At 53.5% G+C, this 57671-nt stretch carries 55 protein-coding genes (2 of these 55 cut by a window edge); 44 read left to right on the plus strand and 11 right to left on the minus strand.

What is annotated here, in order from left to right; genetic code table 11:
• The 13 genes from rny to RJP21_RS13540 form a co-directional block, all read left to right on the plus strand.
• On the plus strand, window positions 1-684 hold the end of the coding sequence (rny, locus tag RJP21_RS13480) for a ribonuclease Y (protein ID WP_160038431.1). It extends 861 nt beyond the left edge of the window; 684 of the gene's 1545 nt are visible here — the last part of the coding sequence; the start codon falls outside the window, past its left edge; it ends in the stop codon at window positions 682-684.
• A gap of 86 nt (window positions 685-770) precedes the next feature.
• Window positions 771-1565, plus strand: a complete 795-nt coding sequence (locus RJP21_RS13485) for a TIGR00282 family metallophosphoesterase (RefSeq protein WP_310859893.1) — start codon at window positions 771-773, stop codon at window positions 1563-1565.
• A gap of 169 nt (window positions 1566-1734) precedes the next feature.
• Window positions 1735-1995, plus strand: coding sequence for a stage V sporulation protein S (locus RJP21_RS13490; RefSeq protein ID WP_006286829.1), 261 nt, complete (start codon window positions 1735-1737; stop codon window positions 1993-1995).
• A 186-nt stretch (window positions 1996-2181) separates the two neighbouring features.
• Window positions 2182-3177 (plus strand): dipeptidase, encoded by a 996-nt coding sequence (locus RJP21_RS13495; protein WP_397386213.1) that lies wholly within the window; start codon window positions 2182-2184, stop codon window positions 3175-3177.
• A 331-nt stretch (window positions 3178-3508) separates the two neighbouring features.
• The gene (pduL, locus tag RJP21_RS13500) at window positions 3509-4081 is read left to right on the plus strand and encodes a phosphate propanoyltransferase (RefSeq protein ID WP_160037447.1); all 573 of its coding nucleotides are present in this window, start codon (window positions 3509-3511) and stop codon (window positions 4079-4081) included.
• A gap of 253 nt (window positions 4082-4334) precedes the next feature.
• Entirely contained in the window at window positions 4335-5897 is a 1563-nt protein-coding gene (gene miaB / locus RJP21_RS13505; protein ID WP_310859704.1) for a tRNA (N6-isopentenyl adenosine(37)-C2)-methylthiotransferase MiaB, read from the plus strand.
• A gap of 65 nt (window positions 5898-5962) precedes the next feature.
• Entirely contained in the window at window positions 5963-6376 is a 414-nt protein-coding gene (locus tag RJP21_RS13510) for a YlbF/YmcA family competence regulator (RefSeq protein WP_160038436.1), read from the plus strand.
• Window positions 6377-6538: 162 nt separating this feature from the next.
• Window positions 6539-6997, plus strand: coding sequence for a GNAT family N-acetyltransferase (locus RJP21_RS13515; protein WP_310859705.1), 459 nt, complete (start codon window positions 6539-6541; stop codon window positions 6995-6997).
• A gap of 38 nt (window positions 6998-7035) precedes the next feature.
• The gene (locus RJP21_RS13520) at window positions 7036-7437 is read left to right on the plus strand and encodes a PaaI family thioesterase (protein WP_310859706.1); all 402 of its coding nucleotides are present in this window, start codon (window positions 7036-7038) and stop codon (window positions 7435-7437) included.
• Window positions 7438-7540: 103 nt separating this feature from the next.
• A complete protein-coding gene (locus tag RJP21_RS13525) occupies window positions 7541-8335 on the plus strand; it encodes an NUDIX hydrolase (RefSeq protein WP_160037451.1) in 795 nt (264 codons plus the stop codon).
• Between the two features lie 136 nt (window positions 8336-8471).
• Window positions 8472-9923: a nicotinate phosphoribosyltransferase gene (locus RJP21_RS13530; protein WP_310859707.1), complete on the plus strand. Its 1452-nt coding sequence runs from the start codon at window positions 8472-8474 to the stop codon at window positions 9921-9923.
• A 96-nt stretch (window positions 9924-10019) separates the two neighbouring features.
• Window positions 10020-11012, plus strand: a complete 993-nt coding sequence (locus RJP21_RS13535; RefSeq protein ID WP_310859708.1) for an acrylyl-CoA reductase family protein — start codon at window positions 10020-10022, stop codon at window positions 11010-11012.
• Between the two features lie 135 nt (window positions 11013-11147).
• Window positions 11148-11657, plus strand: a complete 510-nt coding sequence (locus RJP21_RS13540; protein WP_310859709.1) for a hypothetical protein — start codon at window positions 11148-11150, stop codon at window positions 11655-11657.
• Between the two features lie 113 nt (window positions 11658-11770).
• Here the strand turns inward: RJP21_RS13540 and RJP21_RS13545 are convergent, their stop codons facing one another.
• On the minus strand, window positions 11771-12286 hold the full coding sequence (locus RJP21_RS13545; RefSeq protein ID WP_397386214.1) for a MogA/MoaB family molybdenum cofactor biosynthesis protein: 516 nt from the start codon (window positions 12284-12286) through the stop codon (window positions 11771-11773).
• A gap of 178 nt (window positions 12287-12464) precedes the next feature.
• On the opposite strand from RJP21_RS13545, the gene RJP21_RS13550 reads away from it, so the two are divergent.
• From RJP21_RS13550 to RJP21_RS13605, 12 genes are all read left to right on the plus strand, one after another.
• Window positions 12465-13460, plus strand: coding sequence for a CobW family GTP-binding protein (locus RJP21_RS13550; RefSeq protein ID WP_310859710.1), 996 nt, complete (start codon window positions 12465-12467; stop codon window positions 13458-13460).
• A 153-nt stretch (window positions 13461-13613) separates the two neighbouring features.
• Window positions 13614-13796, plus strand: coding sequence for a hypothetical protein (locus RJP21_RS13555; RefSeq protein ID WP_310859711.1), 183 nt, complete (start codon window positions 13614-13616; stop codon window positions 13794-13796).
• Between the two features lie 176 nt (window positions 13797-13972).
• On the plus strand, window positions 13973-15673 hold the full coding sequence (gene argS / locus RJP21_RS13560) for an arginine--tRNA ligase (RefSeq protein WP_310859712.1): 1701 nt from the start codon (window positions 13973-13975) through the stop codon (window positions 15671-15673).
• Window positions 15674-15711: 38 nt separating this feature from the next.
• A complete protein-coding gene (locus tag RJP21_RS13565) occupies window positions 15712-16626 on the plus strand; it encodes an ATP-binding cassette domain-containing protein (RefSeq protein WP_310859713.1) in 915 nt (304 codons plus the stop codon).
• Between the two features lie 16 nt (window positions 16627-16642).
• Complete coding sequence (locus RJP21_RS13570; protein ID WP_310859714.1) at window positions 16643-17353, plus strand: ABC transporter permease; 711 nt, start codon at window positions 16643-16645, stop codon at window positions 17351-17353.
• A 92-nt stretch (window positions 17354-17445) separates the two neighbouring features.
• Entirely contained in the window at window positions 17446-17928 is a 483-nt protein-coding gene (locus RJP21_RS13575; protein ID WP_310859715.1) for a hypothetical protein, read from the plus strand.
• 73 nt (window positions 17929-18001) lie between these two features.
• Entirely contained in the window at window positions 18002-18943 is a 942-nt protein-coding gene (locus RJP21_RS13580; protein ID WP_310859716.1) for an S-layer homology domain-containing protein, read from the plus strand.
• Between the two features lie 169 nt (window positions 18944-19112).
• Window positions 19113-20069 (plus strand): ABC transporter permease, encoded by a 957-nt coding sequence (locus tag RJP21_RS13585; RefSeq protein ID WP_310859717.1) that lies wholly within the window; start codon window positions 19113-19115, stop codon window positions 20067-20069.
• Window positions 20070-20117: 48 nt separating this feature from the next.
• The gene (locus RJP21_RS13590; protein ID WP_310859718.1) at window positions 20118-21014 is read left to right on the plus strand and encodes a carbohydrate ABC transporter permease; all 897 of its coding nucleotides are present in this window, start codon (window positions 20118-20120) and stop codon (window positions 21012-21014) included.
• Window positions 21015-21097: 83 nt separating this feature from the next.
• Window positions 21098-22780 carry an extracellular solute-binding protein gene (locus tag RJP21_RS13595; protein WP_310859719.1) on the plus strand — a complete coding sequence of 561 codons (1683 nt, stop codon included), beginning with the start codon at window positions 21098-21100 and terminating at the stop codon, window positions 22778-22780.
• A gap of 195 nt (window positions 22781-22975) precedes the next feature.
• Window positions 22976-24538, plus strand: a complete 1563-nt coding sequence (locus tag RJP21_RS13600) for a response regulator transcription factor (protein WP_310859720.1) — start codon at window positions 22976-22978, stop codon at window positions 24536-24538.
• Between the two features lie 8 nt (window positions 24539-24546).
• Window positions 24547-26367 carry a cache domain-containing sensor histidine kinase gene (locus RJP21_RS13605; RefSeq protein WP_310859721.1) on the plus strand — a complete coding sequence of 607 codons (1821 nt, stop codon included), beginning with the start codon at window positions 24547-24549 and terminating at the stop codon, window positions 26365-26367.
• 118 nt (window positions 26368-26485) lie between these two features.
• Here RJP21_RS13605 and RJP21_RS13610 read toward each other — a convergent pair whose 3' ends face one another.
• Both RJP21_RS13610 and RJP21_RS13615 read right to left on the minus strand, forming a co-directional pair.
• A complete protein-coding gene (locus tag RJP21_RS13610) occupies window positions 26486-27424 on the minus strand; it encodes an aldo/keto reductase (RefSeq protein WP_310859722.1) in 939 nt (312 codons plus the stop codon).
• 24 nt (window positions 27425-27448) lie between these two features.
• A complete protein-coding gene (locus tag RJP21_RS13615) occupies window positions 27449-28438 on the minus strand; it encodes a Gfo/Idh/MocA family protein (protein WP_310859723.1) in 990 nt (329 codons plus the stop codon).
• Between the two features lie 166 nt (window positions 28439-28604).
• Here RJP21_RS13615 and RJP21_RS13620 point away from each other — a divergent pair, with 166 nt between their 5' ends.
• Window positions 28605-29447 carry a helix-turn-helix transcriptional regulator gene (locus tag RJP21_RS13620; protein ID WP_310859724.1) on the plus strand — a complete coding sequence of 281 codons (843 nt, stop codon included), beginning with the start codon at window positions 28605-28607 and terminating at the stop codon, window positions 29445-29447.
• 108 nt (window positions 29448-29555) lie between these two features.
• On the opposite strand, the gene RJP21_RS13625 is transcribed toward RJP21_RS13620, so the two are convergent.
• The 3 genes from RJP21_RS13625 to RJP21_RS13635 form a co-directional block, all read right to left on the minus strand.
• A complete protein-coding gene (locus RJP21_RS13625) occupies window positions 29556-30338 on the minus strand; it encodes a polysaccharide deacetylase family protein (RefSeq protein ID WP_310859896.1) in 783 nt (260 codons plus the stop codon).
• 195 nt (window positions 30339-30533) lie between these two features.
• Complete coding sequence (locus tag RJP21_RS13630; protein ID WP_310859725.1) at window positions 30534-32597, minus strand: ABC transporter ATP-binding protein; 2064 nt, start codon at window positions 32595-32597, stop codon at window positions 30534-30536.
• Complete coding sequence (locus RJP21_RS13635) at window positions 32587-34356, minus strand: ABC transporter ATP-binding protein (RefSeq protein ID WP_310859726.1); 1770 nt, start codon at window positions 34354-34356, stop codon at window positions 32587-32589. The genes RJP21_RS13630 and RJP21_RS13635 overlap by 11 nt, the downstream gene beginning before the upstream one ends.
• Window positions 34357-34875: 519 nt before the next feature.
• Here RJP21_RS13635 and RJP21_RS13640 point away from each other — a divergent pair.
• Both RJP21_RS13640 and RJP21_RS13645 read left to right on the plus strand, forming a co-directional pair.
• Window positions 34876-35196, plus strand: a complete 321-nt coding sequence (locus RJP21_RS13640; protein WP_160037472.1) for a HesB/YadR/YfhF family protein — start codon at window positions 34876-34878, stop codon at window positions 35194-35196.
• 36 nt (window positions 35197-35232) lie between these two features.
• On the plus strand, window positions 35233-35673 hold the full coding sequence (locus RJP21_RS13645) for an NUDIX domain-containing protein (protein ID WP_310859727.1): 441 nt from the start codon (window positions 35233-35235) through the stop codon (window positions 35671-35673).
• Between the two features lie 96 nt (window positions 35674-35769).
• Here RJP21_RS13645 and RJP21_RS13650 read toward each other — a convergent pair whose 3' ends face one another.
• Window positions 35770-36285, minus strand: coding sequence for an ADP-heptose synthase (locus tag RJP21_RS13650; protein ID WP_160037474.1), 516 nt, complete (start codon window positions 36283-36285; stop codon window positions 35770-35772).
• Window positions 36286-36490: 205 nt separating this feature from the next.
• Between RJP21_RS13650 and RJP21_RS13655 the strand changes: the two genes are divergently transcribed.
• On the plus strand, window positions 36491-38239 hold the full coding sequence (locus RJP21_RS13655; protein ID WP_310859728.1) for an ABC transporter ATP-binding protein: 1749 nt from the start codon (window positions 36491-36493) through the stop codon (window positions 38237-38239).
• A 140-nt stretch (window positions 38240-38379) separates the two neighbouring features.
• Here RJP21_RS13655 and RJP21_RS13660 read toward each other — a convergent pair whose 3' ends face one another.
• Together RJP21_RS13660 and RJP21_RS13665 are read right to left on the minus strand one after the other, a co-directional pair.
• On the minus strand, window positions 38380-38823 hold the full coding sequence (locus RJP21_RS13660) for a DUF441 domain-containing protein (RefSeq protein WP_310859729.1): 444 nt from the start codon (window positions 38821-38823) through the stop codon (window positions 38380-38382).
• 281 nt (window positions 38824-39104) lie between these two features.
• Window positions 39105-40085, minus strand: a complete 981-nt coding sequence (locus tag RJP21_RS13665; protein ID WP_310859730.1) for a YpdA family putative bacillithiol disulfide reductase — start codon at window positions 40083-40085, stop codon at window positions 39105-39107.
• Window positions 40086-40282: 197 nt separating this feature from the next.
• Between RJP21_RS13665 and RJP21_RS13670 the strand changes: the two genes are divergently transcribed.
• The 3 genes from RJP21_RS13670 (at window position 40283) to RJP21_RS13680 (ending at window position 43095) form a co-directional block, all read left to right on the plus strand.
• Window positions 40283-40876, plus strand: coding sequence for a DUF2087 domain-containing protein (locus RJP21_RS13670; RefSeq protein WP_310859731.1), 594 nt, complete (start codon window positions 40283-40285; stop codon window positions 40874-40876).
• 484 nt (window positions 40877-41360) lie between these two features.
• On the plus strand, window positions 41361-42452 hold the full coding sequence (gene rsgA, locus RJP21_RS13675) for a ribosome small subunit-dependent GTPase A (RefSeq protein WP_310859732.1): 1092 nt from the start codon (window positions 41361-41363) through the stop codon (window positions 42450-42452).
• 115 nt (window positions 42453-42567) lie between these two features.
• Complete coding sequence (locus RJP21_RS13680) at window positions 42568-43095, plus strand: hypothetical protein (RefSeq protein ID WP_310859733.1); 528 nt, start codon at window positions 42568-42570, stop codon at window positions 43093-43095.
• A 98-nt stretch (window positions 43096-43193) separates the two neighbouring features.
• On the opposite strand, the gene RJP21_RS13685 is transcribed toward RJP21_RS13680, so the two are convergent.
• Entirely contained in the window at window positions 43194-43433 is a 240-nt protein-coding gene (locus tag RJP21_RS13685) for a hypothetical protein (RefSeq protein ID WP_310859734.1), read from the minus strand.
• Between the two features lie 363 nt (window positions 43434-43796).
• On the opposite strand from RJP21_RS13685, the gene RJP21_RS13690 reads away from it, so the two are divergent.
• From RJP21_RS13690 to RJP21_RS13745, 12 genes are all read left to right on the plus strand, one after another.
• Window positions 43797-44129, plus strand: coding sequence for a hypothetical protein (locus RJP21_RS13690; protein ID WP_310859735.1), 333 nt, complete (start codon window positions 43797-43799; stop codon window positions 44127-44129).
• A 68-nt stretch (window positions 44130-44197) separates the two neighbouring features.
• Window positions 44198-48184 (plus strand): type VII secretion protein EssC, encoded by a 3987-nt coding sequence (essC, locus tag RJP21_RS13695; protein ID WP_310859736.1) that lies wholly within the window; start codon window positions 44198-44200, stop codon window positions 48182-48184.
• 16 nt (window positions 48185-48200) lie between these two features.
• Window positions 48201-49028, plus strand: coding sequence for a hypothetical protein (locus RJP21_RS13700; RefSeq protein ID WP_310859737.1), 828 nt, complete (start codon window positions 48201-48203; stop codon window positions 49026-49028).
• 6 nt (window positions 49029-49034) lie between these two features.
• Window positions 49035-50225: a WXG100 family type VII secretion target gene (locus tag RJP21_RS13705; protein WP_310859738.1), complete on the plus strand. Its 1191-nt coding sequence runs from the start codon at window positions 49035-49037 to the stop codon at window positions 50223-50225.
• Window positions 50226-50288: 63 nt separating this feature from the next.
• Window positions 50289-50957 (plus strand): hypothetical protein, encoded by a 669-nt coding sequence (locus tag RJP21_RS13710; RefSeq protein WP_310859739.1) that lies wholly within the window; start codon window positions 50289-50291, stop codon window positions 50955-50957.
• A gap of 38 nt (window positions 50958-50995) precedes the next feature.
• Window positions 50996-51277, plus strand: a complete 282-nt coding sequence (locus RJP21_RS13715) for a DUF4176 domain-containing protein (RefSeq protein WP_310859740.1) — start codon at window positions 50996-50998, stop codon at window positions 51275-51277.
• 98 nt (window positions 51278-51375) lie between these two features.
• On the plus strand, window positions 51376-51651 hold the full coding sequence (locus RJP21_RS13720; protein WP_160037488.1) for a WXG100 family type VII secretion target: 276 nt from the start codon (window positions 51376-51378) through the stop codon (window positions 51649-51651).
• A 217-nt stretch (window positions 51652-51868) separates the two neighbouring features.
• Complete coding sequence (locus RJP21_RS13725) at window positions 51869-53929, plus strand: cell envelope integrity TolA family protein (protein ID WP_310859741.1); 2061 nt, start codon at window positions 51869-51871, stop codon at window positions 53927-53929.
• A gap of 64 nt (window positions 53930-53993) precedes the next feature.
• Complete coding sequence (locus RJP21_RS13730) at window positions 53994-54749, plus strand: vWA domain-containing protein (RefSeq protein ID WP_160037490.1); 756 nt, start codon at window positions 53994-53996, stop codon at window positions 54747-54749.
• A 20-nt stretch (window positions 54750-54769) separates the two neighbouring features.
• Complete coding sequence (locus tag RJP21_RS13735) at window positions 54770-55570, plus strand: protein phosphatase 2C domain-containing protein (protein ID WP_310859897.1); 801 nt, start codon at window positions 54770-54772, stop codon at window positions 55568-55570.
• A 193-nt stretch (window positions 55571-55763) separates the two neighbouring features.
• Entirely contained in the window at window positions 55764-56567 is an 804-nt protein-coding gene (locus RJP21_RS13740) for an SDR family oxidoreductase (RefSeq protein ID WP_160037491.1), read from the plus strand.
• Between the two features lie 219 nt (window positions 56568-56786).
• Entirely contained in the window at window positions 56787-57164 is a 378-nt protein-coding gene (locus tag RJP21_RS13745; RefSeq protein ID WP_160037492.1) for a DnaJ family domain-containing protein, read from the plus strand.
• A gap of 80 nt (window positions 57165-57244) precedes the next feature.
• Here the strand turns inward: RJP21_RS13745 and gluQRS are convergent, their stop codons facing one another.
• Window positions 57245-57671: the 3' end of a tRNA glutamyl-Q(34) synthetase GluQRS gene (gluQRS, locus tag RJP21_RS13750; protein WP_310859742.1), read on the minus strand. Its footprint extends 569 nt past the window's final position; only the last 427 of its 996 coding nucleotides appear in the window; its start codon lies beyond the right edge, outside the window — the gene reads right to left on this strand; the stop codon is at window positions 57245-57247.

Genomic DNA, 57671 nt, shown 5'->3' on the forward strand with positions numbered 1-57671 from the left:
GAGGTCGACGAACGGATTCGCGAATACGGCGAACAGGCGACCTTCGAGGTGGGAGTTCACGGATTGCATCCGGACCTGATCAAGATTTTGGGCCGTCTGAAATTCCGTACCAGCTATGGTCAAAATGTGCTGAAGCATTCCATGGAGGTTGCTTATCTCACGGGGCTGATGGCCGGAGAGCTTGGGGAAGACATCGTTCTTGCCAAACGCGCCGGATTGTTGCATGACATCGGAAAAGCGCTGGATCATGAAGTGGAAGGATCACACGTTGAAATCGGCGTGGAGCTGGCGAAGAAGTATAAGGAACATCCGGTGGTTATCAACAGCATCGCCTCCCATCACGGAGATGTGGAAGCGACTTCGGTTATCGCGATGCTGGTCGGAGCGGCGGACGCACTTTCCGCAGCGAGACCTGGAGCGCGTCGCGAAACGCTTGAAACGTATATCAAACGTCTGGAAAAGCTGGAGGAGATCTCCGAATCCTTCGAAGGCGTCGAAAAATCGTTTGCGATTCAAGCCGGACGCGAGGTTCGCGTCATGGTGCAGCCTGAGAAGATCGACGATGCGGAAGCATTCCGTCTGGCACGGGATATCACGAAAACGATCGAAAATGAACTGGACTATCCGGGGCATATTAAAGTTACCGTTATTCGCGAGACCCGGGCGGTTGAATACGCAAAATAATGTTTATGAAAAGTGGCCGCGTCAGGGCCACTTTTTCATCTTTTCAGAAGTATCTTAAAATCGATCCGTTAAAGGAGGAGAACGTTATTAACGTTTTGTTTATTGGAGATATCGTCGGAAGCGTGGGCCGAAAAGCGTTGAAGGATACGCTGCCTTCGCTGAAAGCGAAATATAATCCGCATATCATTATCGTGAATGGGGAAAACGCCGCGTCAGGACGCGGAATTACCGAATCGATCGCCAAGGACTTTTTCGAATGGGGCGTACACGGTATTACGATGGGCAACCACACTTGGGACAACAAAGAAATTTTTGACTTTATCGATGATGAGCCGCGGATGGTCCGTCCCGCGAATTTTCCGCCGGGAACGCCGGGACGCGGGGCTGCGATCATCAAGGCGAACGGGAAAGAGCTGGCGATCGTCAACCTGCAGGGACGAACGTTTTTGCCGGCGATCGATTGCCCGTTCCGCAAAAGCGACGAAATCATCGATCAGCTTCGGAAAAAGCATAAGTGCATCCTGGTTGATTTTCATGCCGAAGCGACCTCGGAAAAAATCGCGATGGGCTGGCATTTGGACGGACGCGCTTCGATTGTCGTCGGCACGCATACGCATGTGCAAAGCAATGACGATACGATTTTGCCCGGAGGAACGGCTTATTTGACCGATGCGGGCATGGTGGGCCCCAAGGATGGAATTCTTGGCATGGAACGGGAAGCCGTGCTGCGCAAGTTCAAGACCCAGCTGCCGGTCCGTTTTCAGGTGGATAAAGGGAAATGGCAGTTCCACGGCTTGTTTGTTCAACTGGACGAGTCGACCGGAAAAGCGAAAAAAATGGAAAAAATCCGACTGCTAGAAGACGATTGGATCATGAGCTAAGATGCAACGACCTTGCAACGACCTCTAGGAAATGAGTTGTGGGAAGCCTAAGACTATCGATGTGATTTTAGCGGTAAAATTGACAAAAAGAAGGAATTATTTTACCACTCCCGAATAACATCTATTATGTGGAAGCTAACCATCAACAATCCCAGGGGAGGTACTTACCATGGAAGTATTAAAAGTTTCAGCAAAGTCCAATCCAAATTCTGTTGCCGGTGCATTAGCTGGCGTGCTTCGTGAACGTGGTGCTGCTGAACTGCAGGCAATCGGAGCGGGGGCGCTAAACCAAGCCATTAAAGCGGTTGCCATCGCCCGGGGATTTGTGGCGCCCAGCGGAGTTGATTTGATCTGCATTCCTGCTTTTACGGATATCGTTATAGATGGGGAAGACCGGACGGCGATTAAGCTGATCGTGGAACCTAGATAAGATGATCGATCGCCAATCCGCAGCTGAAACCTGTTTATTGATATAAGCTGAATCAAGTCGGATATTCGGGACCCGCGTCCTGTGACTCGCATTCAGTTTATATGGGATAGACAGGTTTTTTTGCATCTTGCGCAATCCATATATAAAATGAGCCTCGATGATGACAGAGGAAAGGAGTATATAGACGTGAGTTTTCCTGTGATTGATTTTCATTGCGACGTGCTGAGCAAAATGCGCGAGGATTCGAATATCGCGTTTGAAGACGGAGCCGAGCTTGATGTGACCTATGAACGGATGCGGCAAGGGAACGTGATGCTGCAATGTTTTGCGATGTATTTGCCCGAAAGCTGGGGGATTCCCCGCTATGAATTCATTTTGGACCAGATCGATGCCTTTAGAACGAGAGTCATGCCTGCCGGAGAAGGGATGCGATGGCTGAAATGGAAGGAAGACGCGGAGGAGCTCGAAAAGGCGGCCTTGTCAAAAGCCGAGAACGGCCCGCGCCGCCTTCCGTGGGGGATGTTGTCGGTGGAAGGTGCGGATGGGTTCGAAGGCAACTTATATTACGTGCGGATGTGTTATGAACTGGGGGTCCGCTTTCTTGGCATAACGTGGAATTACGCCAATTGGGCGGCCGACGGGGTGCTTGAGCAAAGAAACGGCGGATTTACCGAAAAAGGCAAAAAGCTGATCGAATTGGCCAACGAAACGGGGCTGCTGCTGGACGTGTCGCATTTGTCCGAAGCCGGGTTTTGGGAGCTGACCGAACGGACCGTGCGTCCGTTTATCGCCTCCCATTCCAATGCCAAAGCCGTCTGCAACCACCCGCGGAATTTGACCGATGACCAGATTCGGGCGATTGTCGCCATGAACGGGCGGATCGGCATGACCTTTGTGCCGTGGTTCGTGCGCGCAAAGGGAGAAGGAGCCGTACCCGTGCGGCCCGAGGAGCTGCTTCCCCACATCGAGCATATTTGCTCGCTTGGAGGCGAAAACAGCCTGATGATCGGATCCGATTTTGACGGCATCGATTCCTGGATCGAAGGTCTCGAACATTCCGGTAAATACCCGGATTTCGCCGAGCTGCTGTGCCGGCATTATCCTGAAGGCACGGTCCGCAAATGGTTTTCGGGCAACGCCCTCTCGTATTTGACGGCATATCTTCCGAAAAAAGCGCTTTAAATGAGGATTTTGCAAAACTCCAAGGAGCGACTTTCGATCAGCAATATATAAAGCGGAACGGATTAATTCGCCTATATATTGTACCCGGGAGCGGCTTGAATCAAATTTTTGCAAAATCCTGTAGATGTATAAACGGTATGCCTCCAATGCTCGCTTTTTCTGCCAAATGTTAGGCGGCAAACGCCCGGCAATATTGACAATCTTGTAGCGAAACGGCAATAAACTGGAATGAAGGCGCCTGCTTAAGCGGCAGCGCCTTTTTATTTTTGGGTAATTGGAGGTATAATGGTTTGGCGTACAGATCATAGAGAAAAAATAAGGAGTGATCCACGTGAGTAAAACTGTACCTGTAGGCGTATCCGCCAGACATATTCACCTGACCCAAGAACACATCGAGGTGTTGTTCGGGGAAGGCTACCAATTGACCGAATTTAAACCGTTGTCCCAACCGGGCCAATTCGCGGCCAATGAAACGGTTGCCGTGATGGGACCGAAGGGCGGCTTCGAGAAAGTGAGAATTTTGGGTCCTGCGCGCAAAGCAAGCCAGCTCGAAATTTCCCGCACCGATTCGTTTGCGATCGGAGTGAAGGCGCCGGTGCGCGAATCCGGCAACATCGAAGGAACGCCCGGAATTAAAGTCAAAGGCCCTAAAGGCGAAATCGAGCTGGATCGGGGCGTCATCGTCGCAGCGCGCCACATCCATTTCCATACATCCGACGCGGAAAAATGGGGAATCGCGGACAAGCAGATGCTGAAAGTTCGTGTCGGCGGCGAACGCGGCCTCGTTTTCGAAAACGTCATTGCCCGCGTATCCGATTCCTTTGCGCTGGACATGCACATCGATACCGATGAAGGAAACGCGGCCGGCGTCAAAACCGGGGATACCGCTGAAATCATTGACTAATTCGGCTTCGGATCGGCAAGATGACATGAAACGGGAGAGAAATCTCCCGTTTTTTATTTTTAACTTTACATAGGCTGAACAAGGGCTAAAGAAGGTACGGAGGCATCGTCATTCAACGGGCAAAGCTTTGTTTCATAGCAATTTTAAGCCGCAAGGAAAGTGGCTAACGATGGACGTTCATGCTATAATTTATTGGAATGCCATTTTAGGCGACAAGGTTTGTCCCCAAGGGAATTGAAGGAGTGATCAAAGCATGGCCAAGGAAACGAAGGATTACTCCAAATATTTTGATTTTTCCGACGCCAAAGTTCTGTCAGAGGATGAAAACGGCAAAACCATCCGCATCAAAGGTCGGGAAATTCATATTATTTCGGAGCCTAACCATAGACAAAGCAAGAAGCGCCGCCGTGAGGATGTTCAGGTATTGTACGATACCGCCGTGCCGGAAGAGCTTCGCGGGATCGGAAACGGCAAGCATTACATCGTATATACGTACGGCTGCCAGATGAACGAACATGATTCAGAAACGATCAAAGGCATGCTGGAGGAGATGGGGTATACGCCGACCGAGGACCGGAAGGAAGCCTCCATCATTTTGCTGAACACCTGCGCGATCCGCGAAAATGCGGAGGACAAAGTTTTCGGCGAGCTCGGCCATTTGAAGCATTTGAAAAAGGAAAACCCTGAGCTGTTGCTCGGCGTATGCGGCTGTATGTCCCAGGAGGAAAACGTCGTCAACCGCATCATGCAAAAGCACGGGTTCGTCGATATCATCTTCGGCACGCACAACCTGCACAGACTGCCCCACTTGGTGAAGGAAGCGCTGTTCAGCAAAGAAATGGTCGTCGAGGTATGGTCCAAGGAAGGCGACATCATCGAAAATCTGCCGAAAAAGCGGGAAAGCCTCCGCGCTTGGGTAAACATCATGTACGGCTGCGACAAGTTTTGCACGTACTGCATCGTTCCGATGACCCGCGGCAAGGAACGCAGCCGCCGTCCGGAGGACGTCATCGCCGAAGTTCGCGATTTGGCCCGCCAAGGCTTTAAGGAAATTACGCTGCTCGGCCAAAACGTAAACGCATACGGCAAGGATTTTACCGACATCAAATACACCTTTGCCGATCTGATGGACGATATGCGGAAGATCGATATTCCGCGGGTGCGTTTTACGACGTCCCATCCGCGCGATTTTGACGACCACCTTGTCGAGGTTCTCGGTAAAGGCGGCAATTTGGTGGAGCATATCCATCTGCCGGTTCAATCGGGCAGCAGTGAAATTTTGAAAATCATGGGACGGAAGTACACCCGGGAAATTTATCTGGAGCTGGTCCGCAAAATTAAAGAAGCCGTTCCGAACGTCGTGTTGACCACGGACATCATCGTAGGTTTCCCGGGCGAAACCGAAGAGCAGTTTGAAGAGACGCTGTCGCTCGTAAAAGAGGTCGGATTCGATTCCGCGTATACCTTTATATATTCGCCGCGCGAGGGAACGCCGGCTGCCGTCATGGAAGACAACATTCCGATGGAGGTTAAAAGCGAGCGTCTGCAGCGCCTGAACCGCGCGGTCGAGGAGTTCAGCCGGAAGAGCCATGAAAGTCTGCGCGGACAAATCGTGGAGGTTCTCGTCGAAGGCGAAAGCAAAACGAATGCCTCCGTGTTGTCGGGACGGACGCGCACCAACAAGCTGGTTCATTTTGAAGGCGATCAGACGCTCATCGGCAGCTTCGTCCATGTCAAAATCACCGATGCGATGACCTGGTACATCAAGGGCGAGATCGTAAACGAATCAAGCGAAGCTCCTGCATTAACTCATTAAGAGCCAAATTAACGGAATAGGGGTAATGAAAGGTGAGAGAAAAGGGTCATATCAATAGTTTGGGCATGATGTCATATGATACCAGGGATTTGATCATCCGCGATGATATTATGGCCAAAGCCAAGGAACTCGCGGAGCTGATCTCGGGCAGCGAAGAAGTAAAGCAGTACCAGAAAGCGGAGGAGAAAATCCGCAATCATGAGCATGTTCAACAGCTGATTGCAACGCTCAAAAAACGGCAGAAGGAAATCGTGGCGTTCGAATCGTTCCAAAACCCGCAAATGGTAGCGAAAATCGAAAAGGAAATGGAAGAGCTTCAGGATGAGATCGACGCTATTCCGCTCGTAGCCGAATTTCAGCAAAGCCAAAGCGACATCAACTATTTGCTGCAGCTGGTGATGTCGGTCATCCGGGATACCGTCTCGGAGAAAATCAATGTGGAAGCGGGAGCGGACGAACCTCCTGCAAGCTGCGGATAAGAGGAGATCAGAAAGGCGGCGGATCGCGTATCCGCGCCTTTTTTTGCAGCCAAGATTCCGGTCGGCGGGAATGTTTTTGAATAAGCACCACAGCAAACAGCCCCACGACGTGGGTGTGTAACATGGCATTCTAACCTTTGATAAAATGGGAGTGAACGACAGATGACCATCAGACCAAGGCTGCCGCAGGAGGAACTGCCGGCGTCGCTGCTGCTGCTGGCGGACCCGGATTGGGCGCAAGTGAAGAAATATTTGGACGCATCCAGCTGGACGGTGGCTGAAGAAAGCGGAGAGATCGTCGGCGTATGCGGGCTGATGGCGCTTGACCGCGCGTCGGCGGAAATCATGAACGTGGCGGTTGATCCGGCATGGCAGGGAAAAGGGCTTGGCAAACAGTTGATTCAATTCGCTATACATGAAGCTCGAAGCCAGGGTTATGATAAGGTAATCGTACGGACAGGCAATTCCAGTTTGAACCAGCTGGGGTTGTATCAAAAATGCGGATTCCGTATGGTTCGGATAGAGCGCGACTATTTTGTGAACAACTATCCTGAGCCGATTTTTGAAAACGGCATTCCATGCCGGGACCAAATTGTTTTGGAAATGGCAATGAAGGAATAACTTAGCATCTTTGCAAACAGCATGGGGGGAAACGGCAAATGAACGCATTGGAAGAAATGATCGCCCGCGGCGAAAATACGTTTTGGGGTTTTCTGGGCTGCGAATTCGTATCGGCTGACGAAGAAAACATCGTCATCGCCCTCGACGCAAAAGAGCATCATACCAATTCGATGGGGATCGTTCACGGCGGCGTGTTGACGTCGCTGATGGATCAGGCGATGGGCATGGCGGCAACGGCGGCGGCCGAACAGGACAGCTGCGTAACGACCAATATCAACGTGCATTTTATGTCCGCCATGACGACGGGAAGGCTGATCGTAACGGCAAAAGTGATTCACAAGGCGGGAAGGTCGCTGACAACAGAGGCCCGTATTCATAACGGCGAAGGCACGCTTGGATGTTTGGCCACGGCGACCTTCAGAATCGTTCATCGCAAGTAATCGGCTTGAGGTTATATTTGGATTTAATGCAAAAGTACTTGACATTTATTATATATAAATCATAATGAAAGTATCAAAAAGATACTCTATAAATGGTGATGATATGAACGAACATCGGAAAGAAGTAGACACTTCACCTGAAGCAAAGGCCTATAAGGCGAAGAAATACCGGACGCCCGACGGCGTTCCGGCGGATATCGTCATGTTCACGCTCACAAAAAAGGAACGGAAAACGGTGACCAAAACGCTGCCGATCCGTGAGCTGAAAGTGATGTTAATCCGGCGCAAATCTTGGCCTTGTGCGGGTATGTGGGCTTTGCCGGGCGGATTTTGCCGTGAAAGCGAATCGATTTACGACGCGGCCAAACGTGAGCTGAAAGAAGAAACCGGGGTGGACGGAGGCCATTTGGAATACCTCGGGGTATACAGCACGCCAGGCCGGGATCCGCGCGGCTGGATTATCAGCCATGCTTTTTTTGCCCTGGTGGAGGAATGGATGCTTGAAAGCAGACAAGCAGCGGATGACGCCGGCGAGGTGGGGTTGTTCGGCATCGAAGAAGCGCTGAACGATCTGGAGCTTGCTTTTGACCACCGGGACATTATCCGCGACGCATATATGCGCATCCAAAAGCAAATGCTGCATTCGACGATCGCCCGCCAGTTTCTGCCCGAGCAGTTTACGCTGAGCGAGCTGTATCAGGTTATACAGACCGTCGTGCCTGAATTCAGCGAACCGAATTTCATCCGGAAAATCACCTCAACCCGCAGCAGGCAGGGCATATTGGAAGAGGTACGCGACGAAAACGGCAAACCGCTCAGTTCGAACCAATACTCGCAGCGTCCCGCCCAGCTGTACCGGTTTACGGATTACGCGCCGCTGCTGTCCATTTACACATAAACGGCCGCAGGAGCGTCGAATACAATACAGCTGCGCTTAAGGCGTGAACAAAGCCGAGGTTCGATCCGGAAACGAACGGACGGCTTCAACGAGTGAACGGACCCCGCAGGGCTGGAATACAAAGGAGGAAGCCTGCATGCAAACAGCAGGACTGGCATTACATACAGACAAATATCAAATCAATATGATGTACGCGCATTGGGTAAACCGGTCCCATCAGCAGAAGGCGGTGTTTGAGGCGTATTTCCGCAAGCTGCCGTTTGGCAACGGTTATGCCGTGTTCGCCGGACTGGAGCGGATCGTTCATTATATCGCGAATTTGCGTTTTTCGGATGAGGACCTCAAATATTTGTCCGAACAGGAAGAAAATTACGACTCGGCGTTTTTGGAGGAGCTGAAGCAGTTCCGTTTTTGCGGAAATATTTATTCCATGAAAGAAGGGGCGCTCGTATTTCCGAACGAACCGCTGATTCGGGTTGAAGGAACCATTATGGAAGCCCAGCTTGTGGAAACGGCCTTGCTCAACTTCATGAACTTCCAGACGCTGATCGCCACCAAGGCGTCGCGTGTGAAGCAGGTCGCGGGGGACGACATTCTCCTCGAATTCGGGACGCGGCGCGCGCAGGAAGCGGATGCCGCGGTGTGGGGCGCACGGGCCGCCTATATCGCCGGATTCGATGCCACCTCCAATATGCTGGCCGGGCAAAAATTCGGCATTCCGACCAAAGGGACCCATGCCCACTCTTGGGTGCAGAGCTTTTCTTCCGAGCAGGAAGCGTTTGACACGTATGCGAAGGTAATGCCGGATGGGGTGACGCTGCTCGTCGATACGTTCGACACGTTAAAAAGCGGCGTGCCCCATGCCATCGAGACGGCCAAAAAGCTGGAGTCCGCCGGCAAAAAAATGTCCGCGATCCGCCTCGACAGCGGCGACCTCGCCTATTTGTCCATCAAAGCCCGCAAAATGCTGGACGACGCCGGATTGTCCTATGTCAAAATCGTCGCATCCAATGATTTGGACGAAAATACGATTTTGAACTTGAAGGCGCAGGGAGCGCGCATCGATACATGGGGAGTCGGCACGCAGCTCATCACCGCCGCGGACCAGCCCGCGCTTGGCGGCGTCTACAAACTGGTGGAGCATGAAGTGAACGGGGAAATGGTTCCGACGATCAAAATTTCCGGGAACCCCGAGAAGGTGTCCACGCCGGGCAAAAAGGACGTCTACCGCATCGTGGACCGGGTCACCGCGAAAGCGACGGCGGATTACATCGTGTTTCCCGACGAGGAAAAACCTCGGGACAGCGTGCGGTTGAAGCTGTTTAACCCGCAGCATCCTTATTTGCAAAAATACGTCAAAAATTACGATGCCATTCCGATGCTGCAGCAAATTTTCGAAAACGGGAAGCTGGTGTACGATCTGCCTTCCCTGGAGGAAATCCGCCTCTATCACCGCGAGCAAATGGATCTGTTTTGGCCGGAATATTTGCGCAAGCTGAATCCGGAAATTTACCGCGTCAATTTGAGCGAAAAAGTATGGGATCTGAAGCAAAAGCTGATGGCCGAATTTATGCAGACGGAAGAATGACGGCAAATCGATAATCAAAGATTCGGCAAAGGAATGTATCCGTTCCGCGCCGAATCTTTTTTTAAACGAAGCGAAATTGATAAGGAGGCAGCAGCGATGGAAAAGTTTAAAGCTTACGTGGTCCGCCGGGACGGCGAGGGGTTGAAGGGAAAAATCGAGGACATGCGTTTGGAACAGCTTCCGGACGGCGATGTGCTCGTCAAAGTGCATTACTCGGGTGTGAACTACAAGGACGGACTGGCCAGCGTGCCTGAAGGAAAAGTCGTCAAAGACTACCCGATGGTGCCGGGAATCGACCTTGCCGGGGTTGTCGCCAGCTCAAGCCACCCCGATTTTCGCGAAGGGGACCCGGTCCTATGCACCGGATACGGGCTCGGAACCGCCCATTACGGCGGATTCAGCGAATATGCCCGCATTCCTGCGGACTGGCTGCTTCCGCTCCCAACCGGCTTAAGCCTGCGCGAAGCAATGGGGATCGGGACGGCGGGTTTTACCGCCGCATTATCGGTAGACCGTCTGATCCACTGCGGCGTGACGCCGGAAGCGGGGCCGGTGCTGGTAACGGGCGCGACGGGGGGCGTCGGCAGCTTTGCGGTCGACATTTTATCGAAGGCGGGATTTCAAGTGACAGCCAGCACGGGCAAAGCCGGCGAGCAGCAGGAATGGTTGAAGCGTCTGGGAGCAACCGACGTCATAGGACGGGAGGACGTCGTGTCCGGGGCGGGCCCTCTCGGCAAGCAGCGCTGGGCCGGTGCCGTAGATCCGGTAGGAGGAGCGCAGCTGGAAGAGATATTAAAATGCATCCATTACGGCGGCGCGGTGGCGCTGTCCGGTTTGACGGGCGGAACGGCATTTAACGGGGCCGTCTATCCGTTTATTTTGCGGGGAGTGCAGCTGCTTGGCATCGATTCGGTATTTTGCCCGAAGGAATGGAGAACCGGCGTTTGGAAGAAGCTTGGGCGGGAATGGAAGCCGGACGCGGCTTTAAGCCAAGGGCTCAAGGAAGCAACGCTCCATGAATTGCCTGAGGTTTTGCAGTCCATTTTACAGGGAAAAGCGGTGGGAAGGACGATCATCCGGCTCGCCTGAGTGAATGAACGGCGGCTTGCCATGTTAAGATTTTGCAAAAGGCGCGCTGCATAAACCGAATGGAATGTTGGCATTCTAAGCCCATATTAGGCTGTCTTCCGCTTGAAGCGGTATCAGGGGAAGGGATGAATCAACATGAACAAACGGTTAGCATGGCTGCTCGCTTGCGTGCTGCTGGCCGCAACGGTCGGCTGCGACAAGCATACCGTCATCAAAAAGGAAGTCAAACTGTATAATTTCGATTCCTATTCCGAGGGAAACATTCGGGCGCAAACGCAGGGCAGCGGCTTAAACGGCCAACTGTTGAACAACCTGCAGCTGGCTTTCGGCGAAAAAAATATTCCATTGACCCATCACACGTATGCAGAGGACGGACGCGGCAACATCAGCTACATGTATTATATCGGGGGAAACCCGCAGCAGTATATCAAGCTTCATGTCTTTACCGACGAGAAGGAACGAATCAGACGGATCGAAAACTGGTACGGAGACCAAAAACGGGTTGAAACCCCGACCTCCAGAACGCTGATTTACGGTCATGACAAGGTCGCTTTGATTTATACTTCTTCCGGAAAAAACAAAGGAAAATACGAAACCGAGGTTCATGAAATATTCAATTCGCTGATTCAACGGATGCATTTCTAACCGAAACAAGCCGGCATGCATACAGCATCCGGCCTGTTTTTCATTCTGTTATACGATCGTAACACGCAGGGTCAGCCTTGTACCATTCCAGAATGCCCATTTCGGTTAGTGGTTTAATTTTTCTTGTAAATTTCGCGCATGACATGCCGCAGCTCCGGCACGATGATCCGTTCCAACGCCAATTTGACGGCGCCCGTCGAACCCGGGACGGAGAACACGGCGGTGCCGCCAACCGTTCCGGCGATCGCACGGCTTAAAATCGCGGCGGGTCCGATATCTTCCGTGAAGCTGAGATACCTGAATATTTCCCCGAATCCGGGCAACCGCTTGTCAAGAAGCGAGGAAACGGCTTCATACGTCGTATCCCGCGGGGAGATGCCCGTGCCTCCCGTCAATAGGACCGCCTCCACCTCCGGGTTTCCCGCCGCTTCGTGAATCAGCTCCCGAATCCCTTCATAGTCGTCTTTGACGATTTCATATCGCACCACTTGGTAACCCGCGCCTTCCAAAAGGGATTTCATCAAACGTCCTCCGGCATCCGTTTCCGGCGTGCGGGTATCCGATACGGTCACGATCATGCATGATACCGTATCGGGCGCCTGGCTTCGATGTTCATCCACTGATCTCATCTTTATGTCTCCTCTCCCTTTGATGTGTCTTTATAGGATAGCTCGTTGGGCGCGAACATGCAAATGTCCAGCCTCGATCAGAGGATGCCTATGAAATCTGCAGGCGGTTGCGGCTTGTCCGGCCGTGTAGTACACTTTCCGTACAATGAAAATTCGAGGGATCAAGAGGAGAACGATCATGGAAAAGCAATTGGCGACACCCATTTACATATTGTCAGGCTTCTTGGGAAGCGGAAAAACGACCTTGCTGCAGCGGCTTGTGAACGATTGGCAGGAGCAAGGCCTGCGTCCGGCGGTCATCATGAACGAAATCGGCGACGTAAATTTGGACGGACTGCTGGTAGAAAAGCGGGTACCGATGACCGAGCTGCTCAGCGGCTGCATCTGCTGCTCGATCCGCGGCGACCTGAGCATGGAGATGGCCGGCCTGATCGAAAGGGAACATCCGGACGTGATCGTTGTCGAAGCGACCGGCATCGCGAATCCGATGGAAATTTTGGACGGTGTAACCGAAGCGGCTTTATATATGAAAATCGACCTGAAAGGGGTCATCACCGTCGTCGATTCGGCTCATTTGCTGGAGCTGCACCGGGAGCAAAAAGGGAAAACCTTCAGGCTCATGCAGGAGCAAATCCGGGCGGCGTCCTGTCTCGTTTTGAACAAAACGGACCGGATCGACGCGGACGGGCAGGAGGAACTTAGGAGCATCATTGCGAGATGGAATAGCTTTGCACCCGTGCTCCCGGCCGTGCGCTGCGAGGTAAACATCGGCGATATGCTCGCCTCGCTTGGGGGCAAGATCCGCCAGCCGGAAATGCCCGGGCATCGCACCGGAGAAACGGAAGCAGTGGGGGAGCGGAAACACGATGGGGGAGGGGCTCATAACCATACGCATCATGACCATGTCATGGTGTATACCCACTATCTGCGCGGCCCGGTCGACAGCGGGGAGTTCGAGCGGTTTGTCGCCGGGCTGCCGCGCGAGGTATACCGTGCCAAAGGCGTGTTGACGTTCAGCGATACGGCGAGCCGGTTCCTGTTCCAATACGCATTCCGTGAGCCTGATTTTTTGCGGATTACGCCGCAAGGCGAAGTGCCGGACGTGGTCGTGTTTATCGGCGAGCATTTTTCCAAATCCGCGATCGAAGAAGGCATGCGGGCGTTGGAACGTTAGCAGGGATAACCCCTGCAAGTTACGACGAGGTGTTGCGGAGCCTCTGGGCGAAAGCACCCAAAAGAGATATTGGGCTTGATTCTGCGTTTTACCGTATGTATAATAGTTTGAAATCGAACGTCTGGGATCGGGAGAGTAAGGAAGGCCGCAAGCATGGACAGCGAACCGGAATTGGTGAAAGCCGGCACATGCCCCTTCGTGAAGCGCACCCGTGAGACGGCGGTTCCAAAGCCTGATTTCCGGAAACGACTAAATGAATTTTTATTTTCCGGAGCCCCTGATAAAGTACCTGAATCGGCTTCCATGCCGTTGCACCACTATGCAGGGTTATTTTAGGCAAGTAGATCCGTCCGGGTAACTCCGTTACAAGTTATGAAGGGAAACGAACCTTCCGGCGGTACGGCCGAAGTTTCGTTTACTTAGAGTGGTACCGCGGGATATACAGCTCTCGTCTCTATTATGGAGACGGGAGCTTTTTTGTTTTATCAAAAAGAGAGAAAGGTTGATTGTTGATGTTATACCAATGGGCTGCAAATGCGCTGAACAACTACGTACCGCTGAAAGCGGACGACATATCGGGGCTGCTTGAAATACCGCCTTCCCCGGAGATGGGGGATGTAGCGCTGCCTTGCTTCGTGCTTGCCAAATCATTCCGAAAGGCGCCGCAGGAAATCGCCCGATCGATCGCCGAAGCGTTCAGCCACCCGCATATGACGGCTGCCGCCGCAGGGCCGTACGTCAATCTGACGTTCGACCGGGAGTTTTACGGCGGCATGATGATGGATGAACTGGCGCAGGAGAAGGTGCCGCAAACCGGGAAGGGCATCAAAGCGGTCATCGACATGTCTTCCCCCAACATCGCGAAACCTTTCGGCATCGGCCATCTTCGTTCGACCATGATCGGGGCGGCTTTATACAACATGCACAAGCTTGCGGGCTACGACATCGTCAGCGTCAATCACCTGGGCGACTGGGGAACGCAGTTCGGCAAACAGATCGCCGCCTATAAAAGATGGGGGAACGATGATCTGCTGGCCGCGGACCCGATCGGCGAATCGCTGAAATTATATGTCCGTTTTCATGAAGAGGCGGAGCATGACGATACCCTTGAGCCGGAGGCAAGGGAATGGTTCCGGAAACTGGAGGAAGGCGACGAGGAAGCCCGCGCGTTATGGACCTATTTCGTCAACGTAAGCATGAAGGAATTCGACAGGATGTATGGACGGTTGAACGTCCGGTTTGATTACACGCTCGGGGAAAGCTTCTACAACGATAAAATGCCTGCCGTCGTCAAAGCCTTGAAGGATAAAGGGCTGCTCGTCGAAAGCGACGGGGCGCTGGTGGTCCGGCTGGATGACGAAGGCATGCCGCCATGCCTCATTTTGAAAAAAGACGGCACGACCATCTACCCGACGAGGGATTTGGCGACCGCCATCTACAGGCATGACGTCATGAAAGCGGACCGGATTTTGTACGTCGTCGGAAACGAACAAAGGCTGCATTTTCAGCAGGTGTTTGCCGTCCTTGGCAAAATGGGCATGGATTGGGCGGATCGCTGTACCCACCTGCCGTTCGGGCTCATGAAATTCGAGGGCAAAAAAATGTCCACCCGCCGCGGCAAAATCGTCAAGCTGGAGGACGTGCTGGATGAGGCGGTCGAACGGGCACTGGCGATCATCAACGAAAAAAATCCCGGGCTGGAGCAAAAGGAACGGGTTGCGGAGGCGGTCGGCATCGGCGCGATCATTTTCGGCGACCTGAAAAACCATCGACTGAACGAAGTGGACTTTTCGCTGGAAGACGCGTTGAATTTCGACGGGGAAACGGGTCCGTACGTGCAGTACACCTATGCGAGAACACAAAGCGTACTGGCGAAGGGGGCGGCCGTAAAAGACGGGCCGGCGGATGATGCCGGAACAGGCGAATATACCGCTGCCGCAGCCCATCTCGGCGATTCCGGCTGGGAACTCCTGAAGCTGCTGACCCGTTTTCCGGACCAATTGGAGCGGGGCGTGCGCAGCGGGGAGCCGTCCGTTTTGGCGCGTTATGCTCTCGATGTGGCGCAATCCTTCAATCAATTTTATAATAAGGAAAGAATTGTCACGGATGAAACGTCGGTTCGGAAAGCGAGACTGCGGCTGACACAGCTGGCCGGACGCACGATCGCGCGGACGCTGGGGCTTTTGGGCATCCAGACGCCGGAACGGATGTGACCTCCGAATAAATGAACCGGAAGAAGGTGGCTTCGGCTGTGGCCGATAAAAGGGAAGCGGAAGGTCGGGACGACGGTTTGGTGATCCTTCGGGACACCGTCAAAACGTATAACGGACGCAAAGTGCTGCACAATATATCGCTGAAAGTAAGGCAAGGGGAATGCATCGCGCTTATCGGCAAAAACGGATCCGGCAAAAGCACGCTGTTGCGGTTGCTGGCAGGACTTTCCCGTCCGACGTCGGGAACGCGGGCGGTGCCCGGCGGATCACTCCGCATCGGCTACGTGCCGGAGCGGTTTCCCCCGCTTGTCTTTACGCCATGGGAATTTCTGTCGAGCGCGGCTGCCGTCCGGGGATTGGATAAACATGCGGCGGAGGAAGAGTTAAACGTTTTGCTGCGCCAGCTGGATATGGAACATGCCATGCATGTCAAAATGAATCAATTTTCCAAAGGGATGCTGCAAAAAATCAATTTGATCCAGGCGATTGCCGGCCAACCGGATTTGCTGCTGTTGGACGAGCCGCTGTCGGGACTGGACGTCAAGGCGCAGGAAAATCTGCTTCACGTGCTGCTCGCCCAAAAAAGGAACGGCACCGCCATCGTCATGTCGGTTCATGAATCGAAGCTGATCGAACGGGCGGCGGATCGGGTGCTGCTCATCCAGGAAGGGCGGATCGTGAAGGAAACCCGGGAGGAACGCCGGCAGCCGGGAGCGGTTGCGCAGGTTTCCGCCCGCATTCCAGGCACCGACGCGCTTGCGGAAATTGCCGCCCATCCCGGCGTTGCCGACTGTGCGCCGGATTCGGATGTTTACCTGCTTCAAGTAGAGGAAGATTCGATTGACCAGGTTTTGCGCATCATACTGGATCGCGGCGGTTCGGTCCTGGCGGTCATTCCGGCCGAAGGGATCGATGCCCGCATGGGAGAGCGGCTGCAAGCCGCTGCACGCTGATGAGGGGGAGAGGAAGATGCTCGCGTTATCCCGTTTTTTGCTGAGAAGCTATACGAGGAAACATGCTTATTTCGCGCCGCTGGCGGCAACCTTGATCGCCATGTTTTTGCTTTATACCTACAAGCCTAATCCGGTCATGGACAGCTATGCCGTCACTTCCGTGTTTCTGTTCGTCGGCTCGGCCTGGCTCGCTTTGACCTTCCTGAACCACGGAAGCCCGCAGCAGGAGCAGATGCATATCACGCATATCGGCGGCATGAGAAGGTATCTGTTCAGCCAAATCCTGGCTTTGCTTGTTCCGGTGGCGATGTGCACGGCGATTTTCATGCTGTATCCGATCGCGGCGCAAATGTTCGACAGGCCCGTGCGGATCGGAGAATTTTTGCTCGCGGTTTGCGGGCATCTGGTTATGGGGGGGCTTGGCGCTTCGCTGGCGTTGTTTTTCCAGTCGGCGTGGATGCCGAACGGCTCCAGGGCCGTGGCGCTGCTGCTTGCTCTGGTCATCGCCTCAATCGGGGCCAAATCGATCGCGGGTTTGCTGCCGGAGCAGCTTCGGTGGCTGCGCTGGATTTTTCCGCCCGCATCGCCGATGATGGACGCCCTTCTGAACGGCGGCGCGGTGCCGCCCCATAAGACATGGCTGACATTGGGATACGGTTTGGCTTATACGCTGCTGCTGGGACTGGTCTACATGCTCCTTTCCGTCCGGCGAGATGCCCGTACCTGAGCCGATCACCCGCTTTGCCGGTTGATGAATGAGGGTACATCCATTAACATGGAGGTATGACGAAATCATCATGTATTGATGGGTAGGAGGGTATGATGAAGCAAACACGGCTCTTGGACAGCGAACATTCCAAAGAATTATTTGCTTACTTCGGTCTCGCGGTCTATTATTCGCAGGCGCTCGAGCAGCAGCTTGTCAACCTGTTAATGCTGATGAAAGTATCGCAAGGGAAGGTGCCGACCGAAGAGGATCTTGCCGATTTATACCACCAGAAGCTGAGCAATTCGCTGGGCCAGCTGGTTCACGAAATCCAGCATCATTTTCCGTTTTCGGCGGAAGAGACGGTTCAGCTGAAAGAGGTATGGAAACAGCGGAATTACATCGTCCACGATTATTTCAAAGAACGCATCCAGGAAACGTTCAGTCCGGCAGGGCGGTCGAGAATGATTCGCGAATTGACCGCGTTCAAGGACCAGGCCCAGGAGCTGGAACGCAAGCTGCAAAAATATACGGGTGAGCTGTATGCGAAGCTGGGACTGGACCAGGAATCGGAAAAATCCGGGGCGAATCCGTGACGAACGGCGGATTGCCAACATTTTGAAACATTTGCGGCAGGCATCCCGTCTGAAAGGGTGGAGGTGATCTTTGATGAAAAGATTTAAAAAAACGGCTGCGGCCTTGATTGCATTCAGCTGCCTTGCAGCCGCATCATCCGCATACGCTTTTTCGGATATTAAGGACCCCAAACAGGAAAAGATCGCAGCATCCCTGCAGTCGCAAGGCATCATCCATGGCGTGTCCGCGGATCGGTTTGCGCCGGCCCAGCCCTTGACGGCAGCCCAAGGCGTCCAGCTCCTCGTCAAAGCGATGAAGCTGCAGGCGAAGGTGGACGGCCCGCCGCCGCCCGCGAACGTTCCGGCCAAAGCCTGGTTTGCCCAAGCCGCCGCGATTGCAGCGGACAACGGCATCTCGGTAAGCAACATCCGCGACTGGAACATGAACCTGACAAGAGAGCGGTTTGCCGGCATGTTAACCCAAGCGGTAAAAGCGACGGGAGAATATCCGACGACCGAAATGTACATGCTGGTCAAGGATGAGGACGAAACGGCTCCGGAGTACCGGGCCGGACTGCAATTTTTGCTGTTGACCGGCATCACCGAACTTGATGCACAGAACCGGTTCCATCCGAAGCAAAATATTACACGCATGGAGGCAGCCGAAATGATCTACAATGCGCTGCAGTTCATTCAAAGCCATAAAAGCCAGGATCCCGGTCAAGCCGAAGACGATGTGTCGATCCGCATCGAGAAAGTCAATGACCAGGTGAACAAAATCGTTTTATCCAAACCGGACATGCCGAATCCGGGGTACGGACTCGCTGTCGACCGGATCGAATTTCTTTCGGGGCAGAAGGCCGTAGCGTACTACCATATTACGACGCCCGCGCCCGGAAAGATGTATCCGCAGGTCATATCCACCGCCACGGCATCGTTTTATTTGGACAGCAAATTCGAAATCAGCGTCAAAAAAACGCCTGGGTACGACGGGGGACCGATTTCCGCTCCCGGTACGGGCAAAACGATAAAATAAATCGGCAAGACCCTTTCGCCGGGCCCGGTGTAAAGGGTCTTTTTTTGTTCGCGGCGGCTCGCCCTCAAAAAAATGTCGAATCAACCGTAAAATGTATAAGATTTCGTTGACGAGGCAAATAGAAATCCCCTACTGCAAGCGATTACAATAACTTCAAGGGGGGAAACGTATGGCGCAGCTCGCAAGCTTAAGAAAAGTGGAGAACGTCAAGAAAAAGCGGGGAGTCGCTTACCGGCTGGCCAAGCAGTGGGACATCCAGCTGATGGTCGTGCCGGCGCTTATATTGATTTTCATTTTTTCCTACATACCGATGTACGGCGTATTGATGGCTTTTCAGGATTACAGCATTTTTGACGGTTTTTGGGCAAGCCCCTGGGTAGGGTTCAAGCATTTTAACATGTTTTTTCACTCCCCCGAGTTTTGGCCGATTATCCGCAACACGATCATTATCAGCCTGCTGAAATTTTGCATCGGTTTTCCGGCGCCGATTTTTCTGGCGCTTATGCTGAATGAAGTGAGGAACATGGTGTTCAAACGGGTGGTGCAAACGGTCAGCTACCTGCCCCATTTTTTGTCGTGGGTCATTGTTGCCGGATTTGCCATGTCGATCTTGTCCACGGACAACGGCAGTTTGAACATTTTGCTGCAAAAGCTGCATTTGATCAAAGAGCCGGTCGGATTCCTCGGCAAAGCCGAGTATTTTTGGAGCATTCTCGTGACAACCAACGTCTGGAAGGAAATCGGTTTCGGGTCCATCGTTTATTTGGCGGCCATCGCGGGTATCAATCCGAGTTTGTACGAGGCGGCTGCCATGGACGGAGCGGGACGAATCAAGCAACTGTTTATGATTACCCTTCCTTCAATCATGCCCGTCATCTCCATCTTCATGATTTTGGCGATCGGCAATCTGCTCAGCGCCGGTTTTGAAGACATCCTCCTGCTCGGATCGAATCCGGTGCTGCGGGATGTGGCCAACGTCATCGACACTTACGTTTACAGGGTGGGCATAACGAATCAACGCTTCTCCTACGCGACCGCGGTCGGCCTGTTCAAAGCCGCCATCAGCGTCGGACTGCTGGCTTTCGCCAACGGCTTCGCGCGCAGATCCGGCAACAGCCTGTGGTAAGACGCGTCGTTTGATAGACTTGGGAGAAGACAGGGAGGCTGCAATCGAATGTACAAAAAAAGCATCGGCGACAGGATATTCGTTAGTTTCGTATACGTTTTTTTGATCCTGCTGGGCTTCAGCACCTTTTATCCGTTCTGGAACGGGCTTGTCATATCGCTGAACGACGGCATGGATACGGCGCTCGGAGGCGTGACGTTCTGGCCGCGCAAATGGTCGCTCGAAAATTATTACGTCGTTTTCCGGGATGACCGGATTTTGAACGCCTTTATGATCAGCGTCATGAGGACGGTGCTGGGCACCATCCTTTCCGTCCTGTGCACCGCGGTTTTCGCCTACGGCATGACCAAAAAGGAGCTGATCGGCCGCAAATTTTACATGATGATGTGCATCGTCACGATGTATTTCGGCGGCGGACTGATCCCTACGTTCCTGGTGGTGCGGGGTCTCGGATTGATGGATTCCTTCTGGGTGTTTATCATCCCGGGTTTGATCAGCGTGTGGAACATGATCATTTTCCGCACCTTCTTTATGGGGCTGCCCGAAGGGCTGCAGGAATCGGCCAAAATCGACGGCTGCGGCAATTGGTCCACGTTTTTCCGGATCGTGCTGCCTTTGTCCGGCCCGGTCATTGCGACATTGGGGCTGTTTACGGCGGTTGCGCATTGGAACGAGTGGTTTCTGCCCAGCATTTATATCACGAAAGAAAAGCTGCTTCCGATCCAGTCCATGCTGCAGCAAATTCTCAGCACCAACATTATGACCGAGCAAATGTCCAAGCTGGATTCGGCGGCCCAAAGCCGCATGTCGGCGATGAAAAGCGTGACGACCAAATCGCTCTCGATGGCGACGATGATGGTGGCGACGCTGCCGATTATCGCGGTCTACCCGTTCGTCCAAAAATATTTCGTCAAAGGCGTGCTGGTCGGATCGCTGAAAGAGTAGGGTTTAGAGCATTTCGCTTTGACCATCAGGGTTTGGCATAAATCCTGGCATAAATCGATCTTTTGGAAAAGGGGTTATGGGGTATGAAAAGTTGGAAAAGATCGCTGATCGTGACGCTTGTCTTTTTGTGCACGACAGCCACGGCCCTTGCGGGATGCGGAGGCGGCAGCAACGACGGCAAGACGGCCGAGGGGACGAGCAACAATAATGCGAAAGCCGAAGAGAAGACGGAAAACAAGGAAGGCTCCGGATCCGGGAAATTCGAGCTTGGCAGCGAACCGCTCGGGTTCAGCTTCTACGGACATTACGACTGGTATACGATGCCGGCGTGGGGCGCCGACGAAGCCAGCAAATGGATCCAGGACAACAAAAAGGTGACGGTGACGGCGATCAATTCCGGCGGCAACGCGGCTCAAAAACTGAATACGATGATTGCCTCCAAAGAGCTCCCGGACGTTATCTGGACGGACCGCGGAACCGACGTGGAACGTTTGCGGGCGGCAGGAATGCTCGTATCCTATGACGAATATCTGGACAAATATCCGAATCTGAAAAAATGGGCCGGCGATTCCACGCTCAACATGCTTCGCTCAAGCGACGGCAAGCTGTACCAGTTCCCGAACTGGTATACCTCCCAGCCGGCGGGGAACGCGGGATATTTGATGAACAGCAAAATTTACAAGGATCTCGGTTCGCCTAAACTCGAAACGACCGACGACTTCTACAATTATCTGAAAGCCGTGAAAGAGAAGTATCCGAACGTCGTGCCGTTCGAGCCGGATCTCGCAAAAGACGGGCAAGGGCTGGACATTCTGTACAGCGCCTTCGGCGAAGACCATTCCCCGGTATACCTGAGAGAAAGAGCGGTGCCAAACGGCGACAAGCTGACGTCGATTTTCCAAGACCCGGTATACCGCGAATCGATGCAATTCGCTTCGAAGCTGTTCCGCGAAAAGCTGATGGCTCAGGATGCCTTGACGCAAACGAAAGACCAGGTGCTTGAAAAAGCATACACGGGACGTTTTGCCATCGCCGCCGGCGCCAGCCCGACGGAATACGGCAGCAAAGGCGACGTGGAGCTGAAGAAAAAAGATCCGTCCGCCGGTTACGAGATGATTTGGCCGATTCATAAGGAAGGCCTCGACAAAAACAAAATTTTTACGGGAAGCTACAACCAGCTGGGATGGAACGTGGCGTTGATCACCAAATCTGCCAAAGATCCGGAGAAAATTTTCGCATTCCTCGACTGGCTGACAGGCGAAGAAGGAAGCCGCGTCATCATGTGGGGACCTGAGGGTATCCTGTGGAAAGGAACGGACGAAGAAGGATATCCGATCTTTACCGACACGTACCTCAACGACGTCGAGAAACGCAGCAAAATGATGGACGCGACCGTCAATCTGCAGTGGAACGGCAATACGGTGTACATCGACAAATCCAAAATGAAATTCGAAAAAACGCTGCCGCCTGAAAAACAAAACTGGGAAAGCCGCTATCAGTCGTCGATTACTTGGAAAACGCAATACAACGCTACGGCCTTCGTCAACCTGAATCCAATGCCGGACACGGAGGAGGGCATCATTCAACAAAGCGTGGATGAAATTTTCTCCGAATCGAGAGCCAAAGCGCTGTATGCGAAAAGCGACGAAGAGGTTCTGGCCATTTTGGACAAAGCCGAAAAAGACGCGATGGCCGTAGGTTACGACAAGCTGCTCGCGTTCAAAACGCAAAAATGGCAGGAAAACTTGAAAAAAATCGGCGGATAGTCGCAAAAAATGGTATAGTTGTCATATAGAATCATCTTTAGAAACACCCATAGAATCATCTATATAATAATCAATATTAAACGACTCTAAGTTCGTATGCGCTAGGCCGTCCCTCGGGGCGGCTCATGCGTTTATGAGGCGAATTCCATGTACAGCCGCAAGCGGCGGCGAACATTTCGGTCAGGAGATGATTTCATGTATAAAGCTTTAATCGTCGATGATGAAATCCTCGATTTGGAAGGGATGAGGACCTTCATACCTTGGACTGAGCTGGGTTTGGAAGTCGTGGATGCCGTCCATAACGGTTTTGAAGCCATGAGCGTGATCGAGAAGGAAAACATCGATGTCCTCGTCACGGACGTACATATGCCCGGCATGTCGGGTCTTGACCTTGTGAGAAAAGCGAAGGAGCGCTACGGCCGCATCAAGGTCATTTTTGTAAGCGGATACCAAGATTTTAACTATGTCAAGCAGGCGATTTCGCTGCATGCGTATAACTATGTTCTGAAACCCATGGACGATATGGAATTGACGGAAGCGCTCAAAAAAATCGTGCAGGAGCTCGACGCCGAGAGGCAGCGCGAAAAAACGGAGCAGGCGTACCGGCAAACGGCCAAAAACGAATATCTTTTACAGCTGCTTGAAGGAAGCGTCACGGCGGAGACCGAGTCGATGCTTCTTGAGCAATACGGCTTAAAACACGCGAACTGGCCCGCGCGGGCCGCCGCGCTCGAAATCGACGACCTCGGCTGGAAGCTGGAAGGGCTGTCGGAGCATTTGAAGCAGGAATGGTTCAACAAGTTTTACGAATCGGCGCTGCCGATCTTTGAAGCGGGAGGCATACGCCATATCGGCCGAACCTCCAAGCAGCGGATTTTTTTGCTGATCGAATACGGGAAACAGGAGCCGGATCTGGAGCAGATCATTCGGCAGCTTCATGAGCTGCAGCCGCATTCCGTCACGATCGGTTTAGGGTGTTTGGCGGATGGGCTCACCCGAATCCGGACGTCGTACGGGGAGGCGCTTGCCGCGCTGGATTACAAACTGCTGCTTGGCAAAGGGAAAGTGATCCGTCATGACAAGCTGGAAGCCGAACGTGAAGCGGATATCCAGGCTGCGGACATGCCGCTTGAAACGCTGCTGAACGCGGTGCTGCATTTCGACCTGGTCAGCATCAGCGACGAAGTGGACCGGTTGTTCGCGGCGGCGGCGGGAATGCGCTCGAAAGTGCAGCTCCAATATTTTGTGATGAACGTTTGGATGAGGCTCGAAAGCCAGCTGAAATCGCTCAGCGACAACATGTTCCAAAGCCTACGGCACGACGGGCTGCCCAGTCCCGACATGATGCTGAAATACGAAACGATGGATGACATTCGTTCCTGGTTAAGGTACAGGTTGTTCAGCGCCGCCGAGTTCATCCAGAACAAAAGGCAGAAAAAAAGCGCCAAGCTGGTCGAAGAAATCATCCGTTACGTGAGGGAGCATCTTCATGACAACGTCACGCTCAAAGAAGTGGCGGACTATTTGTCCTTTTCGCCGAATTATTTGGGATCGCTGTTCAAGGAGGTTACCGGCACCAATTTCAGCGAATACGTCATTATGATGCGGATGGAAAAAGCCGGTGAGCTGCTCAAGGACCCGCGGATTAAAATATATGAGGTTGCAGACCGGGTCGGATACCGATACATACCGTATTTCAGCCGTCAGTTCAAGGAAGTGTTTGGCATGACGCCGGGCGAGTTCAGGAGAAAGGTGTAGGTATGGAAATGAATTCCAAGAGGCGCATGTTGTTGCCTTTCGGCATGAAGCTGTTTATTTCCTATCTGTTTTTAATCATCGTCCCTATTTTTATTTTCGGGTATATCGCCAACACGATCTTGGTCGATCTTTACGGCAAGCAGATGAACACCAATCTGACCGGAACGATGGCGCAAATCCGCGACAACATTAATTACAAGCTGGAGGATACGCAGCGCCTGTCCGATACGCTGTATTTCGACGAAAGCATGCCGCTGGAAATCATGCGGTACGAGGAGGGCTGGGTCAGCTACCAGACGACAACCAAGCTGCTGATCCCGAAATTTCGGCAAACCGTGGATTCGACCAACCGCAAAATATGGATGAGCGTATACCTGAAAAACGAAACGCTGCCGGAAATCTACAACAGTGACCCTCCTGCCTCCGACCCGCTTGCCAGGGGAAAACATTGGGAGCTGTTTCATTTGCGGCGGATTATGGACAAACCTTGGTACGCGGATTTTCCGAAGGAGGATTACGGCAAAACCGTCGTGTGGCGGCAGGTCGAAGACGACGGCCGATTCGGCAGGATCAGTCTGCTGCGGCGGCTGGTGGATACTCGTAATCCGCTTGATCTGGAGACGATCGGTTTCATGCGGATCAGCGTGTATCTGTCTGAAATTTTCCAGAGCGTCAACGTCGACAAATTCGGCAGCGGCAGCATGCTGCTTGTTCTCGATGAAAATGACCGCATCATTTACGGCTCGGGCGAAAACGTACCCGACCTGCATTCCGACTACAAGCTCATGGACGTGTCGCGTTTTACGGCGCTGAGCGAAAACCTGCCCAAGCTGAACTGGAAAATGACCGCACTTGTTCCGGATACGATCATCCAGCACGAAACCCGAAAAATCAATTTGCTGACGGTCGTGATCTGCCTGGCAAGCTTTATCGTGGTGCTGATCTTCGCTTTGGGCGTCTCGCGTTTTTTTTCCAGAAGGGTGTCCAAAGTCGTCTCGATATTAAACCTGTTCCAGCAGGGGGATTTTCATAAACGGTTCCATTACAAAGGCAATGACGAGTTCGCCATGATCGCCGCTTCGCTGAACAAGCTGGGCGAACAAACCGAGCGGTTGATCGAGGAGGTTTACCTCACGAACCTGAAGAAAAAGCAAGCGGAGCTTGAAACGCTGCAGGCGCAAATCAATCCGCATTTTTTGTATAATACGCTTTCCTCGATCAGCCGGTTGGCCAAATTCGGCCAGGTGGACAAGCAGCATCAGATGGTAATGAATTTGGCGAAATTTTACCGGTTGTCGTTAAACGACGGACAGACGATTATCGCCATCCATAAGGAATTGGAGCAAACGCAAGCTTACCTGGATATCCAGAAAGTGAAATACGGCGACCGCATGGACGCAGAGTTTAACATTGAACCAAGGATCGTTAATTACGTGACGGTCAAGCTCATTTTGCAGCCGTTTTTGGAAAACGCGCTGCAGCATGCCTGGCGCGGGGACCATATTTACATCCGCGTCAGCGGGCGGGTGGAGCAGGAAACGAACTCGATTTTGTTCGAGATTATGGACGACGGCATCGGCATCGGAAGGGAACGGCTAAAGCAGGTCGTTTCGGCGATGCATGCGCCAAATTCGCCCGCGAACCGCGGGAGGGGAAGAGGTTACGGCATCCGCAACGTAAACGAACGGATCAAGCTGTATTTCGGCAATGATTACGGGGTGCAGCTGTACAGCACGCCGGGCGTCGGCACGACCGTACTTATCCGCATTCCGATGGAGCGCGCGGCGTCCCAGGCGCCCGAATCGCTGGATTCGAAATGGACGGGATAAAAAGACCCCGCACTGCCGGACAAATCTCGGCAGGCGGGGTTTTTAGAACATGGAGTTAAGGTGCCCCTGACGTCAAGGCCTTCGGTCCACGGCATACGCAGGGCTTTTCCTGTACGGATTATCTTTCGTCCGAAGACAGATCCAGCCAGGCCAATTCCTCACGGGTCAGCTTAATGCGGGAGCCTTCGTCGCAGGAACGGAGCTCTTCTTCGGATTGGGCGCCGATCAGCGCGCAGGTCGGAAACGGCTGGTTCAGCACGTAAGCGAGCGCAATTTGGATCGGGGTGACGTTGCGCTCTGCGGCAAGCTGTTTGGCGCGCTCGAGCCGTTCCCAATTGGCGTCGCTGTAGAACACCCGGACCAAATCGGCATTGTCGCGGTTTTCGGGAGTAAATCTGCCGGTAAAAAAACCTCTGGCTTGGGAAGACCAGGAGAATAAAGGGAATTGCTCGGCTTCATGCCATTTGCAGGTTTCTTCATCCGCCGAAACGCAGCCGGGCCAGAACGGTTCGTTTGCTTTGGCAAGGCTCAGATTCGGGCTGCTGAAGGAGAAGCCCGTCAACCCTTTTTCCTCAGCATAAGCGTTGGCGTCCCGGATCCGTTCCCATGTCCAGTTGGACACGCCGATCGTGCGGACGGTTCCGTTTTTGACGTATTCGTTTAATATTTCGATGACTTCGCCCGCCGGTACGTTGGGGTCGTCCCGATGCAGGGCGTACATGTCGATATAATCGGTTTGCAGGCGCGACAGGCTGGCCGTGATGTCATGTTTGATCGCCTCTCTGCTGACGCGCGGTCCATGCTGGTCGTGATGCGCTCCTTTCGTCAAAATGACCCACTCGTCCCGGTTATTTCTTTCCTTCAAATACCGTCCGATCACTTCTTCGCTTTGTCCCTCGCAATAAATATGCGCAGAGTCTACGGAATTGCCGCCTGCCGCAAAGAAAGCGTCCATGTTGGCCGCCGCTTTTTCATAATTTTGATGATAAAAATAGTCGGAGCCTTTCATGAGCCGCGAAACCTTTTTTTCCAAACCTTGCAACGAAATGTATTCCATGGCGTGTTTACCTCCTTCAAACCGTTATAGTTCTACCCGGATATGTTCCCTTGCCGACCGCAGGCAGGCATCGATGACCCGCATATTATGAATGGCGTCCGCAGGTTCAAAGCGGAGCGGGCTGCGATGGATAATGGCATGCGCCAAATGATCCGCCTGCAGCGAGTATGCGTTTACATTCGGAACTTCGATTTCTTTGCGTTCCCCGTTTGCGATCAAATAAAAGTTATCGCTTCCGACAAAAGCGGAGGGGAGTTCGATGATGCCGTCGGTTCCGAGAATCTCGAGCGGATTCCGGAAGGCCGCCCACATGCCGCAATCGAAGGTCAAAGCGACCGAACCATCAAATTCGATGAGGCCCGAAGCCATCATGTCGACGTCGCCATGCTCCGCGGAGAAAAAGGCGTTGACCGTCGCCGCAACCGGCTCTTTGCCAAGCAGCATCCGGGCCGCATGGATCGGGTAGCAGCCGACGTCATAAATCGAGCCGCCGCCCCATTCCTTTTTGTAACGGACATTGTTTATATCGCCCGCGTTATTGAACGTAAACGCGCCGCGGATCCCCCTGATTTCGCCGATGGCTCCCGACGAGATCAAATCCCGGATCATATCGTAACGGGGGTGGTAGCGGTACATAAACGCTTCGGACAAGTACACGCCCGCTTCCGCAGCGGCTTCCGCCATTTCCGTCGCTTCCGCTTCGTTCAGGGCAAGCGGCTTTTCGCATAAAATATGTTTGCCTGCTTGCGCCGCGCGGATGGTCCATTCTTTATGAAGGTGATTGGGCAGCGGTATGTAAACGACATCGATGGAAGGATCTTGGAGAAGCTCCTTATAGCTGCCGTAAGCGACCGGGATATTCCGTTCTTCCGCCGTTTTTTTGGCTTTATCTAGCTCGCGGCTCGCAATGGCGTACACTTCGTTCAGGCTGGAATTTTGCACGCCCGGAATGACGGAACCTTTGGCGATGCCGGCGCAGCCGAGAATGCCCCATTTCAATTTTTTCGGACTCATCGGAAATCAACTCCTTTGGCTCGTTTACCCCGCAAATGAGATGAACAACCTTTCATTTGGGGGTATTATAAGATTATATTGCCATTATAATTTAGCGTATTTAAAATTAATATAATACGATTTTGCGATTCGTTATAATTATATTGTCATCCATGGAGGTGAAGCCGTGCAAAGGCAAATTCACCTGCTGACGCTTCCCGACATGCCGTTTTTTTGTTTTCCGGAGTCGGTCGGCGTTTACCGGCAGGAACCGGAGCACAGCGTTTTCCGGGAAGCCGGGGCGATGAACAATTTTAACATCCATTACGTTGCGGCAGGGAAAGGTTACGTCGAATTCGAAGGGGAAATCCATGAACTGGGACCGGGCGAAGCCGTGCTGTATTTTCCGATGCAGCGGCAGCGGTATTACAGCAGCAAAGAGGAACCTTGGGATGTTCGCTGGTTCCACTTTTACGGGACGGGGCTGCAGGATTTTTTGATCGGCAGGGGATTCCATGAAAGCCCGCTTTGGACGATTCGCAACCGCGTTGCGTTCGAACAGGCGCATGAAGCGCTTTTAAGCGAAGCCGAAACGTACCGGATGCTGCACTCTTCCCATCTGTCCACGTTGACGTATGCGCTTTTGGCCGAATTTATCGAGCATGCGGTCGCGTTATCCCGGGGCAATTCGAAAACGTCGGGCAAGCGGATTCTGGAGCTGCTGCCCGTCATGCAGCAGGAAGCGGCGCAGCCGTTTATTCTGGAAGAATGGGCGGGGAGGCTCGGGATCAGCAGTTATTATTTCTGCAAGCTGTTCCGCAGCGTTACGGAGATGACCCCGATGGAATTCGTCACGAGATGCCGGCTGCAGATGGCCAAACAGTGGCTGCTGGAAAGGAAGGAGACGACCATCGGGCAAATCGCCAAAGACGCCGGTTACCCGAGCGTCAGCTACTTCAACAAACGGTTTATGGAGCATGAGGGGATGACCCCGACGGCATACCGCCGATTATATGGCGTGCAGTCTTGAAAATTATGGCGTAGTCATTTTGCAAAACATCATCAATATAAATCGGTAGGTCGATGGGGAAAAAAAAATCTCCCCTCGAAACAATACGGATTCGGGGGAGTGGATTGATCAAGGAATTTTTCGGATAAACTCTGCCACGGACTGCTCGCCGCCGATCCGGACGCGATGGAGGGTTAAATATCCTTGCCTTTTCGCGGCGTAACCTGGTTTTGTCGTTACGGCAAACTCAAAGCCGGCACGCTTGACCACCTGAACCACGTTCTGATTGTATTTTCCCGAAGGATAAGCGAATGCGATGACGGGGTGCCCCAAACCCTTTTCCAACCTTCGTTTGCCTCCTAAAACTTCGTCCACACGTTGTAACTTTTTGCTTTTTGTCAATTCTACATGATGCCGGGTATGCGCGCCGATTTCAATAAAACCCGATTGTTCCATTTCCCTGATTTGACTCCAATTCAGGTGATTGGGAGAGCCGATAAAATCGCTGGTGACGAATATCGTAGCTTTCATTTGAAAAGCTTTTAAAATAGGGTAGGCGACCTTGTAGTTATCCAAATAACCGTCGTCAAAAGTAATCAAAACCGGTTTATCCGGGAGTGCTTCCCCCGTTTTCCAATGCAATAAATCTTTGAACGTTATGGTATGGTATCCGGCATGATTTAAGTGTTCCATTTGCTGATAAAATACTTCCGGAGACACGAAAAGCTTTCCATGCCGGTTCCGGCTAATGGAATGGTACATTAAAATAGGAATCGCCTCCGCGTCGGCTCGTGAGGACAAATTCGTTTTTGGCGCAGATAGTTTCTTCTCGATTTGAGCGTGGAAAGCATAATCGGCTTTTTTTTCGGTTCCGCCCGTTAAAATGACAAGCAGCAGCAGGAATATGTGCATCTTATGCAATGAAATCAGCCTCCGGTAATATCATTCGTCATTTTAGGACAAAAAAACTGGGAATGATATCAAGGTGATTTCCGCTCTGAAAAACCGCAAAAACCGGCTTCTTGAATCCAAGGGCCGGTTTTTGCGGTTGCAATTTATTTTATGAGAGCCACAAACTAATTTTGCACAAAAGCTTTCAACGGATCGTTACGCCGGAGACACGGCGGCCGGCTGGGCCTCGAGGCTGCCGCTGCCGGAAGCGCCCTGCTGCAGCTGGTACATTTGATAATACCGGCCGCCAAGCTGCATAAGCTCGTCATGCGTGCCGCGTTCAACGATTTCCCCGCGGTGCAGCACGAGAATGAGGTCGGCGCTGCGGATCGTCGAGAGGCGGTGCGCGATGATAAACGTCGTCCGGCCTTTTTTCAGCACCTCAAGCGCCGACTGGATCAGGCTTTCGGTTTCGGTATCGATGTTGGCCGTCGCTTCGTCCAAAATCAGAATCGCCGGGTCGTAGGCAAGCGCGCGGGCGAAGGAAATCAGCTGCCGCTGTCCTGCGGACAAGGTGCTGCCTTTTTCGATGACCGGCTCGTCGAAGCCTTGCGGCAGATGGGCGAGAATCCGCTCGGCGCCGACGTCGCGCAGCGCTTTTTCGACCTGCTCGCGCGATATTTTTTCGTCGCCGAGGCTGACGTTCGAAGCGATGGTTCCCGTAAACAGGTACGGATCTTGAAGCACGATCCCCATATGGTGACGGATCCACTGCTTCGGCAAAGCCTTAACGTCCTGCCCGTCGATCGTGATCGTTCCTTTTTGCGGGTCGTAAAAGCGGAACAGCAGGTTGATGATCGAGCTTTTGCCGGAGCCGGTATGGCCCACGAGCGCGACCGTCTGGCCCTGCTTCGCTTCGAAGTTGATGTTCTTCAGCACGTAGTTTTCCTTTTTATAGGCAAAGGACACGTTTTTGAACTCGACGTTTCCTTTGTAGCGCGGCATCGTGCCGTCCGTCACGTCTTCCCCCGGTTCATCCATCAGCTCAAAAACGCGCCCGGCCGATACCATCGAGGAGTCGAGCGCAGCCAATTGGTTCACCATGCCGGTAATCGGCTGGAACAGGCGCCCGAGCACGTCCACGAAGGCGTAAAGCACGCCGAGGGAAACGGCCGTTCCGCCCGACAAGGAACCGAATCCGAAGTAGGCGAGGATGACGGCGAAGGAAAAGCTCCGAAGCACGTTGACCAGGTTGTGGGACGTAAAAGCGTTCAGGTTCAGCATTTTGTTCTGGTGCTTCATGTAGTCTTCGTTCAATGTTTCAAATTCTTCGCGGGTTTGCTTCTGCCTGCGGAACACGCGGATGATGGACATCCCTTGAATCGATTCGTTGATGATGGCGTTGATTTCGCTCAGGCGCGACCGGATGATCGTGTTGTATTTGGTCGCAAGCTTGCGGTACAGCACGATCCAGGCGATCAGGAGCGGGATGATGAACAGGCAGACCAGGCCGAGCCGCACGTCCAGCAGGAAGAGGGCGATATAGACGCCGGTGATGTAAATCACCCCGGAGCTGAAATTGGCTAGCACGGCCACAAACAGGTCCTTGACCGCCTCGGTGTCGTTCGTGATCCGCGAGACGACTTTGCCGGCAGGCAGCGTGTCGAAAAAATAGACCGGCAAACGCTGCATATGCGCATACACGTCGTTTCTAAGCTTTTGGATCACTTTGTTGGCCGAGGATTGCAGCCAGTACGTTTTGCCGAATTCCGTAAAGATGCTGACGACGAGAAAAACGCAGTACAAGCCGACCAGCTTTATAATGCCGGGAATCTCCGGTTTGTAAAAAGAATACAGCTCGGCGGCGGACAGCTTTTCCGCCGGATACTGCGCCACCTTGTCGCCGTATTTGATGGTCATTTGACCGTCGGCATAGGTTCGTGTACCTTCCGGTGAAGCCACGGGCTGGCCGATAAAATAGAAGCTGTGCCCGGATTGCAGCAGACGAACCTCGGCGCCTTTTTGCTCATCCGGCGCGAAGCGGTCGCCGCGCTTGTAATAATGCCCTTTATATTCGGCGGCTTGATCGGCCGACGTCGTTTCGTAATAGGGGCGTTCAATGCCAAGCATATGATCGTCGATCATCGTTTTGGCGATAAAAGGCCCGGCCAGCTCGGCCCCGACGCCGATGGCGAGGGCGATGAAGGCCGCGATGAAAATGCCTTTGGCGGTCAGCGCGTATTGAAACAAGCGCCTCCCCGTCGCGGGTTTAGGAGTCATATGACGCTTCCTCCTCGTTTGTCAGATTGTTTTCGACCTGCTGGCGTTCGAATTGCTCGCGGTACCATCCGCCTTGGCTCAGCAGCTCGGCATGGGTGCCTTCTTCGATGATGCGTCCTTCGTCCAGGACGATGATCCAGTCCGCATGCTCGATCGCAGAGAGGCGGTGGGTCGAGATCAGCGTCGTTTTGCCGGCGCGCTGCTCGCGGATGTTTTCCACGATCCGCGCTTCGGTCCGGGCGTCGACGGCCGAGAGGGCATCGTCGAGAATCAGGATCTCCGGATCGGATATGAAAGCCCGGGCCAGCGACACGCGCTGCTTTTGCCCGCCGGACAACGACACGCCTTTTTCGCCGACCAAGGTGTCGAGACCGTCGGAGAGCGTATGCAGATCTTTATCGAAGGCCGCCGTGGCGATGGCGTTCATGATGGTGCCGTCATCCGCCTGATGTTTGCCGAACTGGATGTTTTCGCGCACCGATTTGGAAAAGAGAATCTGCTCCTGCGGCACATACCCGATCCAGCCGTGAAGCCGGTCCTTGGCGATCTGCTCGATCGGCGTATCCGAGATCAGAATCTCGCCGGTTCCGGTCGGGTATTCGTGAAGCAGCTGCTTAAGCAGCGTCGATTTGCCGCTTCCCGTGCGCCCGACGACGCCAAGCGTCTGCCCGCGGCGGATCGAAAGGCTGATATCCTTCAAATTGTCCACCGTAGAGGTCGGATAACGGAACGTCACGTCCTTAAGCACAATCGTATCCGGAGACTCGACGGGCGTCGGGCGGGAAACATCCTGCACGTCCGGAACGACCGACAGCGTTTCTTCCACGCGGTCGAGCGACGCGCTGCCCCGCTGCATAATATTAATCAGCTCGCCGATGGCGAACATCGGCCAAATCATCATCCCCAGGTACATATTAAACGATACGAGGTCGCCCAGGGTGATCTGGTTTTTGAATACGAGATAAATGCCGAAGGCGAGACCGATGACGTAGCTGAGGCCGACGCAAAGCCGGATGGTCGGCTCGAACAAGGCGTCCAGCTTCGCGACGCGCATATTTTTGCGGTACACGTCATCGGCGATGGCCTGGAACCGGCGCTCATCCGATCTTTCCTGGACATAGGCGCGAATGACGCGCACGCCGGCGACCGATTCCAGCACCTGGTCGTTCATGTCGCCGAATGCGTCCTGGGCGTCCGTGTAGCGCTCATGGATGACTTTGCCGTATATTTTCATGGCAATGGCGATGAACGGCAGCGGCAGAATGGCGGCAAGCGTCAGCTTCCAGCTGATCAGAAAGCCCATCGCGAACAGGATGACGGTGAGGTAGGCCGTCGAATCGGTCATGACGAGCATGCCGAAGCCGGCCGTATTGGCGACGGCGCGCAGGTCATTGGTCGCCCGGGCCATCAGGTCGCCTGTGCGGTTCCGCTCGAAAAAGGGCGGCGTCATGCGCAGCAGCTGGTTCATGTAACGGGAGCGAAGAATGCGTTCGACCAGATTGGCGCCCCCAAACAGCTTGTGCATCCAAATGTAGGTGAAGATGTAGATCAGGATCAAGGTCACGATCATAAGGACGATGTATTTCGCAAGCGAAGCCCAGGTGATGGAGCCGCGAACGATTTCGTCGATGGCGCTTCCCAACAGCCGCGGCGGAAACAGCTCGCCGATGCCGCAAATGATCAGCATGAACAGACCGATCAAATAGCGTTTCTTTTCTTGGCGGAAAAACCAGCCCAAATTTTTTAATACGGAGAACAAACTTTCACTTCCTCTCTTGCTTTTGTCTTATTGCCGGTAAGCAAACTGCGGAGTGCAAAGACATTAAAAAAGACATACCACCCGTAAACGGACGATATGCCTTGCAATCCAAACATGCATCATGCGTACGGTTGACGGTAGACGCAGCCGTACATGAAGGAATGGCTAATATTCATTGGCTCCTTGAAACCTGTCTCCAAATCTCAAAAGTCAGTTCCACCAGCTGGGCTGCACCGATATTCAATTGTTGCTTGAATCCGTTGATGATCCGTCAAATTGAACACGTTCGCCCATCCTTTCTTCGGTCAGGATTCGGCAGCTTCAAGGCGAGGTCCCCGGACGGCTGCCATCCCTTCTGGTAATAAATTGAATTTCCAACCTCGTATGCAGAGAATTTTATCACCGTCTTCAAGCGTCTGTCAATTTATATTTTCCTACGTCGCCATATTTAAGTTATGATATATTGGAGATAGGCGAAGTCTCAATCGCCTGGCCACAACAAAGAAGGGAATGAAGCAGATGGAACTTCGAATCAGCAATGACGCGGCAAAATGGTACGTCAAGGAACTGGAGCTGCAGCCCGGCAGCGCGCTTCGCTTCTTTCCCCGTTACAGTTCGGGAGGGGGACTTCATCCCGGCTTTTCGCTGGGCATTTCGGTCGAACCGCCCGAGCGTCCGCTGCTCAAGCAAGAACTTGAAGGGATCACCTTTTTTATAGAAGAGCAGGACGGATGGTATTTGGAAGGGTATGATCTGGTCGTTCGGTACCTGGAATCCCTGGACGATATCGAATATATCTATGAAGCGGATCCGGATCGGCCGACGACTAGCGCAGGATAAGCCGCAAACAAAGTCAGGAAGGAAGGAGGGAGAAGCTTGTCTCATTTGGACCGTGATTTCCGCCAGTACATCAAAAAAACGTCCAAAATTACCGTACAGGTAGCGATCCTCGTCAAAAACAAAGCCGGTGAAGTGCTGCTGCAGCAGCGGGCGGGGGCTGAGGAATGGGGGCTTCCCCTCGGATCCATGACACCTGGAGAGTCTCTGGAGGATGCGGCCCGACGCGAACTGTGGGAGGAGACGTCCTTGACGGCCAAGGAGGTGAGCCTCGCGCGCATGTTTTCGGGCCCGGAATTCAAAAAAGTAGCGAAAAGCGGGGATGAAGAGTTTTTGGTCATCGCGTTGTACGAAGCTTCGGGACTGCAGAGCGAGCTGGATTTCAAGCCGGAAGTGAACGAGGCTCTTCGTTTTTTCGGGGGGCCGCTGCCGGCGTTGGATCCGATCACGAGGACCCTCCTCGAGCACTGCCGCGAGTAACGCGGCCGGGCATGGCGGACGGGGCCGCCACATGCGAAAAACTCCTTTCCTGCGGGAAAGGAGTTTCTTGCTGCTTGCGGGGAGCTTGATCGAGGTTTACAGATGATGCGAAAAAGGGTCCGATTCCAGCGCGAACTGAAAATCGTCAATGTCGTATACCGTCACGGGCACCGAGGCATCGATTATGCGGTGAATCAGCTCGGGCTGATCGGTCAGGAGCGGTACTTGCTCCCGCTGGGAAACGAGCAGCAGCTCGGTTTCGACCGGATCGAAAAATTCCCCGTAAGGCGCGGTATCCATGGCGTTGATGACTGTAATGCGCGCCGTTTCGCCGATCAGGATAGATGAACTTTTGGCCCAAGGCATGTTCAGCCCTTTTTGGATTTTTTTCTTGTTTAAAGGCTCTTCCAGATAAGCGACCAGTTCCTTGATTTTTTCTTTCACATGTTTGTCGTCGTCGCTATTGCTCATGAGCGGCTCGTCGCTGGAAATGAATTCGTACAGCTCGAGCAGACTGGTATACGGTACCATATATTCAACCGGCACGGGAGTCAGCAGCAGTTCTCCGTATATCGCCAGCATGACAGCTTCCGTAACGAATTGTCTTGACATTTGGGTCCTCCTGAAGGTCCATGCCCCTAGCGGCAAGGTCTGTGATTATTCGGTAGATTCGGTTCAAGATAGCTCTTGCAACTTAAGGATATCTAATCATTGTAAAGGGGAAATGTCAACCGGTGAACCGCCTGCCTCGCAGGTTTCCAAGAGATTTCGCCAAAAAGACATCACATCATAGCCTGAAAGGGGAGGAGAAATCCAATTGAATCACTGGAAAGCCTATTTTCGGTTCGTTAAACCTTATACGAAATGGATTTTGATAACATTGATCATCGGGATGGTCAAATTCGGGATCCCGCTTACCCTGCCGATGATTTTGAAATACGTCGTCGACGACTTGCTTCTGAATTCCGCCATGACGCTTCAGCAGCAGGTATCCCGCCTGTTTCTTATTTTGGGCGGCGCGTTGATTTTGTTTATCGTCATCCGCGGACCCGTCGAATATTTGCGGCAGTATTTCGCCCAGCTCATTACGAGCCGGATTTTGTTCGACATGCGGAACAAACTGTACGCCCACCTTCAACGGCTGTCTTTAAGATATTACCAGAACACGAAGGTCGGCGAAGCGATCTCGCGTTTCATCAACGACGTCGAACAGACGAAAAACATCGTCGAAGTCGGCATGATGAATATATGGCTGGATATGTTCACGCTGCTGTTTGTCCTGGGGGCCATGTTCTACCTGAACCCGGTCCTAACGCTGGTAGCGATCGCGATTTTGCCTTTATACGGCATTGCGGTCAACATCCTTTACAAACGGCTGAAAAAGCTGACCAAAGACCGCTCGCAAGCGCTCGCCGGCATCCAGGCCTACTTGCATGAACGGGTTCAGGGAATCTCGGTCATCCGCAGCTTTACGCTCGAGCGCCACGACCATCGCCAGTTTACCGGGATCAACCAAAATTTCCTGAACAAGGCGATGGCCCAAACCCGCTGGAACGCGCTGACGTTTTCGATCATCAATACGCTGACCGACATCGCGCCGCTGCTTGTCATCGGGTACGGCGGTTACCGCGTCATCCACCACAGCTTGACGATCGGCACGTTCGTCGCCTTTTTCGGCTATTTGGACAGGCTGTATTCGCCGCTCAAACGGCTGATCAATTCATCCACCGTGCTCACGCAGGCTTCGGCTTCGCTGGAGCGGGTGATGGAGCTGATGAACGAGCCGTACGACATCGTCGACTCCCCCGACGCGAGAAAGCTGGATGCGCCGGCGCGCACCATTACGTTTGACGGGGTGTGGTTCAAATACAACGAGCAGGCCGATTGGGTGCTGAAAGACGTCAACCTGGAAATCGGACACGGCCAAACCGTGGCTTTTGTCGGCATGAGCGGCGGAGGCAAATCGAGCCTGATCTCGCTGATTCCGCGTTTTTATGACATTCAGAAGGGCAGCGTGTCGATCAACGGATCGGACGTGCGGAACCTGACGATGGAAAGCGTCCGCGGTTCGATCGGCATGGTGCTTCAGGATAACTTTTTGTTCAGCGGCTCGGTCAAAGACAATATCCTGATCGGCAATCCGGACGCCACAGATGATCAAGTCCGCGAAGCGGCCATCCGCGCCAACGCCCATGATTTCATCATGGACCTGCCGGAAGGCTACGATACGGAGGTCGGGGAAAGGGGCGTCAAGCTGTCGGGGGGCCAAAAGCAGCGGATCGCCATCGCCCGCGTCTTCCTGAAAGATCCGGACATCCTCGTGCTGGACGAGGCGACGTCGGCGCTTGATTTGGAGTCCGAGCATCTTATCCAGCAGGCGCTGCAGTCGCTGTCCGCAAACCGGACGACGCTCATCGTCGCGCACCGCCTATCGACGATCACCCATGCGGACCAGATCGTGGTCATGGAGCATGGGATGATCACCGAGCAGGGGACGCATGAAGAGCTGATGGCTTTGGTCGGCAGCTACGCCAGACTGTTTAACGTTCAGCATCTCGAAGTTTGATCCGAAAGAAAAGCCTCGGCCGGGTATCGGCCGAGGCTTTTCTGGTCTATATGATTTTGCAAATGCCGGGGGCCCCGCAAAAATGCCGGAATCGGTTTCGCAGCCGAAGGCCCCAGGGGGTTATTTTGCGAGCTTACGGGCTATGACTTGCCGATCAGCAGGGATAAAATCCCGGCCGCGATCAGCGGACCGACCGGCACGCCGCGCAGCAAAGCCACGCCAAGCACCGTTCCGACAAGCAGCCCGGCCACGATCGTCGGGTTCATCGACATCAAGGTTGCGCCTCGGCCCCCGAGGTATGCGACCAGCATCCCGACGGCAATGGCGAGCAGCGATTTCCAGTTCAGGAACGATTCGCCTATCGCCTGCAGGCTTATTTTTCCGCTGGCCAAAGGCGTCATCACCCCGATGGTCAATATAACGATTCCGACCGTCAGGCCGTATTTTTCAAGCCAAGGAAACAGCTGCTGCAAATGCAGCACCCGGATCAGCAGCAGCACGATCACCGCGATCGTGATCGGCGTGTTGCTGCTGATGATGCCCAAAGCCGCCAGGAGCAGTAAAATCAATGACGTAAAGTCCATCCGCTTCCCTCCGTTGTAGCATAGATTCACGAAGCTAATTTCATCACTTAAATGTCAAACTCACCCAATCAGGAAAAAGGCGCTTACTATACAGCAGTATTCTTACCGCTGGCAAAAAATATCCGTTTTCGGCGAACGCTTGATCAGGCGGGCGCCAAAAACGGATGTTTTTCTTAAGATATAAGAAAGTATAAGTTTCGAAGCGAAAGCTTCCTTATATCTCAAGGAAAATTTCCGCTAAGGGAGGTCCGTCTTCTGTGAAGATACGACGATAGATTTTTTTATGCTCTTGTCCGGATGATATGTTCCGCGATCAGGGCGCCGTGTTTCCGGCCGGTTTCGATAAACACTTCGTTCGCGTTTCGTCCCGATGCGATGACACCGGCCACGTATAGTCCGGGCACGTTGCTTTCCATCGTTTCGGTGTTATACCGCGGCTTTTCCATGTCGTCGTCAAGCTCCACGCCGCAGGACGTCAGCAGCTTCCGGTCCGGGCGGAAGCCCGTCAGGGCGAGAACGAAATCGTTGTCGATCCTGCTCGTTTCGCCGTTTTTGCCGGTGATGGTCACCGAATCTTCGGTTATTTCTGAGACATGCGATTCCACGTGGACGGTAATTTTGCCCTTTTGCACCATCGCTTCGAATACCGGGCGCACCCAAGGTTTGATATTCTCGGACACCGTTTCGCCGCGGTAGATCATGTCGATTTCGGCGCCGACGCGGATCAGTTCCATTGCCGCATCAACCGCTGAATTGCTGCCTCCGATGATGGCGACTTTCATTCCGCTGTAAGGATGAGCCTCGCGGAAATAATGCGTAACTTTGTCGAGATCTTCGCCCGGAATGCCGATGTAGTTGGGATGGTCGAAGTAACCGGTCGAAATGACGACGTTCCGCGCTTCGTATTGATGCGGCTTGCCCGAACGGTCCACCGTTTTGACGGTAAAGGACTGATCGGCCTTTTTCTCGACGGTGAGGGCTTCTTCATATTGCGAAATTTCCAGTCCGTAATGGGAAGCTACTTTGCGGTAGTATGCAAGGGCTTCGTAACGGAACGGCTTCTCGTTGGAAGATGGGAACGGGATGTCGCCGATCTCCAGCAGCTCGGCCGTACTGAAAAATTGCATATGGGTCGGATATAAAAATATGGAATGCACTATGCAGTGCTTTTCAATGATCCGCGTGGACAGCCCTTTTCGTTGACATTCAATAGCCGCCGATAGTCCGCAGGGGCCGGCTCCGATAATTATGACATCTTGCATGACGTAAGTTCCTCCTCTGGCAATAAACAATTCACTACTTATCGTAACGTAATCGACTGACAAAAACCAGCAGCTTACCCGGGATTAAATGGCGAAAATAGATTGACATTTTCGATTCGATAATCATATAATTAGCCAAACATAAAATTAGATATTTATCTAATTTAATAATTTTGTGTTTAGGAAAGGGTGAGGAAATGCAGCTCGAAAAAATCGTGAACTATCACAAAGCGCTGGGCGATCCGACGCGTCTGCGGATTTTGCTGCTGCTGTCCGAAGGCGAGATGAACGGCCAGACGTTGGCGGAAAAGCTGAACATTTCCCAGCCGACGGTCACCCACCATGCCGCGAAGCTGAGGGAAGCCGCGCTGATTACGGAACGACGCGACAAGAACACGGTCTATTTTGCCCAAAACCGGTATTTTATCCAGCAGCATGCCGAGGCGTCGCTCCAATTCATTTTCAAGGAAGGAGGAAAAGACATGACGACAACCGCCAACGAACAAATGAAGGAAGCGGTGATTCGCAATTTCTTCGCCAAGGACGGGCGCCTGCGTTCCATTCCGGCCCAATACAAAAAAAAGCTGATCGCTTTGGAGCATCTGGTAGAGCGGCTTGAACCGGGTCGAAAGTATGCCGAAAAGGAAATCAACGAGTTCATAAAACAATTCCACGAGGATTACGCAACCATCCGCAGGGAATTTATTATGCATCAGTTCATGTACCGCGAAGACGGCGTGTACGAGCTGAATCCGCGCGAGCTGTGGACCCGCTGGGAGAACGTCAAATAAAAAGGGCTTGACAATGAATCGATAAAATGGTTATGATGGCAGCATATGACAGGAAAGGAGACGATAAATCATGAAAAACAAAACGTACATTGCGGCAAACGCCATCCATTCGAATCGCATATCGGTCTCCTTTCATCGGCCTAAGAAGGTTCCCATGTTCTGATATGACATAAGGGATTGATTTTCATATGCCGCGGAGACCTTGCGTCTCCGCGTTTTTTTGCTGTCATGCGCACAAAAACCCCGGAGCATTGTGTTCCGGGGTTTTTTGTGTCCTTTTTTGCCGCCAAACGCGGAGATAACTGCAGACGAAAACACGTCCATAGGGCGTTTTTCTGCGGGATGCCCTTATCATAACGCCGCCGCCGATTCCAGCGTGAAAACCGGAAGGGGCGGGCCAAATGATGCGGTATCCCGGAATATACAGGTCCGGGCTCGGAATGAGCCAAGGCCCAAACGACAAACCATTTTAGGGGGATTTGATTTGACCAAATTAACGCAATACGGTTGGAGTGCATATTGGAACATGGAATGGAGCAAAGAAGACCGGGGAATCCATCAGCCGGGCCGGATCACGGCCGACTTCGGACAAATGTACAAGGTGTACACGGAAGAAGGCGAAATATGGGGCGAAATGTCCGGAAAAATGAAACACGAGCTTCAGCACGGTGGGCCGGTTCCGGCCGTCGGCGACTGGGTGGAGCTTCAAATGCTCGAGGGGGAAGAGCGGGGAGTGATCCTCGGCGTTCTTGACCGTAAAACGAACATTTCGCGGCAAAAGGCCGGGGCCAAATCGGCGCAGGAACAGTTGATCGCCGCCAACGTCGACATCCTTTTTCTCGTGACCTCGCTGAATGACGATTACAATCCGCGAAGAATGGAGCGGTATCTCATTATGGCCTGGAACAGCGGGGTAAATCCGGTCATTTTGCTGAGTAAGGCAGACTTATGCGATGATGCGGACATCAAGGCCGCGGAAATGGAACTGATCGCGCCGGGCGTGCCGGTGCATGTCGTCAGCGCCCTTGAAAACAGGGGGAAAGAAGCGGTCACCGGCTATTTGAAAGAAGGGGTGACGGTTGCGCTCACGGGTTCCTCCGGCTGCGGCAAGTCGACGATCGTCAACTGGCTGGCCGAAACAAGCGCCCAACGGACGCAAGGAATCCGCGAGGACGACAGCCGGGGACGGCATACGACGACGCACCGGCAGCTGTTTCTTTTGCCGCAGGGCGGTTTAATGGTAGATACGCCAGGAATGCGGGAGCTGCAGCTGTACGACGATAACGGCGGAGGTTTCGAGCAGGCGTTCGCCGACATCGAATCGATCGGCAAGGAGTGCCGGTTTGCCGATTGCAGCCATGAGCGGGAAGCGGGCTGTGCGGTGCGCGCGGCGGTGGAAGCCGGGGACATCGATGCCAAACGGCTGCAAAATTACCGGAAAACCCAGCGCGAGCTCGAATTTCAGATGAAAAAGGAAGCGCGCGGCCAGCGCAAATTGAACCGGATGGACCGCTCCGCGAAGGAGCCGGTACGCCGAAAATCTTCCTACTGGAACCACCGTTTAACGGACGAATGACGATAGGTCCTGCAGCGCGGCATTTTTTTGCGCGAAAGGGGCTGTGAACCGGTAATAATCAGGCTTGCCCGATCCATATATAAAAGATGAAGGAAGCTGCAGGGGGGTGGAGAGTGTGGGCTTTTTGCACTTGTTTTGGGGATTTTTGTTTCTGATTGATATCCGCATCAACGATTTCGACATTTTGCCGGACGTGATCGGGTATTTGCTCTTCTTTCTCGGTTTCGTCAAGCTGGAACACAGGTCGGGTCATTTTCGGAGCGCCAAAAACGTGTCCGTCGTCCTCCTGATCCTGTCCGTGGTCACGTTGCTCCTTTCGTTGTCGCCGCCCCGTTCATGGCTGTTTATCTTCCTGTTTAATGCCGTCCTGGTCGTTCTGAAGCTGTACATGGTATTCCACACCTGCTACGGCATCAGCGAATGGGCCGGACGAAGGGGGCACCGTGCGTTCCAGAACAAGGCCGTGCAGCGCTGGGGCTGGTACTTCGGCGTCGTAGCCGCCACCTTTATCGTGCTGCTGATCGCCCCGCTCGTTCCGCCGCTGGCCGTCCTTTTGGCGATCGTCCTGATGGTCGCTTCCCTTTTCGCCCACGTGATGATGATGCTGCTTGTCCAGGAGGCGGAGCATGTGCTGCGCCGATAAAAGCGGGCATGCCGTGCAGGCTCGTCCGATATACGCCGAGACCCTTTGCAAAAAGTTTTTTGCCGGGGTTCTTTTTTTGCGCAAAAAAAGAGCCCCTCTTAATAGAGGGACAATGCGAGCGTGTCGTTTTCGCTTTTGCTGTGAAGAATCGCTTCAGAGCCTTCGATTTCGATGCTGATCAAGGAGTTCAAGCATTTTTTGAGCGCTCTTTTGCCGTTTTGAATTTTATTTTCCAAGGTGCCGCTGAGCAGCTTAAGTACTTTTTGAACGGATTGTTTGTTTTCAGTGGTAAAATATACAGGGATAAGTTTGTTTTGAAAACTGATTAACATTCTCATAGAAAATCACCTCATTCGTGTTATTCCACAATTGCATTGTAAACCCCGATTATTAAAAAAACCTTAAAGAAAGCTTATAAATACTTAAATTGCATTTCATTTTCAAACATTTTTCAAAGATTTATAGAACGGGAAAAGTATGAGATAATGGATCCAAGCCGGCATGCAGAGACATGATTTTCATTATAACGAAACCTCGGAATCACGAAAATAATCCCTTCAACCTATATAATTCCGGAACTCAATGATTTAAAATAGTTAATTTGTCACAAATTGACATGTTTTTGCGCGAGTGATACATTATCATAGAAGTTATTGCTTCTTGCGAATCATAGATTTGTAGGGAATAAGAGGTGTAAAATAATGATTCTAACCGTCATGAAAAGCCGTCAGGACCGGGACTGGTTCGATATCGACGTTCCGGACGACTATCCCGTCATTCAATTGAAGGAAATGCTGGGCATGCGGGTATACGGCGAACCGCCCCGTATAGGACAGCAATATATATTGGAAGGAAAATTTCCCGACGGGCTGTGGTTTACGATCCGCGACGCGCAAGACGTTGCCGGCGCAGGGCTGAGGGAAGGATGCTGCATCCGCCTGCAGCGCGCATTTTCCACGACCGATGAAGAGGCTCCGGTATTCGGGAAAAGAAGCCTGTTTCAACATGATTCGATCGGGGTAATGGAGGATTAAGGGTTGAAATCCGCAAACATCAAAATACATAGACATGCTTTGGAAAGCAGAGGAGGAGCTGACGCATCGTGAATGTGTTGTATCAACGCTCGCCGCGAATCAAACCGACGCTGAAGGAGGAGACGATCGAGATTCCGAGGCCGCAGAACGAACCGAGCAAACCTTCGTTTTCGCTCATCTCGATTCTGCTGCCCGCCGTCATGACCGTCTTCAGCATCGGGTTTTATATATACATGAGCATGACCGGAAAAATGGGCAGCAGCAATTATATGATGTTCCAAATGGTCTCGGTGACGATGATGCTGACGTCTTACACGATCCCGTTTTTCGTCTACCTGGGCAATAAGAAAAAGTATAAGGAGCAGCTAAAGGAGCGGGTCCGGCTGTATCATGCCGAGCTTGATAAACATAAAGAAGAACTGGCCGCAGGACATAAGGAGCAGGTGGATGTGCTTTTTGAAGTGCATGGGGATCCGGATGTCTGTTTTCACATTGTAAAAAACCGGAGCAGCGTGCTTTGGGAGCGTTCCTTCGGCGACGATGACTTTTTGCATACGCGGATTGGAACCGGAAGCGTTCCGTTTTATATAAACATCAAAGCGCCGCGTGCCGAGGGGTACGTCAAGGATCCGCTGATCGAAGCGGCGCAGGAACTCGCCGGCGAATTTGAAACGGTGCCGGACGCCCCGATCGCGCTGCCGCTCTTTCAGGCGAAAGTCATCGGCATCGTCGGCGAACGGGAAGCGGTCATGAACGCGCTGCGGGTAATCGTTGCGCAAATGACGGTGCGTCATTCCCCGGATGAGGTGAAGCTGGCCGCGTTTTACGAGGAAAAAGACGCCGAAGATTGGGACTGGATGAGATGGCTGCCCCATACCTGGGACGAAAGCCGGAGCCACCGGTACATGTCGGACCGGCGAAGTACCGCCCATCAGCTTGCCGATGAGCTGTTTCAACGGCTCGGCCGGCGCAAAACCTCCCGGCATGAGCAGAAAAAAAAGACCGCTCAGCTTCCGGTTCAGGTCGTTTTGCTGTCCAGCGGGCAGCTGATCGAAGAGGAGCCGCTGCTGCCGCTGCTTTTGGAGGATGCCGGCGAAATCGATGCCTGCACCATCATTTTGTCCGACCGCAAAGAAGCGCTGCCGATGCAGTGCCATCTGATCGTGGACGTCGGCGGCCGTGAAGGCCAATATTCGTTGAAACGCGAGGACGGGGCGTTTGATCAGGTAAGCTTCGCCCCTGACGTTTTTACGCTGGAAAGGGCGGATGCTTTAGCGCGTTACATGGCTCCGATCCGGCTTAAACGCTCGCTTGCGTCGGACATCCCGGACGTGCTGACGTTATTTGAAATGCTGGGCATCAAGAAAGCGGCCGAGCTGGACGTGAAGCAGCGCTGGAGAAACAACCGTTATCCGGAAAGCCTGCCCGTCCCGTTTGGCGTTCGTGCAGGCGGCAAAAAGATCAATTTGAATATTCATGATAAAATAGAACGGCAGGGCCATGGACCCCACGGCCTGATCGCCGGAACGACGGGTTCGGGCAAAAGCGAGGTCATCCAGTCGATCGTCGCTTCGCTTGCCGCGGAGTTCCATCCGCATGACCTGGCCTTTATGCTGATCGACTACAAGGGCGGGGGCATGTCCAACACGTTTATCGATTTGCCCCATGTCGTTGGAACGATCACCAACCTGAGCAGCAGTTTAATGGAAAGAGCGAAGGTTTCGCTGAAAGCGGAGCTTGTCAGACGGCAAAAGATATTAAACGACGCCGGGAACCTGCAGCATATCGACGAATATTACAAGCTGCTCAAACATGAGGGCGGCAAGCCGCTCCCGCATTTGGTGATCATCATCGACGAATTCGCCCAGCTGAAAAAGGATCAGCCGGAATTTATGGACGAACTGATCAGCATCGCGGCCATCGGCCGAACGCTCGGCGTCCATTTGATTCTTGCGACGCAAAAACCGGCAGGCGTCGTTGACGATAAAATATGGAGCAACGCGCGATTCCGGATCTGCCTGCGCGTGCAGGACGAAGGCGACAGCCGCGACATGCTCAAAATCCCGAACGCCGCCTGGATCAATAAACCCGGCAGAGGTTATTTCCAGGTAGGCAGCGACGAGGTGTTCGAGGAGATGCAGTTCGCCTGGAGCGGCGCGCCGTACGTGGAGCAAACCGATTCGCCGGGACGCACAGTCCCGACCGAAATCGCCCTTAACGGAAAACGCGAGAACCTGCTGACGACGAGCATGTCTGCGGCGAATTTGCAAATGGAGCAGCCTCCGAAGCAGCTGCAAGTATTTATCGACAAGCTGGCCGAAACGGCAAGGGATGAAGGGATCGAGCGCCTTCAGGGGCCTTGGCTTCCGCCGCTTCCCGAAAGGCTCGAACTCGAGGAACTGGCGGCGATGGCGGAACCGCCCGCAGGCGATGAACTGGAAGGGGTCGTCGGCATGATCGACGATCTGCCGAATCAAAACCAGCGCCCGCTGCATATTCCGATGCAGCAGGGGCATTGGGCGGTATACGGCATGCCGGGCCTGGGCAAAACGACGTTCGTGCAGACGCTGCTGATGTCCCTTGCCCAAAACTATTCGCCTGACTTATGGCACGGTTATATCGTGGACATGGGACGAATGTTGCGGGACTTCGGCAAGCTGCCGCAAATCGGAGGCGTCATGATGGCCGAAGAGGACGACCGGATCAAGCGGCTGTTCCGCTTCCTGGTCAAAACGGTGTCCGAACGCAAGGAGCTGTTCGCCGAAGCCGGCGTAAAAACGGCTGCCGCTTACCGCCGCTCGCAGAACCCGTCCCTTCCGCAGGTGATCGTCGTCATCGACGGCTATTTAAATTTCCGGAATTCCTACCCGGATGAAAACGAGATGCTGGAGTTCATTTTGCGGGAAGGCGGAAATCTCGGCATCACGTTTCTAATGACTTCGAACCGCATTTCGGACATTTTCGAAAAGGTGCGGAGCAATATAGCAAACGCGGTCACTTTCGAGCTCGCGGATGCGTCCGATTATTATTATGCCGTCGGCAGGCCGGCGAGAAATCCGGGCTCCATGCCGCCGGGCAGAGGGCTTGCGAAGGGGAATACCCCGCCGCTCGAGTTCCAGACCGCGCTGCCGGCACGCGGCGACGACGAAGCCGGGCGTTCGGCCGTCCTGCGCCGGCAGATCCAAAGCATCGCCGACCGGTATCCGCACGCGGACGTCCGGAAAATCGAAAAGCTGCCGGAGCGGATCCTGCTGCATGAGCTGATGCCGCACGCTGCAAGTTACAAGCCCGGGCATGCTGCGAATGCCTCGTTTAAGGTGCCCGTCGGTTTGCTGACCGATGATTTGGAGCCTTTCGAGGCGGATCTGCAGGAAGGGCCCCATTTCATCGTCGCCAGCCCGATGGAGGGCGGAAAAACGGCCTTCATGTTGACATGGATGCTGTCGCTTGCGTACCATTATTCACCGGAACAGCTGCAGATCTATACGGTCGATGCCAGGTACGGCAGCAGAGGGCTTTCCCAAATCGGCGCACTGCCGCATGTGCAGGGATGCGCATCCAGGGAGGAAGAGCTTTCGTCGCTGATCGGGCAAGTATTCGAGCAGGTGCAGCGCCGCAGCGGCGGAGAAGAAGGTCCCGCGATCCTGCTGGCGATCGACGACGCGGACATTTTGGCGAAACAATTAAACGACTTTACGATAAAAGATCAGCTGGGAGCCATTGTACGTCTTGGACGCGACCGGAATGTGCACGTATTGCTTTCGGGCGTCCCGGCCGATTTCCCTACGTTTGGGGCGGATTGGTTCAACGACGTAAAATCCTGCCAAAGCGGATTTTTGTTCGGGACTTTAGACCCTAATGATTTGTCGTTCTTCCGAATACCATTTTCGGAATCGAGTAATGCCCCTGGCGGCTTGAAAATATTGCCTCCGGGACAGGGGTACTACATTAAACGGAAATTTACGAGGGTGAAGGCTGCGATTCCGTTCGATGACCAGTGGGAAGCCAGCCGATGGGCTCAGAAAATTCGCGACCGATGGCATGTTGTTGTTTGAGGGGAGGTGGCTCATAATGTTGACGATTCATGCTTCCAAACAGGATACGATTACGCTTGATAATAGAGAGTTCTTTTTCCTTGCCGGAATTCTGGGCTCCGACCGCCTGCTGGGCGTGGAGGACCCGTTCCAGGGATATTTGGCGCAGGAGATCGCCGATGAATGGGATGAGGTCAAACGTTCGCTTCTGGAAAAAGGCTACCTGATCGAGGAAGATGACGGCGCCATGCTGGCCATGCCGCCGAAAGTATTCTCGCGCGTGGCGATCGCAAGTTTGGCGGAGCGTTCATGCTGGCTGAGATACAAACGGCAGGAGGAGTCCTTTGAAGGGTATTTGCACGCAACGAACGAAAAGGTCGTGCAGGTGCAAAAATCCGATACCGGCAACCTGTATGAGCTTGATGAGCTCGGGGATGTGGAGGCTGCCTGCGGCCAGTTGGTGGAGAAAATGGATTTGAAGGATTATGCACCCGGGGAAACGCCGGCGCTGCTTCTGTCCAAAAAGAAATTCGGGGAAATATACAGCCGCGTTTCGGCCCTCACGGTGGACGAACTGGGAGACGAACTTGCGGCGGCCACGAGCGACGCGGAAGGGGCGATTGCCCTGGCCCGCTGCTTGAAATTCCGGACGGGAGAGGGAGAGCTTCATTTTTCCACATGGACGGGAAGCCGTTGGGAGACGCAAAGCGCCGCTTTCGTGGTGAACGATACGATGAACTGGCTTGTCCGCATGAGCTTAAGCGGGGATCAAGATTGGCTTACCGCCAGTCCTGCCAGCAAACAACAATTTCAAGAGATGCTGCTTCTCTGGTTGAAGCAGTCTGCAGAATCAGATGGAAGGTGATGGTCCGTGCGTATTTCTGTTGAACCGGAAGCACTCCGGGCATTAAGTCGGCAGCTGGAGCAAAGCGGCGAGCAAATCCGCCAATTAACGGCATTATTGAATCAGGCTTTGGGATCGTTGATTTGGGAAACTTCGATCCGGGAGTCTCTCTTGAATCAATGGCAGGCTGCGAATCAGCAGGGAGAACAGATTTCATCCATGCTGAGCGAAATGGGGCGAACCGTCCAAAAAAAAGCGGGCCAATTCCAGGCGGCGGACGAGCAGCATCATTCCATTATGGCAGGCTCCGCATTTTACAACTCTCCGGTGGCGATGTTCCGCGCGGCAGCCGTGCAGGGGGACGGATCCATCCTGCCGGGATACGGCGGACGCGCCATTCCGATCTCCAACCCGTCATCGGCGGTGATGGCCGTGCAGGCCCAAAACGGCGATGAGAGCGGCATCGACGTCGGCTGGGGGTATCAAGGACCGACGCCGGCAGGCTGGGCTTCGCTCGGATACGGGGCGCTGATGGTAGGCACGATGGTGAAAAGCGGCTTTAACGTCAATATGAGAAACAACGGTTCGGTTGCCACGATCAAAGGAGCCCGTTCTCCTTTTGCGCTTAACGAAGGCATTCGGGGAACGCGGTATACGCTGAACAATGCGGCGAAAAACCCGCAGGTATGGAAGTTCGTCGATCCCAAAATCGCCGCGAAAGAGGCCCTTTCGATCAAAGGTTTCGGCGGCAAGCTGGGGTATGCCGGATTGCTGTTCGATACCGGCGTGTCCGGCTTTCAGGATTACAAACGCGGCGGCGCGAGCCGGGCGGCTGCGAGCGTCATGGTTAACGGCGGCTTGGGGCTCGGCACCTTGGCAAGCAGCGCGGCGATCGGAGCGGCGGTCGGTTCGGCCGTACCCGTAGCGGGAACGGCCGTCGGAGCGGTCGTGGGACTCGCATCGGGCGTCGTCATTTCAGCGGTCACCGACATCGAAATTAACGGAAAATCGCTGAAAACCTATGCGGTGGACGCGGTAGACACGGCGATTGACGGGACGGTCGAAGGGGTGAAGTGGGCGACGAAAGGCATTGGGCATGCGGCCGAAGAAACCTTCCACACGGTATCGGATTCGGTCAAGGCTTTGTCCCATGGCGCAAGCCAGATGGCGGATCAAGTAAAAAACAAATTGGGCAAGCTGGGGAAATGGTTCGGGTAAATCCATGCGGCGTTCCATCAAAACCGTTTTCGCAAAGCCCGGCCGGACAAAGGAGGGGGAACGGTGAACGACAACACACCTGGGCAAAAGCAATCATTCATAGACGATTATGCGGGAGTGTATCCGCTGCGGATCATTAGATCCCAGACGATCAGTCTGCTCCTTCTTCCCAACGTGCTGCTGCTGATCTTGGCCTTTGCGGACCCGTACGAGCCGGTTTGGGCTTGGCTGCTGCTGGTTCCGCTTGTTATGATGGATATGCTGGGATTGGCCGTTGTCGTTTCTCCGGGACGGATGCAGGAGTTTCATCTTTTTGTATTGGGGGCCGTCGGCATTTTGGGATCGGCTGCTTTTGCCGCAGCGGCGAACAAACTTGCGTATGCCACGCTGGGCATATCGTCGCCATGGTTTCTGATCGTCTCCGCAGCCGGGTACATACTCGTATTTGCGACACTTTACGGGATACATATCAAATTACTGTACGGCGGACGTTACAGCCGGGAAGCATCGGACAATCAGGAAACCGAGACGCGCGGGGCAAAAAAAGCCCAGGGGATCATCCTCGCCTGCTCCGGCTTGGGAGTGCTTCTTTCATGCGTGCTGATCAAAACGTTCGGGGGCTACAGCATGAAAGTGATGCTGATCATCGCGCTGCTGTTTTTGTTCGCCCTCGCATACATGATGCTTGCCGGCAATCTTCATAAGTATTGGCTGCTCAAAAAAAGACGATAGCGTACATATTGTCAACAGAGAGGAAGGTTGAACAAACGATGGAGGAACGGGAACACGCGAAATTATTGCTTCCGCTCGGGTCGATCGTTCTGCTCAAAGGTGCCCAAAAGAAACTGATGATCTACGGACGCAAGCAGATTCAGATGGAAAGCAATACGCTGTATGACTATCTCGGCGTCGTGTATCCGGAAGGATATATCGACCCGAATTATACTTTTTTGTTCAATCATGAGGATATCGACAAAATTGAGTTTACCGGATTTTCCAATGATGAAGAAAAAAGGTTCCAAAAGATCCTTGAAGAAGTTTCGGCGGAGTAGGATGCGGGTAAAAAGACTCAGGACCAGGGACTTTTGATGAAGCCCGCCGACTATAGTATAGTCGATTACGAAAATCTTCAAATTGAAGGAGGATCATTATGGCAGGACGTATTTTAATTACTCCCGAACAGGTAGACGCGGTGGCTAACCAATTTAAGCAAGGCGGGGAGCAAAGCCAGCAGATCGTTAACGGCTTGACCCAAGCCATCCACGGCATGGAAGGACAATGGGAAGGTATGACCAAACAGCGGTTTTTCCAGGAATTCCAGGAAGCCAACAAACAAATGCAATCATTCGTTCAAATTTTGAACAACATCAGCCAAGAATTGACTGCCATTGCACAGAAATTCCGCACGGTCGACGAATCCCGCTAAGTTATGGTTTAATAGAACTATGGGGATCGGGATTGAGCCTATTTTCATATAAGCCTTAGAGACCGGGTGTTCATGAACTCCCGGTTTTCTTCAACGTAAGGCATGTTTATGTTTGGGTCCCCGCGAATAGCATCCGAAAAAGCGTTCATGCGATAGCTCCGGCACCGGGGTTATTTTGCAGTCTATATCTGTTGTTGGTATAAGAGAGGGGATATCTATGTCTTTTCAGCCCAATCCGGGAGATTCCATTCTGATTAACGGCAAAAGCTACAAGGTAGGCCAGCATCCGGCCGCTCCGGGTTTGGCGTACGCCCAGGCCGGCAGGCAGGGGATCGTCTACCAGCTCGTACCGCAGGACGGCGGACCTGAAGAGGCGAAAGCGTTAAAAGTGTTTTTTCCGAAATTTCGGATTCCCGCCATGGTTTATCAATCGGAAACGATGGAGATTTATAGCGAAAGCCCGGGCTTGCAGGTCTGCAAACGAGACGTGCTCACTCCCGAAAGAAACGGAGAACTGATAACCGAACATCCCGACTTGTTGTATGCCGTTTTGATGCCCTGGGTTTATGGGGTGACGTGGTTTGACGTCATTGCGGAACAAAAGCGGCTTGCGCGGACGGAAAGCCTGGCGCTTGCCAAAGCGCTGGCCGCCATCGGTTCGGGCATGGAGCAGCGTGGCCTCGCGCATTGCGACTTGTCTGCGCCGAACGTGATGCTTCCGTTTTTTTCAGAAGTCGATATGCCGGGCAACAAATCGGTCGTCGAGCTGGTGGACGTGGAGCAGATGTACAGTCCGAAAATGGACCGGCCTGACGTGCTGCTGTCGGGGTCTCCCGGTTATGCGGCGCACCGCACGGTACAGAGCGGCTTATGGAGCGCATACGCGGACCGCTTTGCGGGAGCCATCATCATGGCGGAAATGCTGGGTTGGTGCGATTCGCATGTTGTGGAAAAAGCATGGGGCGAAAGTTATTTCGACCAGCATGAAATGCAAAACCCGTGCGAGCGGTATTTCGTGCTGAAGAAATCGCTTGAGCGGAACTGGGGGAACAAAGTCGCGGAATTGTTCGCCCGGGCCTGGGAAAGTCAGGATATCAGCAGCTGCCCGACGTTCGGGGAATGGCTTGTCGTTTTGTCCGCCATGAACGGGGAACCGCCGATCGGCGAAGCGGAACCGGAGCTGGATGGCGGAAAAGAGGGGGCGCCCGCCCGTTCCCAGGGAGCCCTCGAGTCCGCGGCCGCCGCTGCCGCTGTACTGCCCGAGGAGCCGCCGCTGCCGCCCGTCGGGGAAAAGGGCGCGGCGCAAGCCGGCAAGGATCACGGGGTCGTCGACCGTCTGTTCCACCAGGCACGGGAAATGGAGCGGAAGGGAGATCTCAAGGGGGCGCTTGAGGTGTACCGGTCCGCCCATCATTTTGTTCCGGCCGGGTCCCCGATGCAAATCGAGCTGGAAGCGGCCATCGCCGGGTTGGAAGAAACGCTGAATCCGAAGCCTGAAGAGCAGGCGGCGGGAAAAGTTCCTTTTTACCGATCGCGCAAATGGCTGGCGGCAGGAGCCGCCGCGTTGGTGCTCATTGGCGGTTCCGGTTTTGCGGTAAACCAGATTTTGGCCGACCAGGCCGAAAAAAGGGAAGCCGAAGCCGCGGAAAAGCTGTCCAAACAGCAGGAGGAAGCGCGAAAAGCCGAGCTGCAGGAAGAAGAAAAACGAAAGCAGGCCGAAGCGGAGGAGAAACGGAAGCAGGCCGAGGCAGAAGAGAAACGGAAGCAGGAGGAAGACAAAGCGCTGGCCCGGCAAAAAGCAGAGAAGCAAAAGCTTCAGGAAAAATACGAGCAGCAGGCGAAATACGAAGCCTATCTTGCCCAGAAAAAGCTTGCCGAAGAGAAGCAAAAGGCTGCCGAAAAGAAGCGGCTGCAGGAGCTGTACGACAAACAGGCGAAATACGAAGCCTATTTGAAGCAGCAGAAAATTCTTAAACAAAAGCTTGAGGAGCAGAGGATCCAGAAGGCAAAGGAAGAAGCTGCGCGAAAACAGCAGGAAGCCAGGGAGCTGCAAAAACGGCGTTCCAATCAGGTGGTGCAGCTGATCGCCTCATACAACCAGGCGTACAATGCCCAAAAGGGCGGAAATACGTCCAAAGCGCGGCAATACGCCTTGAGTTTCATCAACCTGTACGAAAAGGATTCCGCATATTTCAAGACGGTAGGCAAAGTCAGCTCGCGCGCCAATGCGATCTATAAGTTTTTGGCCAATACGGGTTACATACTGCCTAATATTTAGATAGGGATTATGCAACATCCTAAGATATATATTTTATTTTCAAAAAGGGGAGTTGAAATCGAAGATGAATTACACCATTCAGGCTTCCCAGCGCACACCTGCGCTCATTATTTACCTGATCGACATCAGCGCCTCCATGAATATGCTCATGGACGACAAACGGCGCATCGATGTCGTTTACGACGCGTTGTCTCTGGCCATCCGGCAAATGGTGTTCCGGTCGACGAAAGGCAACCGGCTGACGCCGCGGTACCGGATCGCCATTTTGGCCTACAGTGACGACGTATATGACCTGCTGAACGGCATCAAGGGAATCGATGAAATCGCCGCCGCCGGTTCTTTGCCGGATTTGACGCCGAAACGGTTTTCGGATTCCGCCAAGGCATTCCTTCAGGCCGAACGGATTTTGCAATCGGAGCTTCCATTGATTCAGGATTGCCCGGCTCCGCTCATCTGCCATATGACGGACGGCGTAGCGACCGGAGACGATCCGGAGCCGATTGCAAAGCGCATCATGAACATGAGCGTGCCCGACGGCAACGTCCTGGTCGAAAACATTTTTATTTCCGATCATATGCTGGATCAGCCGATCCTTCAGCCGCGGCGCTGGAAAGGCATCCATCCGGAAACCGTCCTGCAGGATGAGCATGCGGTGAAGCTGCGCAACATGTCTTCGCCGCTGCCCGAAAGCTACAGGGAGATGCTGGCGGAGGCGGATTACCAGCTTGCGCCGGGTGCGCTGATGATGCTTCCCGGCAGCTGCGCGGAGCTGGTGTCCATCGGATTTCAAATGTCGGCGGCCACGCCGGTACGAGCTTAGGAGGGAGGAAACCTGTGATCATGAATTCGGCTGCAGCGAAAGACGCGTTTACGTTTGTCAGTTCCCAATCTTCCGAACAGCGGCTGTCCACATACCGCGGTCGTTTTGTTTGCAGATATGCCTACGGACGCGCGATGGAGAGTTTGGTGCAGGGAGAAAAGGGCCAGGATTTTGTCGGGGTGGAAATCGACGGCGACGTGTGCAATTTCGTGTTATGCGACGGGGTCGGGATGAGCTATCGGGGAGATTTTGCGGCGCGCTTTCTCGGTCATACGCTGCTCGAATGGCTGGGGAAAACCCGGGAATGGTCTTCGGCGGGTTTTGCCGGCTTCATGCGGGAAATTACGACAGCCGCATCGATGCAGCTAAAGCAGCTGATTCCTCCGAACGAAACGCCTTCGCTGCTCCGCGAGGTGCTTGAGGACAAGCAGCGGATGGGCAGCCAATCGATGTACATCTGCGGGCGCATCGAGCTGCCGTCGTCGAAAAGAAAACAGGGAAGAATATGGATGGCATGGCAAGGGGACTCGCGCGTCCGTTTCTGGAAGCAAAACATGGAGATCAGCGAACATTTCCAGGCGTCGATGCAAACGAATGAGCGCTGGTCGACGCTGACGGGACCGGTCGGCGGCCAGCCGCATGTATATCAGACCCGGCTGGAATACGGCATGCCGATGCGGCTCCAGCTGTATACGGACGGATTGGACGATTTGGATCCGATTCGCGAGCTGCTTCCCGACGAGCAGATTCAAATTTTGCTGGAAGCGCCGCACACCGGCGGTCTGCAGGATGATGCCGCTTTTTTGGAGCTGCAATGGTGATAAGAGAAGAAAAGATGCAAATGAAGCCGGACCATTCAACCGCGGTTGAGAGGCCGGTTTTTTTGCTTTGGACGGGAGCCGGACGACCGGGGATAAATGTTTTTGCGAAGGTGATTAGGCGGAACCTTTTTTTGGGTAATCTTGAGACAAATGCAACATAATAGAATCAGGAGCCAAAAGGAGAGATACACACATGAACCAGCACATCAACAAATTGCGTTTTACCGGCAAAACGGCCATCGTGACCGGCGCAGGTTCCGGGATCGGGAAAGCGGCCGCCATCAAATTGGCGACGGAAGGGGCAAACGTCGCTTTGTTCGACCTGCTGGACGACCGCACCGCGCAGGCCGAGGCCGAAATCAACGCCATCCGCCCGGGCAGCGCTCGCGCTTTTGACGTGGACACCTCGGATCCCGCCAGGGTCGAAAAAGCCGTCCTGGAAACCGCGGAGCTGTTCAAAAAGGTCGACATCGTGTTTGCCAACGCGGGCATCAACGGCGTTTTGTCGCCGATCGAGGATATGAAATTCGAAGATTGGCAGCACACGCTGAGCGTCAATTTGAACGGCACGTTTCTGACGGTCAAATATGCCGTTCCCCACCTGAAAAAGCAGGGCGGCAGCATCATCATTACCAGCTCGATCAACGGCAACCGGACGTTTTCCAATTTCGGGATGTCGGCGTACAGCACTTCGAAGGCGGGGCAGGTCGCTTTTGCGAAGATGGCTGCGCTTGAGTTGGCGAAGTTCAAAATCCGCGTCAACGTCATCTGCCCGGGGGCCATTTCCACGAACATCGACCAAAGCACGGAAAAAACCGAAGAGCTGAAGGAAATCGTCATACCGGTTCAATACCCGCAGGGCAGCCAGCCGCTGTCCGATGGGCCGGGAACGCCGGAAAACGTCGCCGATCTCGTGGCATTTTTGGCGTCGGACGAGTCGGTCCATATTACCGGCACCCAGGTTTATATCGACGGGGCGGAGTCGCTCCTACGATAAAGGTCAGAAACCGTTTCCGCGGTAGCGGAGGCGGTTTTTTTATGAAGATATAAGCATTGCGAAGCGAGTGCTTTCTTATATCTCAAGGGAAATTTCCGCTAAGCGCTGTCTGTCTTTTGTGAAGGTACGCCGACAGGCGATATTCTTATTTGACAGCGGCTCGAAGTTCATGCTTTCATAAAATGAGCGTATCTTTAACGAAAGGGAGGCGGCCCAACCATGGGAATCATGTCTTGGCTTGCCGAAGAACGAATCCATAAAGCCATGGAGCGGGGCGAATTCAAGGATTTGGCGGGCAAAGGAAAACCGCTGCAGCTGGAAGATTTGTCGCATATTCCCGAGGACCTTCGGATGTCATACAAAGTCATGAAAAACGCGGGAGTGATTCCCGAGGAAATGCAGCTGCAGGGCGAGCTCCTGAAGCTGCGGGACCTGATTCATGCCTGCGAAAACGCCGGCGAAAAAGAAAAGCTGAAAAGGTCGCTGACCGAAAAAAAGCTGCGCTTCCAGATGCTTATGGAGCAAAGAGGGATAAGCGACAGCGCCGCGTTTTTGGAATATGAACAAAAAGTGCGCGACCGTTTTCAAGATTCATAGACGGCTCGTCCGCCTGGCTAATTAAGAAAAACCTCTATTTTTGCCTTAGGAAAGGGCAAAGGAATAGAGGTTTTTGCTCGTTACGAGGCTCCTTGCAAACGGGAAAGCATATCTGCGGTGATGACGATCGGCTCGGAAGGCAGCTTGTCCAAGCGGAAAAGCGGAATGCACTCGCGGGCGCTCAGCGGCTCGGGTTCCGGGAGGAGCCCCGCCAGCCACATCAGCCAGCCGATCACCCGTTCGGGCGCCGTCCGGCTTTCCCGCAGCGCCGCCAGGCTGGTTCCGCCATGCCGTTTGGCAAGCCGTTTGGCAAGCCGTTTGCCGTCCGGACCCATAAACAAGGGAACATGGGCGAACGACGGCGCTTCCATGCCCAGCGCTTTGTAGAGCAAAAGCTGGCGGGGGACGGAATCAAGCAGGTCGGCTCCGCGAAGCACGTCCGTGATTCGCATCATATGATCGTCAACGACGACGGCCAGCTGATAGGAAATCATCCGGTCCGCCCGC

Origin of the sequence: Paenibacillus sp. VCA1, assembly GCF_031583795.1 — a bacterium.
Classification (GTDB): domain Bacteria; phylum Bacillota; class Bacilli; order Paenibacillales; family Paenibacillaceae; genus Paenibacillus_AQ; species Paenibacillus_AQ albilobatus.

Excerpts from the sequence above, each read along its gene's own strand:
- RJP21_RS13490 (WP_006286829.1), top strand. The coding sequence starts at position 1,735 with ATGGAAGTATTAAAAGTTTCAGCAAAGTCCAATCCAAATTCTGTTGCC.
- miaB (WP_310859704.1), top strand. The coding sequence starts at position 4,335 with ATGGCCAAGGAAACGAAGGATTACTCCAAATATTTTGATTTTTCCGAC.
- RJP21_RS13510 (WP_160038436.1), top strand. The coding sequence starts at position 5,963 with ATGATGTCATATGATACCAGGGATTTGATCATCCGCGATGATATTATG.
- RJP21_RS13515 (WP_310859705.1), top strand. The coding sequence starts at position 6,539 with ATGACCATCAGACCAAGGCTGCCGCAGGAGGAACTGCCGGCGTCGCTG.
- RJP21_RS13520 (WP_310859706.1), top strand. The coding sequence starts at position 7,036 with ATGAACGCATTGGAAGAAATGATCGCCCGCGGCGAAAATACGTTTTGG.
- RJP21_RS13525 (WP_160037451.1), top strand. The coding sequence starts at position 7,541 with ATGAACGAACATCGGAAAGAAGTAGACACTTCACCTGAAGCAAAGGCC.
- RJP21_RS13530 (WP_310859707.1), top strand. The coding sequence starts at position 8,472 with ATGCAAACAGCAGGACTGGCATTACATACAGACAAATATCAAATCAAT.
- RJP21_RS13535 (WP_310859708.1), top strand. The coding sequence starts at position 10,020 with ATGGAAAAGTTTAAAGCTTACGTGGTCCGCCGGGACGGCGAGGGGTTG.
- RJP21_RS13540 (WP_310859709.1), top strand. The coding sequence starts at position 11,148 with ATGAACAAACGGTTAGCATGGCTGCTCGCTTGCGTGCTGCTGGCCGCA.
- RJP21_RS13545 (WP_397386214.1), bottom strand. The coding sequence starts at position 12,286 with ATGAGATCAGTGGATGAACATCGAAGCCAGGCGCCCGATACGGTATCA.
- RJP21_RS13550 (WP_310859710.1), top strand. The coding sequence starts at position 12,465 with ATGGAAAAGCAATTGGCGACACCCATTTACATATTGTCAGGCTTCTTG.
- RJP21_RS13555 (WP_310859711.1), top strand. The coding sequence starts at position 13,614 with ATGGACAGCGAACCGGAATTGGTGAAAGCCGGCACATGCCCCTTCGTG.
- argS (WP_310859712.1), top strand. The coding sequence starts at position 13,973 with ATGTTATACCAATGGGCTGCAAATGCGCTGAACAACTACGTACCGCTG.
- RJP21_RS13570 (WP_310859714.1), top strand. The coding sequence starts at position 16,643 with ATGCTCGCGTTATCCCGTTTTTTGCTGAGAAGCTATACGAGGAAACAT.
- RJP21_RS13575 (WP_310859715.1), top strand. The coding sequence starts at position 17,446 with ATGATGAAGCAAACACGGCTCTTGGACAGCGAACATTCCAAAGAATTA.
- RJP21_RS13580 (WP_310859716.1), top strand. The coding sequence starts at position 18,002 with ATGAAAAGATTTAAAAAAACGGCTGCGGCCTTGATTGCATTCAGCTGC.
- RJP21_RS13585 (WP_310859717.1), top strand. The coding sequence starts at position 19,113 with ATGGCGCAGCTCGCAAGCTTAAGAAAAGTGGAGAACGTCAAGAAAAAG.
- RJP21_RS13590 (WP_310859718.1), top strand. The coding sequence starts at position 20,118 with ATGTACAAAAAAAGCATCGGCGACAGGATATTCGTTAGTTTCGTATAC.
- RJP21_RS13595 (WP_310859719.1), top strand. The coding sequence starts at position 21,098 with ATGAAAAGTTGGAAAAGATCGCTGATCGTGACGCTTGTCTTTTTGTGC.
- RJP21_RS13600 (WP_310859720.1), top strand. The coding sequence starts at position 22,976 with ATGTATAAAGCTTTAATCGTCGATGATGAAATCCTCGATTTGGAAGGG.
- RJP21_RS13605 (WP_310859721.1), top strand. The coding sequence starts at position 24,547 with ATGAATTCCAAGAGGCGCATGTTGTTGCCTTTCGGCATGAAGCTGTTT.
- RJP21_RS13610 (WP_310859722.1), bottom strand. The coding sequence starts at position 27,424 with ATGGAATACATTTCGTTGCAAGGTTTGGAAAAAAAGGTTTCGCGGCTC.
- RJP21_RS13615 (WP_310859723.1), bottom strand. The coding sequence starts at position 28,438 with ATGAGTCCGAAAAAATTGAAATGGGGCATTCTCGGCTGCGCCGGCATC.
- RJP21_RS13625 (WP_310859896.1), bottom strand. The coding sequence starts at position 30,338 with ATGCACATATTCCTGCTGCTGCTTGTCATTTTAACGGGCGGAACCGAA.
- RJP21_RS13630 (WP_310859725.1), bottom strand. The coding sequence starts at position 32,597 with ATGACTCCTAAACCCGCGACGGGGAGGCGCTTGTTTCAATACGCGCTG.
- RJP21_RS13640 (WP_160037472.1), top strand. The coding sequence starts at position 34,876 with ATGGAACTTCGAATCAGCAATGACGCGGCAAAATGGTACGTCAAGGAA.
- RJP21_RS13650 (WP_160037474.1), bottom strand. The coding sequence starts at position 36,285 with ATGTCAAGACAATTCGTTACGGAAGCTGTCATGCTGGCGATATACGGA.
- RJP21_RS13660 (WP_310859729.1), bottom strand. The coding sequence starts at position 38,823 with ATGGACTTTACGTCATTGATTTTACTGCTCCTGGCGGCTTTGGGCATC.
- RJP21_RS13665 (WP_310859730.1), bottom strand. The coding sequence starts at position 40,085 with ATGCAAGATGTCATAATTATCGGAGCCGGCCCCTGCGGACTATCGGCG.
- RJP21_RS13670 (WP_310859731.1), top strand. The coding sequence starts at position 40,283 with ATGCAGCTCGAAAAAATCGTGAACTATCACAAAGCGCTGGGCGATCCG.
- RJP21_RS13685 (WP_310859734.1), bottom strand. The coding sequence starts at position 43,433 with ATGAGAATGTTAATCAGTTTTCAAAACAAACTTATCCCTGTATATTTT.
- RJP21_RS13690 (WP_310859735.1), top strand. The coding sequence starts at position 43,797 with ATGATTCTAACCGTCATGAAAAGCCGTCAGGACCGGGACTGGTTCGAT.
- RJP21_RS13700 (WP_310859737.1), top strand. The coding sequence starts at position 48,201 with ATGTTGACGATTCATGCTTCCAAACAGGATACGATTACGCTTGATAAT.
- RJP21_RS13715 (WP_310859740.1), top strand. The coding sequence starts at position 50,996 with ATGGAGGAACGGGAACACGCGAAATTATTGCTTCCGCTCGGGTCGATC.
- RJP21_RS13720 (WP_160037488.1), top strand. The coding sequence starts at position 51,376 with ATGGCAGGACGTATTTTAATTACTCCCGAACAGGTAGACGCGGTGGCT.
- RJP21_RS13725 (WP_310859741.1), top strand. The coding sequence starts at position 51,869 with ATGTCTTTTCAGCCCAATCCGGGAGATTCCATTCTGATTAACGGCAAA.
- RJP21_RS13730 (WP_160037490.1), top strand. The coding sequence starts at position 53,994 with ATGAATTACACCATTCAGGCTTCCCAGCGCACACCTGCGCTCATTATT.
- RJP21_RS13735 (WP_310859897.1), top strand. The coding sequence starts at position 54,770 with ATGAATTCGGCTGCAGCGAAAGACGCGTTTACGTTTGTCAGTTCCCAA.
- RJP21_RS13740 (WP_160037491.1), top strand. The coding sequence starts at position 55,764 with ATGAACCAGCACATCAACAAATTGCGTTTTACCGGCAAAACGGCCATC.
- RJP21_RS13745 (WP_160037492.1), top strand. The coding sequence starts at position 56,787 with ATGGGAATCATGTCTTGGCTTGCCGAAGAACGAATCCATAAAGCCATG.